This is a genomic window from Vreelandella indica (genome assembly GCF_037070225.1).
GTDB lineage: Bacteria > Pseudomonadota > Gammaproteobacteria > Pseudomonadales > Halomonadaceae > Vreelandella > Vreelandella arctica.
Map to the genome: position 1 here is coordinate 1 of NZ_JBANSO010000031.1, position 46,079 is coordinate 46,079.

Here is a 46,079-nt window from a genome sequence, read left to right on the forward strand (position 1 = left end):
AGCACGGTGGGTTTTGGCAATAACGGGCTTGCGAAAGCCAACTTGCACGGGGCGAATGATCAAAAAGTGCTCGCTGGCGGTGATAGGGAAAGTGTCGGCGCCGGCTTCACGGATTCAGGTATTGAGTTACCAAGCATTGATGGGCCAATGTTGCTACAGCTTGCTAATCCTAATAATCCTATGTACCGCTTGCTAATTGTGACTGGTCCAACAGAGAAAGACGTTAAAACCGCTGCAACTTATTTAGCCAGTTATCAAGAGCGATTGAGTGGCGATAGTGAAATAGTTAACTCACCTCAATTAACACCTAGGGAGCCCTATGATGCTCCTAATTGGCAGGCACTTAACGAGCCAATATTTCTAAATAGCATGATAAGTGGGGATGAAATGGTAAGTGAAGGAATACGCCCACCTCCACAAAATTACAGTTTCAGGCTGCCCCCGAATTTGCACTTATGGCCAGGTGATGACGTCACTTTAGAAATTGGATATGAATTCCCACGTGGAGAGTGGTTGAATGAGAGTAATTCAAGGCTTGAAGTTGGTTTAAATGGCTCTTATCTTGGCTCTTTGCCTGTTGAAAAGCGTTCTTTAGCGTGGGAAGCATGGCGACTCCTTGGCAATGATATTCGTCAAGAGAGAGCGACTCTACGCATTCCTCAAGAACAGCTATATGGAAATAATCAGCTCAATTTTTACTTCAACATGGCGGTAAATTTGCCAGAAGATGGTTGTGAGTTAGGCCTTCCTGATCGTGTTGAAACGCGTCTTTATCCAAATTCTTATCTCGATATGAGTGATGCACAACATTTTGCGGCGCTACCGGAGCTCTCATATTGGCTGAGCGCTGGTTTTCCTTTTACTCAATGGGCCGATTTATCTCAAACTACTTTGATGCTGGCAAATGAACCTGACGCGGTTGAAATTAGTACGGCACTTAGCTTGATTGGGCGTATGGGGGTATCAACAGGTTATCCCAGTGTAGCGTTAGATGTACGTAAGGGCTTAACGCTTGTTGATAGCTTAGACCAGAGAGATATTCTGGTCGTTGCTCGAGCAGATCAGCTAGAAAATAGTGAGATTAACAATCGTATTGATCCCTTCAGTATTCATCAAGGTGTTTTGCAAGTAACGCCATTGAGTTTGTTAAACCGGATAAATTTATGGGCGCAAGCGCAATGGGGACGGCAAGTTGAACACGCACGTAATCGGCTTGGGAGTCAAGCGCCAGAGCAAGTGCTAATGGGAGTGCGCTCACCACTCAACCCAATGCGCAGTATCGTTATTGCGACAGCTTTTCATGATGAAGGAATGCAAGCGTTACCGGAGCTAATTGACCAACCTCAAATTAGTCGTCAAGCAGTAGGCGATTTAGTAATGATATCGCCTCGGCAGGAAGTAAGTGCTTATCAAGTTGGTCCACGCACCGCCCGTGGTGAAATGGTTTGGCACCGCCTAATCCGCTGGTATACAGGTCAATATATTATTCCCATGCTATTAGCGATGGGCCTCGTACTACTTCTGTTAGCTGGACTTCTCTATAGCACTCTAAAGCGTCGAGCGCTGCGTCGAGCAAATATGGATAACAACACGCATGCTGGCGGGGAATAAATATGCATACGCACGTACTTACTTCCGTGAAATTCAAAAAGCGTCTTCTAATAAGTGCATTAGCCTGCTGCATACCTGTTTCAACTGCATGGGGGCAAGAGAGTTCGCAAACTGCTCTAGATGCTCTATTGCGTCAGGCTGATTTCTGGCAAGAGAACCAGCGTCCAGATTTAGCTCGGCAAGCATTAGAACGGTATCTTTCCGGTAGACCAGATGATCCTGAAGTGATTTTTAGGCTAGCACGTCAATCATTGTTAGATGAGGAACTTGATCAAGCTGAAAAATGGATTACTCGACTTGAGGAAGTCTCACCTAATAGTCCCCGGTTGATTGAGTTGGATCAGCTTAAGCAGGGCAATGAATTAGATACTGCTCAGCTTAACCGTGCTCGTCAATTGGCTCGAGCTAACCGCTATGAAGAGTCGGCATCAGCCTATCGTGAACTATTTGGTAGTGACACGCCTCCAAGCGGCTTAGCGGTTGAGTATTATCAAACACTTGCTGGGGGTAGCGATGCGCAATGGCGTGAAGCTCGTGACGGACTGCGCCAATTTATCAATGACTACCCTGAAGATAATTCTCTCAACCTAGCGTTAGGAGAAATTTTGACCTATCGCGAGGGTACGCGGCGAGAAGGTATTGATCGACTTGCTCAGTTAGCGTTAGAGGGCGGGTCAGACGCTGAAGCCGCACGAAGAGCTTGGCGACAAGGATTGCTTTGGCTAGAAGCGACTCCTGCTGATCAAGTCCTATATCAAACATATGCCCAAGCCAATCCGGACGATAGCGAAATCATACAGCGTTTCGAGGAGTCAAGCGCTCAGAACACCCGGGCTCAAGCTTTTACGGCTCTTCAGTCTGGTGAGTTAGGCAATGCTGAACAGTCGTTTCGTCAAGCGCTTAGCGAGAACCCTCAAGATGCTGAAGCTAAAGGTGGCTTAGGTCTAATACTGCTAAGAAGACAGCAGTTTGTTGAAGCGAGAGATTTACTTGGAGAGGCGATGGACGAAGCGCCTGATCAGCGAGAGCAGTGGGCGCCTGCGTACCAAAGTGCAGCGTTCTATGCTCGCTTGGGTGATGCTCGGCGGTTGGCTGAGGCAAATAATCTTGAGCAAGCGCTTGGGCAAGTACGACCACTTACCCAGCAGAGTGGTGAAGCTGGACGCGCCGCGCGGTTATTGGAAGCAGATATTCTTAGGCGACAGCAGCGCCTTGATGCTGCTGAACAGGCATACCGGGTACTGTTGCAGGCACGCTCTGGCGATATAGAAGCACGTGTAGGCTTAGCGCAAGTACTTTCTGATAAAGGTGACTGGGCTGCTGCCCAATCAATTGCGAATAGCTTGCCGGAAAGCGCGCGCAGTCAAATGGGAGGGCTAACCACAGCTCAAGTCGAATCTCTACGCAGCCAGGCACGTCAGCAAGATAGTTTTGGGGCTGAGGCGGCACTTCGGGAGGCACTGGATTTATCGCCCAATGATCCATGGGCGCGACTTGACTTAGCCAGAGTCTTGTCCGATCAATCACGCTCTGGTGAAGCGCAGGCATTAATGGAGTCTTTTAAAAGGGCAAGTGCTACACCTGACCAGCGGTATGCAGCAGCATTATTCGCTTCAGAGCAGGGGCAATGGTCAGAAACTCAGCGATTGTTGTCTAGTATTCCAACTGATTCGCTAAGTGATGAAATGCAATCACTTCGGCAACAGGCAGAAATTCAGCAGCCTCTGACTCAAGCGCTCACACAGCTCAGGCAGGGTAATCAGGCTAATGCCATTGGTTTGCTTCGACAGCTATATTTAGATTTTGGGGAATCCAATCTTACAACTGGGCAGGTCAGTCAAATCGCGGGTGCTTTGTCACAAGCGGGTGCTCAGAGCGAAGCTTTGCGCTGGGTAGAGCGTGACTTGGCCCGTGGGATTGAGGAGCAAACGCCCAACGATTATATCAATCATGTGCTGATAATGGCTCAAGCAGGCCGACCCGAAGCTGCCCGTCAGTTGCTTTTGCGTTTAGCTGCTAATCCTCAATGGCAAGAGAATCAAGACGTATTGGCGGTGGAGCGTGGGTTGGCGATTATAGAAGCTGACCAACTTCGTCAAAATGGTCGTTTAGCTAGCGCTTATGACCGGCTTGCAGAGTCCATGCAGGGATCACCTGATGATGAGGATTTGCTGTTGGCTATGGGGCGTTTATATACAGATGGTGGGCGACAAGCCCAAGCTGAACAGATATATACCTATTTACTGACTGTTCATCCCGATAGTGAACAAGCTTTGCAAGGGGCCGTACAAACAGCACTTTCGAATAATCGGTCACGTCAGGCTAACCAATTGCTTAATCGCTATGCGCCTCAAGAGCCCACAGCTGAAACGTTACTGTTGAGCGCTCAAGTTGCACGTGCCAATGGTCAGAGTCTTGAGGCGCTCACTTTATTGAGCGAAGCGCGGCAACACTTAAGTGGGCAAGAAGGTGAAGTGCCTCTCCTTACTCAAGGACAGAACCCATTTACCGATCAAAATCGGGGCCCTTCAAATCGTTCTCAACGGCCTAGCTGGCTACCGGGAACTACCCGTGAGGTAAATGATGATCAATTAACAGATGAAATGGCGCCACCGGAGCAGACCATTAGTCAGCGAATTGATGAGCTCTCTAGAGAAATTAGGCGAGAGCGGGCACCGAGAGTTGCTACTGAGTTCGCCTTCAATCTTCGCGATGGAGAAACTGGGCTAAGCCAACAAGATCGCATTGAAGCACCATTGCGTTTTTCAGCGATACCATTTGGCGAGGGACGCTTTGAGGTGGCTGTAACGCCCACCCAGGTCACATCTGGAACGCCCGAGGGAGACGGTTTACGCCGCTATGGCCGAAGTGGATTAGCAGTCAGCGCTGGTGCACTCAATCAGTCATTGGGTGGGGTATCCTCTATTTTGGATGAGATTGAATCGACAGTATCCAATTTTTTTGCTGCCCAGAGTCGGCTTGATGCCGCAGCAAACGAACAAGAGGTGGTGAGACTATCTGCTGAGTTAGAGGAGGCAAGACGCTTTTATGAGGCAGCGCTTGAGCGTAACCCATTATTTGAAGCGGGCTTAACAGTTGCCAACCTATCGGATCAACAGCGAGCATTGTTTAACAATTATCTCGAAGAGAATAGTGTTAATTTTAATGAGTTAGGTTTGGATGGGGAGTCATTGAGCGCATTTTCAGCAAGTCGCCAGCAAATTGAAACCGCTCTTGAGGGCATACAAGGCCGCTTGCAAGCAGAGGCGCAATCTGCTAGGCCCTCTAGTTTAAGAGATGGTGGGGCAGGGCTTGAACTTGGCTATGAGCTTCAAAATCTAAACCTTGACATTGGTAGTACTCCCTTGGGGTTTGAAGAATCTAATTTGGTTGGGGGAATCAATTGGCGTCCCGAAATTGCCGAAAACACATCGCTTAACTTTACCGTTGAACGACGAGCTGTGAAAGATAGTGTGCTGTCTTACGCAGGCGCCTACGATGCTTATTCGGGTGATACCTGGGGCGGTGTAGTAAGCACAGGGGGAAGCGCTGGTATCAATTATGATACTGAAATGGGCGGGCTGTATGCGGATATAGGGACATATCGCTATACCGGTAATAATGTCGCCGATAACCAATCGTATGATCTATCTCTGGGTGGCTACGCACGTCCGATCAACAATGAGCGTCGTCAATTGCAAACAGGGGTGCATGTATCAGTCATGGCGTTTGATGATGATCTGAGTCACTTCACCTATGGACATGGAGGATATTTTAGTCCTCAGGATTATGTGAGCGTTGCCTTTCCTATCAATTACCAAGAGAACGTAACAGATCAGTTAACACTGGGCGGTTATATCGCTCCAGGTTTCCAAAGCTACAGTACCGATGACAGCGATTACTTCCCGACTGATCCAGAGGCACAAGCGTTGCTCGACGTCTTCACAGCTTTAGGGGCAACCCCGGCATCTAGATATGGTGGAGAGAGTGAGAGTGGGGTAGGTCTCTCCTTCGGTGGGACCATGGAGTATCAAATGACCTCAGATCTTTCTCTTGGCGGGCGAGTGGATTTTAATAGCTTCGGTGATTACAACGACACTTCCGCTAGTATGTTTATGAATTATACCTTTGGAGATAGCGGTGAACGAGTCAGATAATCACACTCAGCATGTAGAGTATTATGCGAAGCAACACTGTAGTAAGCAGTGGCGACTTTTTTTGGAGCTGGTATTCGATGAGCTCTCTAATAGTGCAGATGATGAGGGAGCATCAGGTTTTTGGCGACATATTGGAAGTCGAATAGCAGCAGAGATGCCTATAGGTGAGTGCGCTACGCTAGAAAGACTTGAACACTCCATCAACGAAACTTTAGTCCTCCTGGACTGGGGATGGACAGCCATTGTGGCAGAAAATCAAACGATGCGTATTTCCCATAGCGCTTGTCCAGTCCCTGGATCATCCCAAGAGCGTTTGGACATTAGCTTACTAGCGATGTCGGCGTTGTTAGAGGGGGTTTATAAGGGATGGCTGCAACAGCAGGGAGGTGAATCAGACGTTCCGATCAGGTGTGTTAAGCGTAACCTGGAGCAGCGTGAATGCACTTTTCTCTATGGACGTTAGCCGCTTTTCATCTTGAAACTGCATATTTAAGGGACTGACCTAAATGCTGAATCGTTTTATGTTAAGTGCTGGACTTCTTGTTTGTATGATAATGAGCGCAAGTATAGCCCAGGCAGACCCTGCTTGGAGGGAGTACCGAGAGCGATTCATAAGTACGGACGGGCGTGTGATTGATACCGGGAACAATCATATTAGTCATTCGGAAGGCCAGGGTTGGGGCATGATGCTAGCTCAGCACTACAATGATCGAGAAACATTTAATGAGATTTGGGGGTGGACCCGTCGTCACCTTAGTCGACCAGATGTTTCTCTGTTCTCGTGGAGATATGATCCACGTGAAAATCCAGCTGTGATTGATCTTAACAACGCGACGGATGGCGATTTATTTATTGCTTGGGCACTGTATTTAGCTTCAGAGCGTTGGAATGATACCAATTATGCAAGTGCATCGAAAAGTATCCGTAGCGCTATACTAGACAATCTTATTGATGAAATTGCTGGATTTCAGGTGCTACTACCAGGGATTGAAGGCTTTCAGCGTGAATTAGAAGCAGATATCAATCTATCTTATTGGTTCATACCCGCACTGCGTGACTTTGCTGAGATAGAGCCGGATAAGCCATGGATTGATTTAATCAACGATGGCGTTGAATTATTGGATCAGGCTCGTTTTGGCGCTTATCTATTACCCACAGATTGGGTTCAGATTAATCAGGAGGGTGAGCTAACACCGGCAGCTAATTGGGAACCAAGATTCAGCTTTGATGCTGTACGTATACCGCTTTATTTTGTTTGGGGTGGACGCGACGAAGCTGGTGGTGTTGGAAGTATTACTGCTTTTTGGAATGATCCCGCTCATCAACCAGCTCCTGCTTGGGTTAATGTTATCAGTGAAGAGCGAGCTGAATACCCGATTTCTCGGGGAGTGGAGGCAATTAGAGCTTACGCGAGCGGTGAAACGCTACCTTCTTCGACTCCTCAATCCCAAGATGATTATTTTTCTGCCACCTTGCTGCTGTTAACGCATATGGCAGAGGATATGCGTTAACGTTGATGTATTTGCAAACCGTTTATCATTCATATAGGCATATAGGGAAGATAAACGGTTGTTTTGTTTAATGGGCATTTGCCTGATAAGTCGACTCTAGAAGCGGGGCTAGTTTAGGCCAGACATTTTCCAAAATAATAGGCTGCGCCTCAGCGGTAGGGTGAATGCCGTCACTTTGCATGAGTGCATCGTTTAGGGCGATATCTTCCAGTAAGAAAGGCACTAGAGAAATGTCGTACTCTTTTGCCAACGAGTGGAAAACTCCGGTAAAAGCATCCCGATACGCTTGGCCATAGTTGGGCGGTATATCGATTCCCAGTAGAAGAACTTTTGCGCCTGCCTCTTGGCTTTGCTCGATCATACTAGCTAAGTTCGCCTGCATTTGATTGGGGGCTAAACCGCGCAAACCGTCATTGCCGCCTAATTCCAGTAGAACAATATCCGGCTGCTGCTGTCCGAGAATATCAGAGAATCGTTGTAGACCTCCGGATGTGGTTTCACCGCTAATGCTGGCGTTAATGACGTTCACTTCGCCTTCTAAACGCTCTGCCAGCAGGCTCACCCAACCCTCCTCACGCTCAATACCGTAGGCGGCGCTTAAACTATCGCCCATCACTAATAGGCTGGGTGACTGTTCGGTATTGGTAGGCGCTGCGTTGATAGGCACCGAGGCAAAGGTGACTATCAGCAACACCAGCCATCCGGTTACCATGCGGTTCAGTCCATGCCATGCCACAGGGATGCCACGCTTCATGTCTTACTCCTTAAATCAAAACCCTTCAGATCAAAGCCCTTCAAACTCAGGCTCTTCAAATCAAAGCTCCTCAGATAAAACTGCAGATACTGCTACGGATATATCAATGTCGAGCGAGTCACCCCGCAGTGAACGCCAGCCTGATAACGACAACCAAGTGTTAAGCGATGTTCCACAAGGCGCCGTTAGGCATCCTGTTCTGCATGCCGACAAGCTGTCTAAAAAAGTGACGAGCGGTGAACGCTCACTAACTATCTTACACGACCTATCGCTAAGCGTGGCGGCAGGTGAAAGTGTGGCGATTCTAGGCAAGAGCGGTGCGGGAAAATCAACCCTACTAGGGCTACTGGCTGGCCTTGATACCCCAAGCGACGGTGAGCTAACCCTCTTCGGCCATGCGCTGAGCCGCTTGGATGAAGATGGGCGAGCTGCGCTACGCGCTGGGCGAGTGGGCTTTGTGTTCCAGAACTTCCAACTGCTGCCCACCTTGAGCGCGCTTGAGAACGTCATGTTACCCCTCGAACTCTCACCGCGTGCAGGGGAGACACAAACCGCCGCCCAGTGGTTGGAGCGTGTTGGGCTTGGCGAGCGAGTGAATCACTTACCCAAACAACTTTCCGGTGGCGAGCAGCAGCGCGTTGCCGTCGCCCGTGCCTTTGTTACCGACCCCGAGCTAGTATTTGCCGATGAGCCCACCGGTAATTTGGACCCTGACACCGGTGCGCAAATCATTGATCTACTTTTCACCTTAAACCGTGAGGCAGGCACCACGCTGATTTTAGTGACTCACGACCATGCCCTGGCGCGTCGCTGTGACCGCTGCCTGCGATTAGACCATGGGAAATTAGAAGCGTTTGACCCCACCGCGGCTGCGGTTGACGAGGGCATGCAATGAGTGATGTGAACTGGCGTTTGGCCATGCGCAGCCTCAAGCGAGACCTGCGAGCTGCGGATGTACGTGCGCTGTTTATCGCCCTGGTATTGGCGGTCGCAGCTTCTACCATGATTGCGTTTTTCCTTGATCGCCTAGAGCGCGGCTTAGAGCGCCAGGCGGGCCAGATGCTGGGTGGCGATCTGGTGCTAGAGCAGCGTGATCCGTTTTCAGAGGAGCTGCGAGAACGCCTTGAAAATGCAGGTTTCGTACTGAGTGACCAAGTCGATCTGGTATCAATGATCAGCCGCGATGGACGTTTTCAACCGGCTAGCTTAAAAGCCGTGGATGAGGTCTACCCTCATTACGGCGCCTCTTCCGTCGATTTTGGCAATGGCACCGAACAAATAGCGTCTGGTCCAGCCCCTGGTGAAGCATGGGCTGACCCACGCTTGATAGAGCTGGTTGAGATAGAACTGGGTGACCGGGTCCAAGTGGGCCAGACCGAACTTGAGATAACAGGGATCATTGAGCGCGAAGCGGATCAGTCCGGCGGCTTCAGTAATTTTAATCCACGCTTGATGATCAATACCGCCGATGTCGAAGCCACCGGCCTTGTTCAAGAAGGCTCGCGGATTGAGTTTGAACTTCTAGCCGCTGGCCCGCCAGAAGCGCTTGATCAAGTGCAAGGCCTGCTTGCTGAGCTACGCCGTGATGGGGTAGAAGTGCGCGATGTTCGCGTTGACCGCCCTCAGCTTGGCAATGCTTTGCAGCGTGCAGAAAGCTACCTGGGGCTGGCCGGTTTAGCAGCAGTGTTGCTCGCAGGGGTGGCGGTGGCGATGTCGACTCGTCGTTATGTGGAGCGCCACTTGGACACCGCCGCACTGTTGCGTTGCTTTGGCGCCAGTCAGCGGCAGTTGGTGACGATTTTTTCTCTTCAGCTAATGGGCTTAGCGCTGGTAGCCGCCGCAATAGGGGCGCTGCTTGGGTTGATTGGCCAAGCGGTTCTTATCTGGCTATTGGTGAGTTTCTTACCCATGACGCTACCGCCGCCTGGTCTTATGCCGTTGGGGTTAGGCGTATTTACGGCCCTTGCCGTGCTGGTGGGGTTTGCTGGGCCGACACTGCTGCGTATCAAACGGGTGAGCGCATTAAAAGTTCTGCGTCGTGAATTAGACCCGCTGCCGCCTTCGGCTTGGCTGGTGGTGGGTGTGGCAAGTCTCGTGTTTGGTGGGCTGCTGTGGCTCTATTCGGGAAGCCTGCCACTGGCGATTGCGCTGTTGATTGGCGGGGCGGCTCTACTCGGCGTGCTGTGGATGATTAGTGCGCTACTGCTAAGCGGTTTGTTGCGCGTTGTACAGCGATTTTCCGGGCGTAGTGAGTGGTCACAAGCGCTCCGCTTGGGCGGACGTCAGCTAGCACGACGTCGCCAAGCGGGCCTAGGCCAGTTGCTGGCCTTTTCGGTGACCTTCTTTGCCATGGCGATGATTGTGTTGGTTCGGGGTGATCTGCTCAGCACTTGGCAGGACCAGCTGCCTGCCAATACCCCCAACTACTTTGCCATTAATATTCAGCCTTCCGAGCGCGATCCTTTCGAGGCGGCAGTCTCTCCAAGGGTGGAAACCCAAAGCACCCTCTATCCGATGGTGCGTGGGCGAGTGATTGCCATTAATGGTCAGTCGCCTAGAGATGCCGTGCCGCCTGACGCCCGTGGTGATAACTCGCTGCGCCGGGAGCTCAATCTGACGTGGCAATCTGAAGTGCCCGAAGGCAATGCTGTGGTGGCCGGTGAATGGTTCTCGCCAGCCCAGTTGGGTGTCGACGCTACCAGTGAGGAGGGTAATGAAGAGGGCAGTGAAGGCCAAGGCTGGATGAGCGCCGTTGAGGCAACGCAGCAAGCGGCGCCAGTGCCCATCTCCATGGAGGATGGGCTTGCTGAAAGGCTTGGCTTAAGCATCGGTGACGAGATGACCTTCTCGGTGGGTAGCGATGAAATCACCACCCAAATTACCAGCCTGCGAAGCCTGAATTGGGATAGTTTTCAGCCTAACTTCTTCGTCATTTTTCCGCCAGGAGTGCTGGAACAGTTTGGCCATAGCTACATTACCGCCTTTCATCTGCCTGAAGCGGAGCAGGGGTTGATCCGGGAACTGATTACCGAATTCCCGGGGGTTTCCTTACTGAATGTTGATGCCATTTTGGGCCAGGTGCGGGATGTACTCGGCCAGGTTACGCGGGCGGTGGAGTTAGTGCTTGCATTGGTCCTGTTGGCAGGGGTAAGCGTACTGTATGCCGCACTGACCGCAAGCTTACCGGTGCGTGCCCATGAAAGCGGCCTATTACGCGTATTTGGTGCAGGCAGTAAAATGATTTCAAGGGTGCAGGGCGCTGAATACGCGTTGTTGGGCTTGGCCAGTGGGTTGATGGGCGCGGTGCTGGCCGAACTAACCACGGCTGCGCTGTACATCTTTTTGTTGGATCTAACCCCGCGCTTTCATCTGGGACTATGGATTTTCCTCCCCATTGGCGGTGCTGTGCTGATTGGCGTGATAGGTCATGCACTCTCGCGGGGATTACGTCGCCAAGCGCCAGCGGCCAGCCTGGGGCTACTCGGTGAGGCTTGAGCCTATTTTGCGAGCCAGAAACCGACCACCAGGGCGCTGATGACAGCAACAAAAAAGACCAGATTACGAGCGCGGGTATCGCGGTGTGGTTTCATAATGGCACCAAATGAGGGTGGAGGTAAAAGAGGCGGAAGCATTACGCCGGGCATGGTAACGTTTGTCGCTTACGTCGTCATCTTGCTTGCCTTATGACGTTGCCGTTTGTTCAGGATGGTTGATTATGCCCCACACCGAATCTACGGCTGCACGCAGCGTTGCGTCGCAGCCGCTTTCTTTTGCCCAGGGTCGCCTGGCCGCTCTTAGTTGGGGGCGCGCTGATGCCCCGGTTTGGCTGGCTCTGCACGGCTGGCTGGATAATGCGGCCAGCTTTTCACGCTTAGCTCCCCTGCTGGTGGAAAAGCTCGGTATTCGCATAGTAGCGCTGGATTTTCGTGGTCATGGCCAGTCGGCGCACTTACCACAAGGCAGTGACTATGCGCTATGGGGCTACTGCCACGATGTGTTGGATGCCATGGAAGACCTCGGCCTTAACCAAGTTAGCGTGTTGGCCCACTCCATGGGCGCCGCAGTGGCCTGCCTGCTTGCTGCTGCGATGCCGGAGCGCGTTGAGCGGCTAACGTTGATTGACGGGCTGGGGGCGCTCAATACGCCCATTGAAGAGACCGCCAGCCAACTGCGCAAAGGACTGATAGCCCACCGTCGGTCACTTTCCCGCGCGCCGCGCTACCTGGATATCGAGAGTGCCATCGCTGCACGTGTTGCCGGAGGTGTCACGCCGGTGGATACCATTACGGCCACACCGCTAGTGGAGCGCAACACCCAGCCCACCGCCGATGGCCATGTGCAAATGCGCACCGACAGTCGCTTGCTGAAGCCTTCATTGGTGCGCTTCACACCCGAACAGGTGTTGTCATTGCTGGCGGAAATTAGCGCTCCAGTGCTATTGGTTGAAGGGGAGCAGGGGATTCTGTGTGAACGTGACTGGGCGGTTCAGGCGCGGCAAGCAGTCAAGGAATTGACCCGTCACGTGCTTAATGGTGGCCATCATTTGCATCTGGAGCCCCGCGCCGTAGCGCAAGTCTCTGCAATAATCAGCGCTCATTGGGTTATGAGCGACAGGGTTACGAGCGACAGGGTTAAGAGCGATAAGGCCTAGCGATGGATGGCAGTATGAACGAATTGGTGCATGTCAGTAGTGGGAACAAGGTCGCTCTGGTGTTGGGCAGCGGCGGTGCGCGCGGCTATGCGCATATTGGGGTAATTGAAGCACTTGAGGCGCGGGGCTTTGACATCATCGCCGTATCAGGATGCTCGATGGGCGCGCTGATCGGTGGTATTTACGCGGCAGGCAAGCTGCCTGAATACCGCGATTGGGTGTGCAACCTTGACTACCTGGACGTACTTAAATTGGTCGACGTGACCTGGAGCCCCATGGGTGCGATGCGTGCCAGCAAGATCATGAGCAAGCTGGAAGCGCTGGTGGGCGATATATTAATTGAAAACCTCGCGATTCCAGTGACAACGGTGGCAACGGATCTGGTTCGCCAGCGGGAAGTGTGGTTTCAAAATGGCCCCTTATTACAGGCGATTCGCGCCTCAATTGCCGTGCCGGGAGTAATAACGCCAGTGCATTTGGGTGATCAGGTGTTGGTGGATGGCGGGTTGCTTAACCCGCTGCCGATCATGCCTGTGGTGGCGGCTCATCAAGCGGACTTTGTGGTAGCCGTCAACGTGACCGCGCATAGCCCACTGCCAGTCACCTTAGAGGAATTGCTGCCTAAGGAAGAGGAAGCCGTCGATAGCCGTAGTAAAAAAGAGATTGATCGCGATCAAAACATGGGTAACTGGATGGGGGATGTGCGCGCCGCTACGCGAAAACTGTGGGCGGGGATGGGAGCGAATGGGGAGGGGGCAAGCGGAGAGGGCGAAGAGCTGGAGGAGACCACTGAAGCCCGTGGTAAGCGGGAGTGGAGCAAGCTCGATATGATTCTTGAGTCGTTTGATATTACTCAGGCGGCGCTGGCCAAGTACAAGGTGGCGGGCTACCCGCCCGACGTGCTGATCGAAATACCCAAAACAGTCTGCAGTACCTACGAATTCCACCGCGGCAAGGATTTGATTCGCCTGGGCAGGCATCTGGCCGATGAAGCGCTGGAGCGGCGCATGCCGAGTATCGCGTCCGACGCTACCGAGTAATGGCTACTGGCCCCGCTTGCGCAGCAATATATACACCGCACCGGTGCCACCATCGATATCGATAGCGGAGCAGAAAGCCAGTACGCCGGGCCACTCACGCAACCAGGCATTGGTATGGCTTTTAAGCACAGGGAAGTCGGAGGTGGTGCCCCACGCTTTGCCATGCACCACCAGTACGCAGCGTAAGCCTTGGCTGGCGGCGTCGCGCAAAAAACTCTCCAGTTCCGCACGCGCCTCTTCCAGCGTATAGCCGTGCATATCAAGTCCCGCTTGCCACGCCGTTTGGCCACGTTTTAGTTGGCTAAAAGTACGCCATGGTAAATCCGGTACACAAAACTCTAAATACTCAGAGGGGCGCACGGCCTCCACCCGGCCATCGGAGGTGCGCCCGCTGAACTGAGGCGTATTACTTTCAACAGCCGCATGGCGTCTAGCCTCATGGGCCTTGCCGTCAATTTTAGGTTTGCCTGGATCGGCCTTGTTAGTCGCGATACGGCGCACGCCTGCCGCCTTTAACGCATCGCGAAAGGCATTGATATCGTCATCGTCGGGCAGGTGGCGGCGTTGCGTCATGGTAGGCTCGGGTGGCAAAAAGTGGCAAATAAAGGTGAAACAGATGAAGACGCACAGTATAGCGGGCTGAGCGTTGCTGTGAACCGGACGGCGTGAAAGGTACAATCTTTTTATTCGTTGCATGAATAAAGCGTTATCGGCTGTATTCATCATTATCGTCAACCAGGAGCCGCTGTGACCACGCATCTAAACGTTGAGCATTCTCACTCAACCCTTTCTCTGTCGGAATCCTTGCTGGTGAGCCAGCTCTTTACCCTACGCGACTATCTGCGCTGGGTCTCCAGCGAGTTTTATCTGGCGGGCCTGCACTACGGTCATGGGACCGATTCTGCCTGGGATGAGGCGGTAGCGCTCTGCTTAGGCGCGCTGCACTTGCCGTGGAACATCGATCCCAGTGTGCTAGAGGCGCGGCTACTGCCCGTAGAACGGCAGCGGATTATTGCTCTGGCGCGGGAACGTGTTACCACCCGCCGTCCGCTTCCCTATTTATTGGGCGAGAGCTTTTTTGCCGGCCATCCGTTTAACGTCGATGAACGCGTGCTCATCCCTCGCTCGCCCATTGCCGAGCTGATTGAAGACGGCTTTGCCGCCTGGTTTCCTGAAGAGCCGCCTGCCAGTGTGCTGGATTTATGCACCGGTTCCGGCTGTATCGGCATTGCGACGGCACTTTATTTGCCGACCTGTGAAGTGGCGCTTGCCGATATCAGTCAGGATGCCTTAGCTGTCGCACGGCAAAATATTACCCGCCACGATGTGGGCGACCGGGTACGGGCGGTCGAGTCGGATGTCTTCAGTGGCTTAGAAGGTCGGCGCTTTGATTTGGTCGTCTCTAATCCGCCTTATGTCGATGCCCGTGACCTTGCCACCATGCCCGCCGAGTTTCGCCACGAGCCTTCGCTCGCCCTGGGAGCCGGTAGCGATGGGCTGGATATTGTGCGGCGTATTTTGCGCGAGGCGCGGGAACACTTAACCGATGAGGGCTGGCTGATTGTAGAAGTCGGCAACTCTGACCGCCATGTGGAAGCGGCATTTCCCGACGTGCCTTTCCTATGGCTTGAATTCGAGCGTGGCGGCCAGGGTGTTTTTGCTCTGAGCGCCGCTGAACTCGACGCCCATGCGGCGTCTTTCGTGTGAGGAATTAACGGCCATGTCTGGCAATACGTTTGGCAAACTATTCAGTGTGACTACCTTTGGTGAGAGCCACGGACCAGCGCTCGGCGCTATTGTGGATGGTTGTCCGCCTGGGCTGCAGTTAAGTGAAGCCGATTTGCAGCTCGACCTGGATCGCCGCAGGCCGGGCAGTTCGCGGCATACCACTCAGCGCAAAGAGCCTGATCAAGTGCGCATTCTGTCCGGTGTGTTTGAAGGCAAGACCACCGGTACCTCGATCGGCCTGCTGATTGAGAATACCGATCAGCGCTCTAACGACTACTCGAAAATCAAAGAGCAGTTTCGGCCAGCTCATGCGGATTACACCTACCACCATAAATATGGCCACCGCGACTATCGTGGGGGCGGGCGCTCCAGTGCCCGTGAAACGGCTATGCGCGTGGCAGCGGGGGCGATTGCCAAGAAGTATCTAGCCGCCCAGGGCGTCCAGATTCGTGGCTATATGAGCCAGTTAGGCCCTATCAAGATTGAGTTCAAACAGTGGGAATCGGTGGGTCAAAATGCGTTTTTCTGCCCCGACCCGGAGCGCGTCACTGAACTGGAAGCCTTTATGGACCAACTGCGCCGCGACCAGGATTCGGTAGGTGCCGAAATTACCGTGATTGCCGAAGGCGTACCGGTAGGGCTTGGCGAACCGGTGTTTGACCGCCTGGATGCTGATCTGGCGCATGCTTTGATGAGTATTAATGCGGTAAAAGGGATTGAGATTGGCGCAGGGTTTGGCTGTATCGCCCAGCGTGGCAGCGAGCATCGTGATGAGATGACGCCAGAGGGCTTTCTTTCCAACCACGCAGGCGGCGTGCTCGGTGGTATCTCTAGTGGGCAGCCGATTGTAGCGCGCTTAGCGCTGAAGCCCACTTCCAGCATCACTACGCCGGGCCGCTCTATCGATATTCATGGTCAGGCAGTCGAGGTGGTGACTAAAGGGCGCCACGACCCCTGCGTAGGGATTCGCGCAACGCCCATTGCTGAGGCAATGATGGCGATTACGCTGTTGGATCACTGGCTACGTCAGCGTGGTCAGAATGGCGATGTAAACGTTGATACACCGCGTTTAACTCAGCGATAACGCATCACGGTGAGGTTTGCAGTTCGCTGCTACACTCAAACAAAACAATTGCATGAGTAGTCGTCATGAAAAACAGTGCAGGAGCCGCCTATGAAGATTAACGTTGAGTTTGATCTTACCCCCGATGAATTTCGCCAATCATTGGGGCTGCCTGATGTCGAAGCTTTCCAGAAAAATCTGCTAGAGAATATTCAGCGGCAGATGGAGTCTGGGGTGGAAGGCTACGATCCTATGAGCCTAATGCGGCCTTTCCTGCAACAACCGATGATGCAGCAGGGGCTTTCTCAAGGGCTAGCTAATTTCGGCACCTACCAGCAAATGATGCTCGATATGTTGCGGCAAGCGGGCAGCGCCAGCGCTTCTTCAGCCCACAGCAATGATGATGAGAAGAGGGGGGGGACTAACTCTAAAAGCAATGCGGAAAGCGCTACTTCCAGCAAAGCAAAGTCAACGGCATCGTCACGTTCCCGTTCTGAAACAAGAAGCAGCGGCACATAGATTGAAGCAAGCAGTTAACGCGCATTAACTTAACAGGTGGTTCTCCACCTGTTGAGGTAGGGCAGAGTAATATGGCAAAGCGGTTCAGGCTTGCACGGTGATACTGAAATGACACCACTGTTGCAATGCAGCATGCCAAAGATTACTCTTTTTGCAGTGCAGCAGAGCTACATTACGGTGAGTCACTCCAAGGCTCATGCCAAGGAACGATACAGGAGCAGACACTATGCAAGACAATATGATGGACGCCTTTAACGCCCAAACTAAGCAGATGTTTGAGCCCATGCGAAAAATTAATTCGCTGATGCTCAACAATATGGAAAAAATGACCCAGTATCAGTTGGAAGCCATGAAGCGCTACAGTCAGATGGGTACTGAGCGCATTCGTAGCGCCACTGAAATTCAAGACGCAGAAAGCCTGCGTGATTTCGGCACCAAGCAAGCCGAGATGATGAACGAACTTTCCCAGCAGATGCAGGAAGATGCGCGGGTGATGAGCGAAATGAGCCTGCAGTTTAAGTCTGAAATGGAAAAGATGTTCAGTGAAGCCGGGCAGCAAATGTCCGACCAAGCCAAGGCTACTGCGAAAGGGGAGCAGCCTGCGAAAGCCTCCAGTCACTCATCGCGCAAAAGCTGATTGACGACATCATCGCGGCGCCTTAGGGCGCCGCGATGCATTTAAAACGTTGCAACGATAAAACCTTGTCATATCGAAGTCTTATCGTATAAAAACTTTATCGTATTAAAAACTCAGCTATATAACAGCTTGGTCTTGGTCAAAGTGGTCGGTGCGCCTGGAGAGGGCGTAGGGAGAGTTAGTATGCAGTCAGCGTGGCACAATCCGTTCCAGGCATTATCATCAGGGCTTTCTCAAGGGCTAACCCAAGGTCTTTCTCAAGGGCTAGCCGATGAAATAGCCAAGGGCTTACCTGAAGGGTTATCTCAAGCAGAGCTTGAAGAGTGGAATAATCAGCTCAAAGAGATCGGTGAGCAGTACCAAGGATTGATGCAGGATCTGCTTTCCCGTATCGCACCAAGTGAAGCCGCCGACTCCATTTATAGCGATATGCGCGAAAGCTTTGAAGCGGGTGCGCAGTCGCTGATGCAGAATCCTACCCTGCTGTGGGAAACCCAGGCCCGGTTGGTGCAGGATCAGTGGATGTTGTGGCAGCAAGCCATGCGAGGGATGGCTGGCGAGCAGGTCACCCCGTTGATCACGCCGGCCAAAAATGACCGCCGTTTTAAAGACGAGGCGTGGACACAAGACCCGCACTATATGGCTATCATGCAGCAGTACCTACTGTTTTCGCAGATGGTGGAAGAGCTGGTTGAAAGCCTAAGCGGCTTAGACGAAACCAAAAAGCGTAACCTAATGTTTTACGCGCGCCAGTTGGTCAACGCGATGGCGCCGACAAATTTTATGAGCACCAACCCTGAAGTCATGCGCCTCACGCTTGAAACCCGTGGCCAGAACTTGGTGGATGGATTAGCCCGCCTGCGCGAAGACTTGGGGAATTCTGCCGAGGGTATCAATGTCCGCATGACGGATCGTGGCGCTTTTGGCGTGGGTGAAAATATTGCCGTAACGCCCGGGGCGGTGGTCTATGAAAACGAATTGATCCAGTTGATCCAGTACACCCCCACCACAGAAAAAACCTTTAAAACGCCGTTGCTAATGGTGCCGCCGTGGATCAATAAGTACTACATTCTTGACCTACGTGAAGATAACTCAATGGTTAAGTGGCTGGTGGATCAAGGCCATACAGTCTTTCTAATCTCCTGGCGTAACCCTGGGCCTGAACAGCGCGATATCACCTGGGCCGACTATATGCAGATGGGACCCATCAGCGCGATGGAAGCCATCGAACAGGCCTGTGGTGAGAAGTCGGTCAATCTACTCAGCTATTGTGTGGGAGGCACACTAGCCGCCTCTACAGTTGCCTACCTCACCAGCACGCGCCGTGGGCGCAAAGTAAAGTCGGTTACTTATATGGCGACGCTGCAGGATTTTCGTGACCCTGGCGATATCGGCGTATTTCTAAATGAGCGAGTGGTAGAAGGTATTGAGCAGACACTGAAGTTGAAAGGCTATCTTGATGGTCGTTCAATGGCTTATACCTTCAACTTGCTGCGTGAAAATGATCTGTTTTGGTCGTTTTACATCAATAATTATTTAAAGGGCGAAACGCCTGCCGCCTTTGACCTGCTTTACTGGAACACGGATGGCACCAATCTTCCTGCCGGGACGCACGCTTGGTACCTGCGCTATATGTACCTGGAGAACCGCCTGGTTGAGCCTGGCGGTATTGAATTGGATGGTGTGAAAATAGACCTGCGTAAAGTCTCTACGCCCAGCTATTTCGTATCCACCAAAGAGGACCACATCGCCAAGTGGAACAGTACCTATTATGGGGCGTTGTTACCTAAAGGGCCGGTCACCTTCATATTGGGCGGATCGGGCCATATCGCGGGTATTGTTAATCCACCCCATAAAAACAAGTACGGCTACTGGACGAACGATGCGCTGCCGGAAACGCATGAAGAGTGGCTAGCAAACGCAGCGGCTCATGAAGGCTCCTGGTGGCCCCACTGGCAGTCTTGGATGACTGATAATGGCTATGCCGATAGCGAAAAGATGGTGCCTGCGCGCCAACCTGGCGATGGTGAACTCAAAGTGATTGAGCCTGCGCCAGGGCGCTATGTGAAGATGACGATTCCAGAGGTGCTAGGGGAAATTCCAACTAAATCTTAATGGATACCTAAAAGATTGTACGTGGGTATCGTAACGGGTCGCGAGTTAAAGGTACTTCCCAACAGAAAAGCCCGCCGACAAAATGTCAGCGGGCTTTTCTTCGTCACGGTCAGTTACGAATCAAGTAGTCGAAAGCGCCGAGCGATGCTTTCGCACCTTCACCCATGGCGATAATGATCTGCTTGTAGGGGACGGTGGTCACATCGCCTGCGGCAAACACGCCGGGTACGGATGTCATGCCATGGGCATCGACAATGATTTCACCACGCGGCGTCATTTCGATCGGTGAGCCTTTTAACCACTCGGTGTTAGGTACCAAACCAATCTGAACAAAAATACCTTCTAACGCGATGGATTTACTCTCATCCGTCGTACGGTCTTTATAGTTCAAGCCATTGACACGGCTGCCGTCACCGGTGACTTCGGTCGATTGTGCGTTGAGAATGATATCAACGTTAGGCAGGCTCTTGAGCTTCTTCTGCAGCACCGCATCAGCACGCATCTCGCCCATAAACTCTACCAGTGTGACGTGGCCGACAATGCCTGCCAAGTCAATCGCCGCTTCAACACCTGAGTTACCGCCACCAATGACCGCTACCCGCTTGCCTTTGAACAACGGACCGTCACAGTGGGGACAGTAGGCAACCCCTTTGTTGCGATACTGCTGCTCGCCGGGCACGTTCATCTCACGCCAGCGGGCGCCTGTCGCCAGTACTAGCGTCTTGCTCTTCAGCTTAGCGCCGGACTCAAACGATACTTCATGTAGGCCGCCTTCTGTCTCGGCGGCTTTAAAGGAAGTAGCCAGCTGCAGGTTCATGACGTCAACTTCGTAATCTTTGACATGCTCTTCAAGCGCGCTGACCATTTTCGGGCCTTCGGTGTGTGACACCGAAATGAAGTTTTCAATGCCCATGGTGTCCGCCACCTGACCACCGAAGCGCTCAGCGGCAACACCGGTATTGATCCCTTTGCGCGCCGAGTAGATAGCCGCCGCAGCGCCTGCCGGGCCACCACCAATGACGAGCGTATCGAAAGCGGCTTTTTCGCTCAGCTTTTTGGCATCGCGTTCGGCGGCACCGGTATCAACCTTGGCCAGAATCTGTTCAAGCGTCATGCGGCCCTGGTCAAACGGCTTACCGTTCAAATAAACGCTCGGTACCGACATGATTTCGCGAGACTCGACTTCATCCTGAAACAGCGCGCCGTCAATAGCGACGTGGCGCACGTTCGGGTTGAAGATGGCCATCAAATTGAGCGCCTGAACCACGTCCGGGCAGTTCTGGCAAGACAACGAGTAATAGGTCTCGAAAAGCATCTCGCCATCTAATGCTCGAACCTGATCAAGCAATTCGTCAGACGTCTTAGGGGGATGACCGCCAACGTGCAGCAGGGCAAGCACTAACGAGGTGAACTCGTGGCCCATGGGAATGCCTGCAAACACCACGCCAGTCTCTTCACCGGGTCGGTTGATCGCAAACGATGGCGTACGTGCATCCTGACCATCGCTGTGCAGGGTAATCTTGTCGCTCAGGCTGCTGATATCTTCCAACAGACCGAGCAATTCTTGTGACTTGGCACCGTCATCGAGGGACGCAACGATCTCGAACGGCTGAGTCACTTTTTCCAGATACGCTTTTAACTGGGATTTTAAATTGGCGTCCAGCATGACAGTAGCTTCCTCGCAGATAACAGACGTATTGAACACACGTGTGTGACGGTGCTAATCATTAACATTTTAAAAAACTGTTTTAAAAAACAGTTTTAACAACAGGTTTAATAACAGCTTTAAAACAGAACGCCCGGGCGAAACCCGGGCGTTGAACATGCACGCACTTGCGCAGCAAAAAAGAGCAAGGGCGTGAAAACCGCGAGCGGTTTAGATTTTGCCTACCAGATCCAGAGAAGGAGCGAGAGTATCTTCACCTTCTTTCCACTTGGCTGGGCACACTTCGTTCGGGTTGGCACGAACGTATTGAGCGGCTTTCACTTTGCGCAGCAGTTCTTCGGCATTACGACCGATGTTGCCTGCGTTAATTTCGACGATCTGGATTTTGCCGTCGGGATCGACAACAAAGGTGCCGCGCTCGGCAAGACCAGCTTCTTCGATCAAGACTTCAAAGTTACGTGAAATGCGCAGCGTCGGATCCGCAATCATCGGGTACTGAAGTTTGCCGATGGTGTCAGAGCTGTCGTGCCATGCCTTGTGAGTAAAGTGGGTATCGGTTGAAACGCTGTAGATTTCAACGCCCAGTTTTTTGAATTCAGCATAGTTGTCGGCTAAGTCGCCAAGCTCAGTCGGGCAAACGAAAGTAAAGTCGGCCGGGTAGAAGAAGAAAATAGACCACTGGCCTTGCAGGTCCGCTTCAGTCACATCGACGAATTCGCCATTCAGGTAAGCAGTGGCTTTAAACGGTTTTACTTCAGTGTTGATCAAGGACATTCAGATAATCTCCAGTTGTCATGAGTGAAGGGTTCATAAAGTAGTGCTAATGCTAACGGCTAACGACTAATGTCTAAAATTAAAAAAAGCCATCCAGCCAATAGCATTGCCCTATTGGCGTACTACAAAAACCTGTTTTGCTAGCTATTTAATGGGGCCGGTAGGGCAAAATACAAGAATTTTTCACATTGGCTTGCGGTAGGCGTCACTGCACCGCAAAATTCGCACGGTCAGCGTTATGACCTACGCTATTGTTAGCCGTGGGCCAGCTGGCACAAAACAGCCGTAGCCAAGCGTTATTAACAGCGAGAGCTAAAAACGAGTGGCTCAAAACGTCGCTAATAGAGCTTAGACAAATAGAGCATTGACATTAGGAGCAGTGATAATGGGGAACATCCACAAACTTTCCGCGGCCGTTGCGGCCATTTCGTTTGCCGCAGCGGCTAGCGCTGCCCACGCCGACGAGGTGCGGGTGTTTAACTGGTCAGATTATATTGCCCCGGAAACGCTGGAAAAATTCACCGAGCGTACCGGCATTGAAGTGACCTACGACGTTTACGACAGTAATGAAATTCTTGATGCCGCCTTGCTCGCCGGGCGTTCCGGTTACGATGTGGTCGTGCCATCCACATACTATTTTACCCGCCAAGTGAAAGCTGGCGTGTTCCAGCCACTGAACCACGAGTTACTGCCCAATTTAGATAATCTTAACCCGGAGCTGATGGCTAACCTGGAAACCATCGACGCCGGTAGCGAATACTCGGTCCCTTATATGTGGGGCACCAATGGGATCGGCTATAACGTTGAGCGGGTAAAAGAAATCCTGGGTGACGACGCTCCCTTGGACAGCTGGGCGCTGCTGTTTGATCCTGAAATAACCGGCGCACTGAGCGAGGCAGGCTGCGGCTTATCAATGCTGGATTCCGCTGATGAAATGTTGTCACCCGCCATGGCGTATCTAGGCTTAGACCCGCTCAGCGAAAATATCGACGATATCGAAGCGGCGGGTGAGCTGATTGCCAGTGTTCGCGATGATATGACCTATTTCCACTCGTCACGCTATGTGTCTGACCTGGCGAATGGCGATATTTGCGTCGCCGCAGGCTATTCCGGTGATGTTTTCCAGGCCGCTGCTCGCGCTGAAGAAGCAGGACGCGACTTCTCTATTGGCTATAGCATCCCCAAAGAAGGCGCTGCCCTTTGGTTCGACATGATGGCGGTGCCCGCTGACGCGCCGAACACTGAAAACGCCCATGCGTTTATCAACTTCATTCTTGACCCGGAAATCGCAGCCGAGATCACCGAGTATGTACGTTATGCCAACCCCAACTCGGCGGCCGATGAATATCTCTCTGATGAAATCCTGAATGATCCGGCGATTTACCCGACCGCCGATGTCATGCAAAACCTGTACGTACAGGCTGAAAAGCCTCAAGATGTGCTTCGCGCACGTACACGGATCTGGAATCGTGTAAAGTCTGGTCGTTAAACCGACATTTATCCGACGGCGAGCCAGAGGCATTCCCTCACCGGCTCGCTGTTCGTCTTTATTAATGCCCGGGTTGCCGGGCCTTTTGATGGGAGTGGCGAATGGTCACTACGCCCCTGTCGAACGAGCCTTCATCTGCTGTGCCAAGCACTCCTTCCGGATCACGTCCTCTGGGTAAAACCCCACGGTTTGCCGAGGATGTCGTGCTGGAAGTGAAACGCTTAAGCAAACGATTTGATGATGCGCTGGCGGTGGATGATGTCAATTTGCAGGTTAAGCGCGGCGAAATCTTCGCGTTATTAGGTGGTTCTGGGTCGGGAAAATCAACCTTGCTGCGGATGCTGGCAGGGTTTGAGACACCAACAGAAGGGCGCATTTTGCTAGACGGTGTCAATATCACCGCAATGCCACCTCACAAGCGGCCCATCAATATGATGTTCCAGTCTTATGCGTTATTTCCGCATATGACGGTTGCCCAGAATATTGCCTTTGGTTTAAAGCAGGACAAACTGCCCAAAGCGGATATCGACGCCCGTGTTGCGCAAATGCTCAAGCTGGTGCACATGGAGCGCTTCGCCAAGCGCAAGCCGCATCAACTTTCCGGCGGGCAACGTCAACGGGTGGCACTGGCGCGCTCGTTGGCCAAGCGGCCAAAACTGCTGCTACTGGACGAGCCCATGGGGGCGCTGGATAAAAAACTACGCACTGAAATGCAGCTGGAAGTGGTCGAGATCATCGAACAGGTAGGCGTTACCTGCATCATGGTGACGCACGACCAGGAAGAAGCCATGACCATGGCTGACCGTGTGGCGATCATGGCCGATGGCTGGATCGAGCAGGTAGGTTCGCCGGTGGATATTTATGAAAGCCCGGTAAGCCGCATGGTGGCAGAGTTCGTCGGTACGGTGAATCTGTTTGAAGGGGAAATTATCGAGGATGCTGCCGACCACTGCCGCATCGTCGCCCCTGCGCTGGAGCGCCCCATATATATTGATCATGGGATAACTACCCAAGCGATGGATCGCCGGGTGTGGGTCGCTATACGCCCCGAGAAAATCTGGTTAACCCGTGAAAAGCCCACCACGGAATATAACTGGGCGGAAGGCAAGGTGGATGATATTGCCTACTTGGGGGGCTTCTCGCTCTACTACGTGCGCACGCCGTCGGGCCAGATGATCAAAGTCAGCATGGCCAATACGGAACGCCGTGGTGACCGGCCAACCTGGGAAGACAGCGTCTATGTCCACTGGGAAGATCACAGCACTATTGTTCTGAATCGCTAGGGTCTTGAACCGCTAGCGTGGTGCCTTTCCTACTGCGAGGAGCCTGCCTTCAATGAAGCCATCTCGTTCTTCAGCACTGCTCAAACGCTTGAAACTGGGGCGGCGGGCAGTGATTGCGTTTCCGCTCGTCTGGTTAACGCTGTTTTTCTTGCTGCCTTTTGCGCTGGTACTCAAAATCAGCCTGTCCGAGGCGGCGATTGCGATTCCGCCTTACGGGCCACTGCTTGAGTATGCCGACCAGACGCTACATGTCTTTTTAAACCTGGGCAACTATCTCTTTCTCCTTTCGGATTCGCTCTATATTGCCGCCTATTGGGGCTCCGTCAAAACTGCTTTCATAGCGACGGTGGCTTGTCTGCTGATCGGCTACCCAATGGCGTATGCCATGGCGCGGGCACCGGCTCGCTGGCAGCTGCTGTTACTGCTGCTGGTCATGCTGCCTTCGTGGACGTCGTTTCTGATTCGTGTCTACGCCTGGATGGGTATTTTAAGCAATAGCGGGTTGATCAATAACCTACTGATAGGGCTAGGGCTGATCGATTCTCCGCTACGCATGATGAATACCCAGTTTGCGGTCACGATTGGTATCGTTTACGCCTACTTGCCGTTTATGGTGTTGCCGCTGTATGCCCACCTAACCCGGATGGATAATTCTTTATTGGAAGCTGCTGCCGACCTGGGTTCGCGCAAGATCAATACCTTTATCAAAGTTACTTTGCCGCTCTCTATGGGGGGGATTGTCGCCGGTTCGATGCTAGTGTTTATCCCGGCGGTAGGCGAGTTCGTGATTCCCGAGTTACTTGGCGGCCCGGACACATTAATGATCGGTAAGGTGTTGTGGGAGGAGTTTTTCCTTAACCGCGACTGGCCCGTGGCGTCGGCGCTGGCCATGGTGATGCTGCTGCTGTTACTGGTGCCGATTGTCTGGTTCCATCGCTATCAGTCCAAGGAGCTAGCATCATGAGCAGCCTGCGACGGATCAACTTCTCAACGGTTATGCTGGTGCTTGGCCTGCTGTTTCTTTACCTGCCGATGTTTGTGTTGGTGGTGTATTCGTTTAACGCCTCAAAACTGGTCACCGTGTGGGCTGGCTTTTCTACCCAATGGTACGGTGAACTATTTCGTGACGAGCAGATTCTATCGGCGGTGTGGACGAGCCTGAGGATTGCATTTTTCGCTGCCAGCATGGCGGTTTGCTTAGGCACCGTGGCGGCCTTTGTGATGACGCGCTACGGCCATTTCCGGGGTAAAACGGCACTCTCCAGCATGGTGACGGCCCCATTGGTCATGCCCGAGGTGATTACCGGTCTGTCGCTGCTGCTGTTGTTTGTGCAAATGGCGCAGATTACCGGGTGGCCCGCTGACCGTGGCATGGCGACGATCTGGATTGCCCACACCACGTTTTGCAGTGCCTATGTCGCGGTCGTGGTGGCAGCGCGCCTGCGAGAAGTGGATCACTCCATTGAAGAGGCGGCCATGGACTTGGGCTCGCCGCCGGTGAAAACCTTCTTTTCCATCACGCTACCGATTATTACGCCCGCTTTAGCGGCAGGTTGGCTGCTGGCGTTTACGCTCTCACTTGATGACTTAGTGATTGCCAGCTTTGTCTCGGGCCCAGGAGCGAATACGCTGCCGATGGTGGTGTTTTCATCGGTGCGTATGGGCGTATCACCCAAGATTAATGCGCTTGCCACGCTGATTATACTGATCGTATCCCTGGCAACATTGTTGGCTTGGTTTTTTATGCGCCGCAACGAAACCAAGCGGAAGGCTGCCCTGCAAGACGTTTAATGCAAACTATAGAACGTCGTCGTCGCGACCGGCCACTACGCTATCGAGTTCGCCGGTCATCGGCGAAACGACAACTTGTAACTGGATAGGCGCGCAGCACTGGTGGCAATCTTCCCACGTGTCATGGCTGCCTTGTGAAGTATCAATGAGAAAGGTCAGCGGTGAATCGCAGTAAGGGCAGTGGAAGTCATAATTGACCAGGGCGTCGTCATGCATCGTTGGCTTCCTTTTAGATGGAGTGCGCTTAATCAAGCGTTACTAAGGAAGTGAGTGTAGCAGTGTGGTCGTCAGGTAGGGCATCGTGGGATTGAATCAGGTAGGATATTCGCTGGTTCCTAAAGCAACGCAGTGAGAGTAGCGATGATGTTACGTAACATGGCAGTAGCGGCCCTAGTGGCCTTTCCGATGGTCGCGTTGGCTGAAACCCCCAATGTGACCGCTGGTGAGTGGGAGTTTGTCAGCAAAACCAGCGTCAGCGGCGAAATGGAAATTCCGGATCAAACGGAAACCGAGCGTCAGTGCATTACTCAGGAAGAACTTGAGGGCGCTGAATTCGGCTTCATCGAAGAAGAAGAGGGCTGTGAGCTGCTCGATCAGGATTTGAACGCAGACGGCCTTAGCTACAGCATGGTATGCCGTGCTGAAGGTGGCGAAGCGACCATCGATGGTGAAATGCGTTTTATGGGTGAGCGCATTGAAGGCAGTGTCGATATCCTGACCCAGTCGCCCATGGGCGAGCTGAGCATGAACACGGTCATTGAAGGCGAGTACCTCGGCGAGTGTGAGTAACCGCTAGCTCCCTTTTCAAAGGGTGCCAACAGGCACCCTTTTTTATTGAGAGTGTCATTGCGATGAGCGCAGCGAAGCGGCAATCTCAAGCGTGCGGTGGCCTCTAAAAACCAGATTGCTTCACTGCGTTCGCAATGACATCAGTCAGATGGCGCGTTAGCAATTTCCTCCTCCAACTGCCGCTTAACTGCACCTGGTGAACCAGTGTGGCGAGCGAGTAGATCGTAAGCCACGGGCACGACAAACAGTGTAAACAGCGTGGCTGAACCGACCCCCGCCATAATCACGGTACCGATGACCAAACGCGACTCGGCCCCTGGCCCTGTCGAGATAATCAATGGAATGGCGCCGGCCATGGTGGTGACGGCGGTCATTAAGATAGGTCTCAAGCGTGTCACAGAGGCTTCAATCAATGCGGCTCGAAACGCTTTCCCCTCGTCACGCAATTGATTGGCAAACTCGACAATCAGAATGCCGTTTTTAGCGGCTAAGCCAATCAGTAACACTAAGCCTACTTGACTGTAGATGTTCAACGACTGTCCAGTGAGCAGTAGGGCAAGCAGGGCGCCGCTCATTGCCAGTGGCACCGTGAGCATGATGACAAAAGGATGGATTAGGCTCTCGAACTGGGCAGCGAGTACCAAAAACACCACCAGTGCGCCCATTATCAACAGAAAGGCGGTGGCGCCACTAGCCTGCTGGAAGTCGCGCGATGCGCCTGCCACATTGGTTTGTGCCTCTTCTGGCAGCAACTCAGCAGCGCTCTCCTCTAGGTACGCCAACGCTTCGCCGAGCGGGTAACCATCTGCCAGGTTGGCCTCAATGGTAATCGCGCGTATGCGGTCAAAGCGATTCAGGGTGCTGGCGCCAGCAAAGTCGGAAAGCGTGACTAGGCTGGCCAGAGGAATCAGCTCACCGGAGCGCGCCGAGCGAACCTGAATGTTATCCAGCGCCCTGGGGCTGTTCTGGCTACCGCGGTCACCTTCCAGGATGACATCGTACTCCTCACCCTCATCCACATAGCGAGTGACATTGCGACCGCCCAACAACACTTCCAGCGTTCTGCCGATTTCCGAGACGGTAACGCCTAACGAGGCAGCACGCTCGTAGTCGATCTCCACCCGCAGTTGCGGTTGGGTCTCGTTGTAGTTGCTTTCCAGGGCTGTTAAGCGCGGATTGTTTTCACGCACATGGTCGATCAACATATCCCGCCAGCGGGCAAGCTCCTCATACGTGCCGCCACCCAGTACAAACTGGACCGGTTTTTCGGTGCGTTGCCCAAAGCCCTGGCGCATGACGGGGAACGCTTGTACGCCGGGTAGGGTACTCAGTGTCTGGCGTACGTCGGCCATGATTTCCCAAGCGCTACGGCGACTGCCCCAATCAGCCATATTGACGATAATAAAGCCGCTGTTGAAATTCTCGATATTGCCGTAGCCACGTGGCGCACGAACCACCACACGCTCCAGCTCGCCGCTCTCTACCAGCGGTTTCATACGCGCTTCGATTTCATCCATATAATCCATCATGTAATCGAAGGTAGCGCCTTCAGGGCCATTCACTAATACGATAAAGTTGCCGCGGTCCTCCTGTGGGGTGTATTCATTCGGCAACGCTGTCGCCAACCAGGCCGTAGCCGCAATCAACAGCACAAACATGGCGACGACCAGCCAGCGCATCTTGAGCATCCACTCCAGTGATGCCTGATAGCGGCGCTGGGTGCCGTTGAGAAGCCACTGTACGGCTTTACCAATGCGGCTATCGTGCATGCCTGGCTTAAGAATTTTAGACGCCATCATGGGCGTGAGTGTCAACGCGAGTAGGGTGGAGATTACCACCGCGGCGGCCATGGTCAGCGCGAATTCGGAAAAAAGTCGGCCAATATCCCCCTGCAGCATGCTCAGAGGTACAAAGACCGCCACCAATACCAGCGTAGTGGCGATGACCGCGAAGGCGATCTGCCGTGTACCGCGAAAGGCGGCGACCAGGGGTGTTTCACCGTAGTCGTGCATACGCCGGTTGATGTTCTCAAGCACCACGATGGCGTCATCTACAATCAGGCCAATGGCAAGCACCAGGGCCAGCAGGGTTAACAGGTTGATCGAAAAATTCATCGCGGCTAGGGCGGTAAACGCGCCAATAACGGCAATAGGCACCGTCACCGCGGGTACCAACGTGGTGCGCAAGTTGCCCAGGAACAGGAAAATTACCACCACTACCAAGCCCATGGCGATAAACAGCGTCATGACGACCTGATCAATCGCGCCGGAGACGAACAGTGAAGCGTCGTAGTTCAAGTTAAGCGTCATTCCCTCAGGCAGCGTGCCCTGCAGCCGTTCAAGCTCTACCTGCACCGCCTCGGAAAGCTCGATGACATTGGCTGTCGACTGCATAATCATGCCAAGCCCGACCATGGGCACACCATTGGAGCGGAAGACAGAACGATCTTCCACCGCACCGACTTCTACCCGGGCTACGTCGGCAAGGCGCACCAGGTAGCCGTTTTCGCTCTGGTTTTGAGGCGAGTTGATAGCAAGGCGCTGAAAGTCGTTAGCGCTGGCAAAGCTGCGGGGAAGGCGAACGATAAACTGCCGATCGACTGATTCAATCGAGCCTGCCGGGAGCTCTACGTTTTCGGCCCGTAGGGCATCCTCGATATCGCCGACGGTAAGCCCCCTGGCAGCCAGTGCATTGCGATCCAGCCAAACCCGCATCGCGTAGTCGCTGCCGCCGCCAACGCGTACCCGTGCCACGCCCGGTTGCACGGAAAGGCTGTCGACCAAGAAGCGGTTAGCGTAATCGGTGAGTTCGGTAATGGAGTAGTCTTCACCGGAAAGGCTGAGCCACACCACGATTTCTTCGCTGCTGTCGGCTTTGGTCACCTCGGGGTTATCTGCGTCGTCGGGCAAGTTACGCAGTGCACCGGAAATTCGGTCACGAATATCGTTGGCCGCGGCATTGATATCCATATCAATGCTAAATTCGATTTCAATCTGGGAGCGGCCATCCTCGCTTTGCGAGGTAATCAGCTCGATGCCTTCCACCCCGGCTATGCGATCCTCAAGCACCTGGGTGATGCGCGTTTCGACCACGCTGGCCGAGGCGCCTGGGTAGCGGGTGTCGATAGTGACCACCGGCGGGTCAATGGTGGGGTACTCCTGCAATGGCAGGCGATTGAGCGCCAAAAGACCAAACGCGATAATCAGCGCCGCGATCACCATTGCGAGCACAGGGCGCTGAACGGAGATATCCGAAAGGCGCATCAGCGGTCAGCCTCTAGCAACGCTCGAATACCGGTCTCGTCATCGACAATCCCGATCAGCCTGGCTTCTTGTCCATCCCGGGCCAGTTGCAGGCCGTGAACGACAATTAACTCATCGGCAGACAACCCCTCTAGAATTTCTACCTCGCCATTGCGTCGTTCACCAATCGCCACTTCGCGGCGTGCCAAGCGAGTCGTGCCGTCACTTTGTTCGATAAGCATCACAAAATGACGGTCTCCACTGGGTTCGATAGCGGCTTCAGGGATCACAATAGTGTCGCGCACGTGTTGCTGAACGATGACTTCCATCAGCATGCCAGGGCGCAACCGGCCGTCAGAGTTGTCGAGTTCGGCGCGGACATCAATACTGCGCGTCACCGGGTCGACCCGAGTGCCGATGGTGGCAATTTCACCGCTGAAAATATCGTCTGGGAAGGCAGCGGTAGTGGCATTTAGTATTAATCCTGGTGCAAGGCGGCCTAGAAACACCTCGGGTACGCTGAAGTCCAGTTTCATAACATCTAGTTTATCCAACGTCACCAAATCCATTCCTGGGGTGACCAGCGCACCGACGCTGATATTACGAAACCCAACGCGGCCACTGAAGGGAGCTTCTATTTGGTAGTTGGCTAGTTGGGCCTCAATGGCTTGAATGTCGGCTTCTGCCTGACGCAGGCGGGACTGGCTATCTTCTACGTCTGCTCTGGCCGCCAGGTTACGGTCTTGCAACTGCGTGGCACGGTTCGAAGCGTTGCGTCGCTCTTCGCGTAGCGCCTGCGAGGCCCTTAGTTGCGCCTGCTCTTCGGCATCTTCTAGTCGGATAAGCAGTTGTCCCTCGTCAACCTGTTCACCGTCCTGGAAATTGATCTCGGAGACAATTTCCGTGACGGTGGTGGAAAGCGTGACGCTTTCATCGGCACTCAGCGTCCCCAGCGCTTCAAGGGGGTCAGACCAGGTGGTCATTTCTGCCCGTGTCCCGATGACAGACGGTGCCGATTGGGCAAACGCCACCTGCGCTAACAGCAGGGCAAAAGGAACAAGCGTGAGTCTTAGAAGCAGTCGTCGTCGAACTGGTAAAGACATAGTGATCTCAGTGTTGTAAATAGTTATACGTTTATTATGCAGAGTATTTTTTTAATATAAAAATTTATCAAGCATGCCCCTGGTAGAATGCCTGTTTTTTGCACTCGGAGCCGCCTTGAATGTCGTCCAATATGAACTGCCCATTATGATCTATGATGTCGTTATCATTGGCGCTGGCGCCGCAGGGTTGATGTGCGCAGCGCAAGCGGGCTATGCCGGTAAACGGGTCTTGGTGCTTGATCATGCTAACAAAGCGGGCAAAAAGATTCTGATGTCCGGCGGCGGCCGCTGCAACTTTACCAATCTAGGCACGACGCCACAGCATTTTTACTCTTCAAATCCTTACTTTTGTATATCGGCGCTCAAGCGCTACCGCCCAGAACACTTTGTCGAGCTCGTTGAGCGCCATGGCGTTGAGCATGTTGAGAAAACACCGGGGCAGCTGTTCTGTGCAACCTCCGCCAAGGAAATTGTTCGCACCCTACTCACCGAGTGCGAGTGGGCCGGGGCTGAAATAAAACTCAGTACTCAGATTACCCGTGTGGAACAGCAGGGCAATGCCATGCGGCTGACGACGTCGATCGGTAAAATTGATGCGGGTGTGGTGGTAGTGGCCAGCGGGGGGCTTTCTATTCCGAGCATGGGAGCGACGGGATTTGGCTACGACATAGCGCGTCAATTTGGCTTGGAAGTGTTCGATACCCTGCCGGGACTGGTGCCGTTCACCCTCAGCGATACCTGGAAAGCGCGTGCCGCGGCACTCTCGGGCGTTAGCGTACCAGTGGCCGCCAGTGCTGGCAGCCGTCGCTTTGTTGATCCTATGCTGTTTACCCACCGCGGCCTGTCTGGGCCCGCGATGCTGCAGGTATCCAGCGTTTGGCAGCCAGGGGAGAGCCTTACCGTTGATCTGTTGCCCGGTGAAGATGTGGCGGAATCGCTGCGTGAGGCGCGTCAAGCAACGCCCAAGCGTCAACTTTCTACGTGGCTGACGGAACGCTTTCCGAAGCGCTTGGCGCAAGCATTGCTTGAGTGGTATCCCGATCATGATCCTGCGCGGCCGCTCGCTCAATACGCCAATCAGGCCTTGGACGAATGGGCTAGCAGGCTTAATGCTTGGCAACTGAAACCGGCAGGTACTGAAGGGTGGCGCACTGCTGAAGTGACCATGGGGGGAGTCAATACCGACGCGCTATCATCCAAAACCTTTGAAGTGAAAGGCCTGCCACAGCTGCGGTTTATCGGTGAAGTAGTGGATGTTACAGGCGAGCTCGGTGGGTATAACTTTCAGTGGGCATGGGCGAGTGGCGTAGCCTGTGGTCAGTCTTGCTAGGCAACGCCACTCGTCCAGGGTATTAGCAACAGGCTTAAGTAGCCACTTTGGCTAATAACTTAAGCTTCTTGAGTAGCATATAGCCCGCAAGCACTTTTCTACCTGCCGCCATTGCTCCACCTGGGTGGCGCATTAGTTTGAATGCGGCAAAACCACCGACGGCGTAAAGCGGCAGCTTGAAACTTTGCCAGTTTTTATCCAGGGGCGAGGCGGCTTGCTGCAGGTATTCGCTATCGACCAGAATATCCACGCGCTGCTGCTCCAATTCCGCCAGTAGCAGGGCTTTACGTTCAGCGCGGCTTAGTGGCTTTGTTGGCGGGTTAGCGGTGTCTGCGGATGGTTTCATCACTTGGCTCCTCAAGCAGTGCTCGATCTGCGGCAAGCTGTTTGAGTGTTTCTTTCAAAAGGGAATGACGCTTCGACTGGCGAACAGCGATCCACGCTAGTAACAAACTGGCACCTATCAACACCCCAGCACTGAGGGCGATGGCGGTTAAGCGATAGCTATCCCAGAACAGAACCACTACCAGCGCTGTCAGTGTGGCAATACCCAGCAACAGCAGCAGTAAGCTCGCACCTGCAAGAAGGAGTAAAACCAGTAGCCGCGCACGCTCTTCTTCCAACTCAAACACCGCCAAACGCAGCCGAGTTTCGCTATTAGCGATCAGCGATTTTAGTAAGCGTTTGGCAGCAGAGAAGACGCGTTGGGTTGGACCCAAAGCCATTAGCGACGACCGAGCAGCATACCCACAACCATACCCGCTGCCGCACCAATGCCAATACTCGTCCAGGGGTTCTCATGAACATAGCGGTCGCAGGCATCTGCTTGCTGTGTCAGTGAGTCGCGCGTGTCGTCATAGAGGCGTTCGCCGCGAGCTTCAAGGCGCGCACGGGTATCTTTTAATCGACGCTCGGCGCGTGTACGTAGATCGTTCATCTCTCCGCTGGCATCTTTAGCGGTCGCGTTGACGAGTTCTTCAACGGTTTCGCTCAAATGGCGCAGATCATCTTTAAGTTGATCGGCTTGCGTAGAGTAAGTTTGCTGACGTTTGGCCATGAAGTCTTCCTTTGACGAATGAATGAGAGAGCTGCTACAAGCATAGCAGCCACCTGACAACAGACAAGCAGTTACACCTATCGGTTCAGCCCTGTGGCACTAAATAAGGGATTTAAACTGAACCCCAAGCTTAAGCGATGCACACGATGATCGTAATCAATCATGCTTTCGCCGTAGCCATAGTAATACTGTACATGTGCTCGCAAGCTGTTGAAAGCAGGCCAGCTGTAATCTATCTGTGTGCCTATATTGCCAGCGCTTGGGTTGCCACGCAGCTGTCCACTCACTTCATGGTTGTTATTAAGGCGCTTGGCGAGGCGAATATCGCCGTACCCCATGTAGCGTTCGATATCTGGGTTGTCGTCATCCTTTGTGGATTCCGGTATCCGCCAATGGGGTGCCAGGGTAAAAGCCCAGTCACCGCGCTGGAAAGTACTTTCAAGATAAACCCGGTTCCAGCTACGGGAGAGAGGATCTGAGCGTCCATTAGACTGGTGATTGAGGGAAACTCGGTTGCGGGTATTCACCCAGCCCAGCGCCCCCCAGGCATTGTCAAAGTCGATAAACACTTCCGGCTCGTAGTTGGTTTCCCGGAAAGGCGATGAGGCGTCAGTATTATAAGCCTGCCACCAACTGCGCTGGGTGTAGCCGAAGTAAACATCGCCATAGTTGCCCAATACCTGCTCGGCCAGATTAACCTTGGCACTAAACTGGAATTTCAACTCAACGTTATCAATCGGGGTATCACCAGAAATATTTCGGAAGCTTTCACGGTTTTGATTGGCGTTATAGCTAACTGGAAAAAGGTAGTTGGTGCGGTGGGTAGTGATGGAAAACGGGTTGCGGGTTGATGCCTGTTCAAGCTCACGGCGCTCGCTTAAATCTTTCCGTGCAGCTTCTTCAGGCAACTGTTCAAACGGCATGCCCTGCGCGGCATCTTCGGGGCTCTCAATCTGCTGCAACTGTTGATGCAGGTCATACAGCTCGGCGTTGAGGGCACGGATACGCTCCTCAATCTCTTGTTGAGACTCAGCGACGGCACTCGCACTAAAAGTAGCAAGACTCAGCAGGACAATAAGTTTCGTTAACGGCAGTTTTCGGGTGACCATCAAGGTGACTCGCAAAATAAAGGAATAGGCAAATGCCAAGCGTGTTTCTATCACGCCGCCTGAGGAAGTCAACACCTCTGATTGCGCTGACCATCAGAACGCCTGACAATAGCATCATTCTCCGTCTCTGCGGAGCATTTGATGTCAGCGAGGCCCTAAGTAACGTGTTGATACGTAACGTGGTGAGATGCGCCTGTCAGTGGAGTATAACCTGTTTGTTCCTGCTGTTTGTCATGAGCAGTGTCGCTTTTAATCCAGCACACGCTGCGCTTCAGTCCAATATGCTTGAGCTAGTGCCCGAACAGGCTGAATTGGCATCAAGGCTTGCTCAGTTAGAAGCTCTTGAAGAACCCTTGACCGCCCAGCAGGTCAGCGATAAAGAGGCCCTGGAAGCGGCTCTTGAAGCTTATGAGCGGCTGGCTTCTGTGGACGAGCGTCTAGCGGCTCTAGACACCCGAGTAGAACAAGCCCCTGAAATGTTAGCACGACTGCAGCGCGAGTTGAGCGAAGCGGAAGAGGCTTCCCAGCAGCTAACGGTGGCTGACTTGAGCAACCGCCCCCTTGATGAGCTGGAAACGTTGCAAACTAACGCCGTGGTCGAGCTGCAGCAGTTGCAAAGCCAACTGGCAGAAGTGAACTCGCAACTGCTGGCCGCCCAAACACTGCCTGAACGTGCCCAGCAGTCCATCGCTGAAACTCTCCAACGCGCAGAAAGTCTACGCCGACAACACGATGAGCGCGAGGCTTTGCTAGCGGATCGCCAACTTTCTGCACTGAGCGATGCACGGCTTATCCAATTACGCCTTGAGCGGGCACTGGCCGAACGTGAAGTAAGCTTTTATCAGCGTGAGCTAAGCGCTAATAGCCGCCTGCGCGAATTAGCCCAGGAGCGCCGTGATGTGCTGATGGTGCAGATCGATTATCAACAGCAGCAGCTAACGATGTTGCAAGGCGTTATTGATCGGCAACGCCGATTGGCCTCTGAGCAAGCCATTGCCGATGCCGCCAGGGATAACCCGTTAATCGCCGCTGGGCATCCGGTGCTGGTGCAAGAGCAGCAAAACAATCAAATGCTAAGTTTAGAGCTGCTGCGGGCGACAGATCGCGCAAACAGTATAGTGCGCGACAATATTGAAGCCCAGCGACAGTTAGAGAACGTGCGTCAGCTTCAGCGCAGCCTTAATGAGCAAATTGAGGCTATCCGCGGCAGCCAGCTGCTGTCGCGTATTCTGCGTGAACAGCGCAAGTCCTTGCCTCCCTTGTCGGCACCACGAGATTTACAGGACGAAATTGCCGACCTGCGCTTAAAACAGTTTGATTTGGTTCGTCAGCGCGACCAGCTACGTCAAAGCGAGCAGTACGCCACCTCGCGTTTAGCAGAGGCGAACATAGAGGCGACCCCTGGATTGGTCAATTCACTCTCGCAGCTTTATCAATCGCGCCGTGAACTGGTCGAGCAACTGGAGCAGTCCTATGGAAGCTTGTTGAGTGCAGCGATCGAGCTACAGCTGAACCAACAGCAGGTATTAATGACCACCAGTGAGCTGCGCGAAACCATTGATGAACAGCTATTTTGGGTTGCTAACAGTCGTCCGCTGGACTTTAACTGGCTGCGTCAACTGCCCCGTAATTTACTTTTAGAGTGGCAAGAGGGAGAGTGGCGCGCCATTTTGCCCACCCGTTGGCAAGGGCTCTCTTGGGAGATTCTTAAAGGCGCGCCGATAGTGTTGCTAGGCCTAGTGCTGATGGGTTTGCGTCGAACAATCAAGGCTCGCCTGGCCACTCTGCACTCACAAATTGGCCGCTTGAAAAGCGATACGCAGTTGCATACCCCTAAAGCGGTACTGATGAATGCACTGCTGGCGCTTTCAGGCCCGCTAGCGTTAGCGGGCATTGGCATTGGGCTATTAGGCGCGGTCGGTCCGCTGGCAAACAGCGTTGCCCCGGCGCTGCTTCAGCTTGCATTGAGCTGGGCTGTGGTCGCATGGGGGCGCAGGCTGTTGGTTGCTGATGGTGTGGCAGAACGCCATTTTGCCTGGTCACCTCAGTACACCGCTCGGTTACGCCAACTGTTAGGCGGATTAGGGGTTGCTTTGGTGCCCGTTATTGCCATTGCGGCTATGTCGGGTGAGATGGAGACTCCGTTAGCAATGCGCCCCGTTGCGCTAGCATTACTGTCGCTTGGATTGATAGCCATGAGCTGGTGGCTGACGCAGTTGATACTGGCGCATATCCCCATTTTTGGCGTGCGTCTGTTTCGTTTGTTTTTGGGGCTGGCGATGGCGTCGGTACCGTTGATGCTGCTGGGGTTGGTGATCTGGGGTTACGAATACACCGCACTGCGATTAGTGGGGCGGTTTGCCATTACCCTTTACCTCCTGGGGCTGTGGGTAGTGGTGGAAGCCACGTTGGTGAGAAGCCTTGCAGTGGCTGCGCGGCGACTCGCCTATCGTCGTGCGCTGGCGCGCCGTCGCGCTCAGGTACAGGAGGGCGCTGAAGGTGGGTTAGAAGTTGTCGAAGAGCCACCGCTTGATATGGCGCAAATCAACAGCCAGTCGCTGCGGCTTTCCAAGCTGATTGTGTTGATTGGTTTTAGTGCCCTGCTTTATCTGGTCTGGGCAGACTTGCTTTCAGTGCTTGGCTATTTGGACAACGTGTCACTATGGGAGGCGCAAGAGGGGGACCTGGTTGATAACGCGCTATCGATATCCGACATCTTTGCTGCCCTGCTGATTGTCGCTATTACGTTTATCATGGCGGGCAACTTACCCGGCTTGCTAGAAGTGATGGTGTTATCCCGCCTGTCATTGAAACAGGGCAGCGCCTATGCCATTAGCTCGCTGCTCTCCTACACTATTGTGGGCACGGGGATTGTGATGGGGTTATCGACCCTTGGCGTTTCCTGGGACAAACTGCAGTGGCTGGTGGCCGCTCTGAGCGTGGGCCTAGGGTTTGGATTGCAGGAGATTTTCGCCAACTTTATATCCGGCTTGATCATTCTGTTTGAACGCCCCATCCGTATTGGCGACACGATCACGATTGGCAATTTGCACGGTACCGTCAGCCGTATCCGCATTCGGGCGACCACCGTCACTGATTTTGACCGTAAAGAAATTATTATCCCCAATAAAACCTTTGTGACTGACCAGCTGATCAACTGGTCGCTGTCGGATAACATCACTCGAGTCGTGCTGACTTACGGCGTGGCTCATGGGTCGGACATGCAGAAAGTGCATCAACTGCTGCGCAAAGCTGCAGATGAAAATCCTCGCGTGCTAGCGGACCCCGAGCCTCAGGTTTTCTGTTTGAGTTACGGGCAGCATAGCCTCAATTTTGAGCTGCGTATTTTCGTCAACGATCTGCTCGACAGGCTGTTTGCGGCCGATGAAATTAACTGTCGGGTTGATGCACTGTTTCGTGAGGCGGGCGTACGCGTGGCCTTTGAGCAGATGGACGTATGGCTACATCCTGATAAGGGCGAGGCTATAAAAGTGCAGTCCGCAAATCAGCTCACGCCTCCTTCGTCGACTTGATACTCTTCTCAAGTCTTTTTATTACATTCCTTTATTCCTTTATAGCATGCAGGAGGAACTCCCGATTGCCATCGCCGCCGGTAATCGGGCTCTCCTGCCAGTGGCGTATGGTAAATCCGCAGGCGTGACAGGTGCTGCGAATATTGGCTTCAACGTCGTTATAACGGCTAGCGTCACGCACCACGCCGCGTTTATCGAGAGCTTCTGCGTTCAGCTCAAACTGAGGTTTAACCAGCGAGATCAATTGCCCCTCCGGCGGCAGCAGGGCGGCAATTTCGGGCAGAATCAGCGTTTGCGAGATAAATGACACATCCATAATGGCGCTATCGATGGGTTGAATAGCAAGCGCGCTTTTTAGTGCTTCATCGCTGCTCATGTAACGCGCATTTAACCCTTCCAGGCACGTCACCCGTGGGTCGCCACGTAGCCCGGGGGCCAACTGCCCATGGCCAACTTCTACACCAATCACATGGCGGGCGCCATAGCTCAGCGCGCAGTCAGTAAAGCCCCCGGTGGATTGGCCAACATCAAGCACGCGATGACCATCCAAGCGCAGCTGTAACCTAATCAGTACTGCTTCAAGCTTTAAGCCAGCACGGGAGACATAGCGCTCTTCGGGATCATCTTCCACATCAAAGCGGGTCTCTTCGGGCCATTTTTCGGAGGCTTTAACTAACGCTTTGCCGTTATCGGCAAGACGAATCCGGCCATGACGAATAAGCCGTTGGGCGCGGGTGCGCGAGTTGGCCAGCCCCTGGCTGACCAACAATTGATCTAATCGCATCATGATGAATGAACGTGTGGTTAATGAGGATTTTTATTCTACATCCGGTGGGGCATTAGGGCCTTGGTCGGCCTGTAGTTCGGTGGGCGGTAGACGCGACGCCCCCCAGCTTCGATGCAGATAATACTTCACACTGTCCAGCTCGTCGCTAGTGACTGACACGGTTTCACCATGCTCAAGTGGATCGAAGTGATAGATGTAGAGGCGTGATGCAAAGCGTTCAAAAGGCAGCGAGGCCTCACCAAAACGCTCTCCGTTGCCAGACGTACTCACAATGACACCATCGCCCCAATCCTGACCACTGTCATTGTTGGGGTTATAGAAATACACCCGCATGACATCAGACGGGTCGAGCGAGGCCCGCAAAATGGTGATCGCGTGCCAGCCAATAAAGCGTGCTGCGCTATCGGTGACCGCAATGCCCGCCGGCTGGGGGTGAATCAGCGGTTGGTTGCCATTGTAGTAGGGGTGATAGCTGGCGTAGAAGTGGCGTACAAAATCATCCACATCGCTTAGTTGCCCAGTGGCCACATCGACATTGATGCGGAAACCACGTCCTGACCACCAGCCATGAAATTCAGGATTCACCCAGCGGTGAGGGTCACCCTCACGACCAATACAGCGTCGGCCCATTTCGGCATAAATGCGATCAAGGTGAGGCACGACAATCAGCGACACGGGATCTAAATCCATCGGCAGTTCAGTCGCAACGCCAGAAAGGCTCTCCATCGATGAGATGGCCTGGCCCTCGAAATGCATGATGATTTCGTCATCACGCGCTGCCCACGCCACCATCTGCAGCAGATAGTCCGGATCATTGTAGGCCCACATGGAAAGGGCGCGTGCCGATTGGCAGGTAGGGTTATTACCCTGTCCAACGCCCAATGGCAGACCCAGCATGCATAGCACGCCTTCAATCAGCCGTGCGCGGGGAGAGACAGTGTCGCCATAGGCGATAGTGAGTCGTGACTGCGCCCACTCCGAGAGTGGTAGATTAAGCTGACGCCACATGGCCGGCGCCACCGGCGGCTGATAAAGAATGCCGCGTTCGAGCATTAGCGCAAGGCCATAGACCGCCTGCGACGAAGCAGGATAAACACCACCACGAATCAACGCTTGAACCAGCTCACGATAGCAGAGTAAGCAATCCCGCCCGGTAGACGACAAGCCCAACGCTTCAGAGAGTAAATGATCACCCTCTTCAAGCAGGTGGCGTAGCAACACGGCGTGGTAGGGCGAAACTAGCCCGGTATCGTGCATCGCTCTGGCAAAACCCGTGGATTCAGCCTGCAGCGCCGCCTGATCCATATGCTCCAATCGATTGCGATAAACATCGACACCAGGATCTTCTCGGCAGGCCTGAGTGGGCCCGTAAAGCGAGCTGACCAAACGGTCGGCACCTTGACCACTGGCGCCAAGATCAATCGCTGGGTTGGCCTGACACAGCGCTATCTGAGTGATCATCTGTTTGATCGAGTCAACCTGGATGGGACGCTGCTTTAAAATGCGCCAAATCTCATCAATCAGTTGATCGACGATATGTTCGTAGCCGATTCGATCCGCTAAGTGCTGGAAAAGCTGGCGCGGAATGGTCGCCAGGCGCCCCTGGGTTTCCCGCTCCGCCTCGCTGGGCGGTAGGAACAGTAGCCATAAATTAATCGCCATGACCTGAGTAAGGTAATGGTGCGCATGCTCTGCAGAAACCAGCGGGTGTACAAAATCGCCTTTAGCGACAGAGAGCAGTCGCAGTTCGCTTAATGACTCAATAACGACCACGTTGGCATCTGCGCTTTTCAGCGAGAAAGTCGTCAAGGTGGGCACCAAGTATTGGGGGGTTTCCCAATCGGAACCTAAAAATACACCGGCGTTCTCAAACGCTTGCGCGCGTGATTCCAGTGCTTTACAACCGCCATCCTGAAGTAATATTCGCCGTGCAGTATCCATTACACGCGGCAGCTTGGCGGGCTTTGAGAAGGCGGGCGCCTGATTAAGCAGGCGCACGGCGTCATCAAATTTGCTCAACAATCCATTGAGCTTGCTATCTTCTTGAGAAGACGTCACTTGATCTGTCTCCACGGTGACTCCTTATCCCAGCGTTAGCAGGGATTATACATAGAAGTCGAGGTCTTCTTGGCGTTTTAATAGGTCGCGTATGGTATGCGCATCCTCGCCTTTAAAGTAGACCAGACCCCAATGGGTACCAAACGCGGTACGTTTAGTAACAGTTTCTTCTACTGGTGAGGTTAGCTCATGAGACTCAAAGTAGGGGTGATCTTCGGTCTCTTCGGGAATTTCCAAACGGCTGACCACACGACGGCGTGGGTAAACGCCAAAGCAACCGGCAAAGCCATCGGCATCGACCACTTCTTTCGGGAAAAACTTGGCCACTTCTTCTTTCGTGGTTTTCGGGTCGAACACTAGCATTGACGCTTGATAAGCATTGAAGCCGTAAACACGTTCTAGCAGTTCGAAGACTTTGAAACCGGGCGGGCGATACGCCACTTCGCCAAAGTACATTTCACCGTCGCTGGTGACAAAGTATTCGGGGTGGATCAAACCAAACTCAATGTCGAATGCCTTGATCAACTTTTCAATTTGCTGAGTGATCTGTTCGCGGTATATCTCAAGCTCTGGAGACGCAGGCACAAATACAGAGTAACCCAGCGTTACATATTCTGAGATGTTCAAGAAGGCGATTTTGCCATCATGAACCCACGCTTCGACAGCAAACTCCCAGCCGTCCAGGTGGGATTCCATCAATACCGGGAACTCTTCGTCCGGGATGGTATCCACTTCATCCGGTGTACGAATAACACGGTGGCCCAGGCAGCCCGCTTTATCGAAGGCCTTGAGGTGAATGGGGTCGTTGGGGTCACCATCCAGCTTAAGCAGCGTCTGGTTGACGCGTTTCAAAAAGCGCACCACGTCTTCTTTATCGTGGGCTTCTTCAAAGATACCGACGCGGATACCGCCTAGCTGGGCCCGACGCTTCATCAACGCCTTGTCGCGAAGCAGTAGCGATTGACCATAAATACGTGGATTATCAAGCAGTACGGAGTTGATGGCCCCAGCCCACTCTACGGTTTCTTCATAGAGAGGGATCGCGACATCAACACCCTTTTCTTTGAGTGTCTCGGCGATTTCCATTGAGCGGTCATTGAGGCGCTCGAAATTCCAAGGCACATAGGGAATGTCGTGTTTTTGGCAATACTCTTCGGCCCAGTCAGGTGCAACGACAATGTAGCGACGGTCAAAATTCTCAGCCGCTTCAATCGCATTGAGGCTCCACCCGAGCAGAGCGATATAGCCCTTATTTGGATCCTTTTGCATGTTGATGACTCCTACTTGGTGAGTGAACAGAATTGCCAAACCACCCAGCCCACCATACACGAGGGCGGCTGGGGCGGCTAATGAGCCCATTATCCGCAGCATTAACGCAGCGCTCGCCAAAGGCTTTGCATAAAGTCGTAGCGGTAGGAATATGGTAAGCTAGTCGGTTCAACTTAATGTACAAATGGCAAGAGGAATAGGCCAAGATGGCGGCCAAGCCGATCTACCGTGTGGTGGTTCACCAGCAGGGTGAAATTTGGGATTTATACGTCCGAGAAATCTTTCAGAGCGAACTTTGGGGCTTTATTGAAGTCGAGGAGTTTGTCTTTGACGATGCTTCACGGGTAGTCGTCGACCCTGCGACTGAAAAATTGCAGCGAACCTTTGATGGTGTCAAACGTAGCTACCTACCGTTAAATGCTATCGTGCGCATTGATGAAGTAGAGCGTGAAGGCCCATTGAAGGCGGTTAAAACTGATGCCCGGGTAGCAGAGTTCCCCCGTCCCTTTTCGTTGCCACCGCGCGGAGAAGGGTAAGCGTATGAGACAAGCGCACCGCTTAGTTAGGCGATAAGCGCTGTTGGCTTCGTCCGCCTTGCAGCGTTTTAAATCAGGACATGATGTCATGCAGGTAAATAAAATTCGTTTTCGATATTACGCCGCTGCGGCCGGCGTTTTACTAAGTGTGGCGAGCATTAATGCTAACGCCCAATCCGACAATCAGGCATGGGTGACCGACGAGTTAAGTACCTACGTGCGCAGTGGTCCGACGGATGGTTATCGCATTATTGGTACGCTAAATGCTGGCGAGCAGGTGGAAGTACTTGAAACCAGTGGCAATTATACCCGCGTTCGCAATAGTGATGGCAATGCGGTCTGGGTCTTGAGTGATGAGCTGCAAGAAACACCCAGTGCCGTTGAGCAGTTACCCGCGTTAGAGGCGCAAGTCGAAGAGTTAACGGCTGAGCTTGAAGGCATCAATGAATCCTGGGAACAGCGTGTTTCCTCAATGACTGAAACTCTTGAGGTTCGTGAACGGCGTATTGCCGAGCTTGAAGCGAGTAATCAAGAGCTGGACAGGCAGGCTGAGCAGTCGCGCCAACAGGTAAGAGGGCTTCAGGCGCGCTTAGAAACCCAGGAAGAAGACCTGTTGATGCGCTACTTTATGTACGGCGGTGGTGTGGCTGGCGCGGGCTTGTTGGTTGGCCTGATTGTGCCGCATCTGCCACGTCGGCGTAAAAAGCGTGACCGTTGGTTTTAATAGCGCGATCAACGACAAGGTAGCAAAAAATGAGTGATCAATGGCGCAAGCGCTGGCAAGAAGGGCGCATTGGTTTTCATCTGCAGGAGGCGCACCCGGCGCTACTGCGCCATTGGTGCTCGCTTGGTGTTGCCAAACGCACCAAGGTGCTTGTGCCGCTGTGTGGTAAGAGCCTGGATATGCGCTGGCTGGCGGATGAAGGATATCCGGTATTGGGCATTGAGTTTGCCCCAGAAGCCATTGAGCAGTTTTTGGCTCAGCGCAGTACCTCAGTATCACGATATCGACAGGCAGGGTTCAATGTCTCCCGTCAAGGTAATGTCGAACTCTGGTGTGGGGACTTTTTTCATCTACATATTCAGCAGGCAGCAGAAATTGGGGCGTTTTATGATCGCGCTTCACTGATAGCACTGCCGCTGGCAACCCGTCAGCGCTATGCTTTCCATCTTGCTCAACTGGTATCGCCCGGTGCCAAAGGTCTGCTGATTAGTTTGGCCCACAACGAGGGTGATGCTGGGCCTCCCTATAGTGTCCCCGCCAGCGAAATTGAAAGCCTGTTCGCCCCTAATTTCACGTTAACATTTCTAGAGCAGGGCAACCCCGATGAACGCGGCTACACGGAGAGCGTGTGGGCGCTGGAACGACGCGGGCCGCGCCTCTAAGTGTTTAGAGGGGCAGCCCGCATGTGTGCGGCTTGTGCGAAGGAGATAGCTTAGCGGGCGAGCAATTGGCCCAGTTCAGGGTCGCTAAAAGCACGGTTCATACCATCGCTAAGTAGATCGCTCAGCATGCGTGCATTACTGTCGGCGTCGGGTTTAAGTGCATAGCCCTGAGTACGGCGCGATGTGTAAGTGCCGGTATAAGTAGTGCCCTTGTTTTGCGCGATAGCGCGGAAGACACCTTCAAGACGCGCTTCGTCTACCAATGGCTGGCCGCTCTCGCCACGCGCGTAATTCAGGCTGGCAAGTTCCAGCGTCAAACTCGGACGCCCCTCGGCTTGCTCAGTCGTGGGCGTAAAGCCCATATCGCTAACGGCGCGCTCTGCTTCTTGCTGTAAGCGCGGAATCAATTCGTGACTGCTCACGGTGATATGCGCGGTGGACATTCCGCCGCCAGCACGATTGCCAATAATATCGCTTTCGCGCCCATCTTGAGCAATTACCGTAACCTGCTGGCCGGAGCCAACCTGGGGCACCTGGGCGCTGCGTTCAGGGCTGAGTTGCAGGTACTGCGGGCTAGTACAACCGGCTAGCCAGGCGCTGGCAAGCAGAACACCTGAAATCCGTAAAAAGTGACGCCGAAGCATGGTCTTCCTCCGCTATGGCTAAAAGGCCAGTATAACGCGGCTAGTACGCTGACGGTATGTTCAGGCTATACGGGTTTGCTCAATCATTTCCGACGTCTCGCTGTATATTGCCTTTGCACCACATTGTGAATGCGAAAGAAGGGAAACAATCTAGCCCGGATTTCTCACAGGGTATAAAAGAAAGCGGCTGAAAGTGCTATGATTTCAAGAACCTAACCAATCCATCAAGCACCAACAGCCGCTTCCAAAATGGTACCTGAAAAGCTGACCTTCTCGCCACTCTCACGCCGCCAAATTGAAGCCGACTTCTCCGGGGGCCACATTACCGGTGATTTTCAACCCAGTTGTCCAAATGGCTGAGCTTAAGCAGCCTTTTTATTACGCTCGATTTCCTTCACTTTTCCTGGGTTAAGCGACACTGAACCAGTGACCCCCCAGTTTCGGGTG

At 53.3% G+C, this 46,079-nt stretch carries 38 protein-coding genes; 23 read left to right on the plus strand and 15 right to left on the minus strand.

Features of this window, described 5'->3' with window-relative positions; all coding sequences use genetic code 11:
* The 4 genes from V8L71_RS17680 to V8L71_RS17690 form a co-directional block, all read left to right on the plus strand.
* Window positions 1-1,611 (plus strand): cellulose biosynthesis cyclic di-GMP-binding regulatory protein BcsB (locus tag V8L71_RS17680; protein ID WP_336274954.1); only part of this gene is annotated, 1,611 nt, incomplete at its 5' end.
* A gap of 713 nt (window positions 1,612-2,324) precedes the next feature.
* Window positions 2,325-5,768 (plus strand): cellulose biosynthesis protein BcsC, encoded by a 3,444-nt coding sequence (locus V8L71_RS17685; protein ID WP_336274955.1) that lies wholly within the window; start codon window positions 2,325-2,327, stop codon window positions 5,766-5,768.
* Window positions 5,752-6,231, plus strand: coding sequence for a cellulose biosynthesis protein BcsD (gene bcsD / locus V8L71_RS20780; RefSeq protein WP_431313192.1), 480 nt, complete (start codon window positions 5,752-5,754; stop codon window positions 6,229-6,231). The genes V8L71_RS17685 and bcsD overlap by 17 nt, the downstream gene beginning before the upstream one ends.
* A 43-nt stretch (window positions 6,232-6,274) precedes the next feature.
* Complete coding sequence (locus tag V8L71_RS17690) at window positions 6,275-7,279, plus strand: family 8 glycosyl hydrolase (protein ID WP_336274956.1); 1,005 nt, start codon at window positions 6,275-6,277, stop codon at window positions 7,277-7,279.
* Between the two features lie 67 nt (window positions 7,280-7,346).
* On the opposite strand, the gene V8L71_RS17695 is transcribed toward V8L71_RS17690, so the two are convergent.
* Entirely contained in the window at window positions 7,347-8,033 is a 687-nt protein-coding gene (locus V8L71_RS17695; RefSeq protein ID WP_336274957.1) for an arylesterase, read from the minus strand.
* Window positions 8,034-8,139: 106 nt separating this feature from the next.
* Between V8L71_RS17695 and V8L71_RS17700 the strand changes: the two genes are divergently transcribed.
* From V8L71_RS17700 to V8L71_RS17715, 4 genes are all read left to right on the plus strand, one after another.
* Complete coding sequence (locus V8L71_RS17700; protein WP_232774967.1) at window positions 8,140-8,928, plus strand: ABC transporter ATP-binding protein; 789 nt, start codon at window positions 8,140-8,142, stop codon at window positions 8,926-8,928.
* On the plus strand, window positions 8,925-11,528 hold the full coding sequence (locus V8L71_RS17705; RefSeq protein WP_336274958.1) for an ABC transporter permease: 2,604 nt from the start codon (window positions 8,925-8,927) through the stop codon (window positions 11,526-11,528). The genes V8L71_RS17700 and V8L71_RS17705 overlap by 4 nt, the downstream gene beginning before the upstream one ends.
* 220 nt (window positions 11,529-11,748) lie before the next feature.
* Window positions 11,749-12,684 (plus strand): alpha/beta fold hydrolase, encoded by a 936-nt coding sequence (locus tag V8L71_RS17710; RefSeq protein ID WP_101147834.1) that lies wholly within the window; start codon window positions 11,749-11,751, stop codon window positions 12,682-12,684.
* Between the two features lie 14 nt (window positions 12,685-12,698).
* A complete protein-coding gene (locus V8L71_RS17715) occupies window positions 12,699-13,724 on the plus strand; it encodes a patatin-like phospholipase family protein (protein WP_101147911.1) in 1,026 nt (341 codons plus the stop codon).
* A gap of 3 nt (window positions 13,725-13,727) precedes the next feature.
* Here V8L71_RS17715 and V8L71_RS17720 read toward each other — a convergent pair whose 3' ends face one another.
* Entirely contained in the window at window positions 13,728-14,297 is a 570-nt protein-coding gene (locus V8L71_RS17720) for a Smr/MutS family protein (RefSeq protein ID WP_336274959.1), read from the minus strand.
* A gap of 174 nt (window positions 14,298-14,471) precedes the next feature.
* Here V8L71_RS17720 and prmB point away from each other — a divergent pair, with 174 nt between their 5' ends.
* The 5 genes from prmB to phaC all read left to right on the plus strand — a co-directional run bounded on the left by prmB (window position 14,472) and on the right by phaC (window position 19,786).
* Window positions 14,472-15,431 carry a 50S ribosomal protein L3 N(5)-glutamine methyltransferase gene (prmB, locus tag V8L71_RS17725; RefSeq protein WP_336274960.1) on the plus strand — a complete coding sequence of 320 codons (960 nt, stop codon included), beginning with the start codon at window positions 14,472-14,474 and terminating at the stop codon, window positions 15,429-15,431.
* A 13-nt stretch (window positions 15,432-15,444) separates the two neighbouring features.
* On the plus strand, window positions 15,445-16,536 hold the full coding sequence (aroC, locus tag V8L71_RS17730) for a chorismate synthase (RefSeq protein WP_336274961.1): 1,092 nt from the start codon (window positions 15,445-15,447) through the stop codon (window positions 16,534-16,536).
* 90 nt (window positions 16,537-16,626) lie between these two features.
* The gene (locus V8L71_RS17735; protein ID WP_336274962.1) at window positions 16,627-17,034 is read left to right on the plus strand and encodes a hypothetical protein; all 408 of its coding nucleotides are present in this window, start codon (window positions 16,627-16,629) and stop codon (window positions 17,032-17,034) included.
* A gap of 226 nt (window positions 17,035-17,260) precedes the next feature.
* The gene (locus tag V8L71_RS17740) at window positions 17,261-17,671 is read left to right on the plus strand and encodes a phasin family protein (protein WP_176304566.1); all 411 of its coding nucleotides are present in this window, start codon (window positions 17,261-17,263) and stop codon (window positions 17,669-17,671) included.
* A 183-nt stretch (window positions 17,672-17,854) separates the two neighbouring features.
* Window positions 17,855-19,786 carry a class I poly(R)-hydroxyalkanoic acid synthase gene (phaC, locus tag V8L71_RS17745; RefSeq protein ID WP_336274963.1) on the plus strand — a complete coding sequence of 644 codons (1,932 nt, stop codon included), beginning with the start codon at window positions 17,855-17,857 and terminating at the stop codon, window positions 19,784-19,786.
* 109 nt (window positions 19,787-19,895) lie between these two features.
* On the opposite strand, the gene ahpF is transcribed toward phaC, so the two are convergent.
* Window positions 19,896-21,452: an alkyl hydroperoxide reductase subunit F gene (gene ahpF / locus V8L71_RS17750; RefSeq protein WP_336274964.1), complete on the minus strand. Its 1,557-nt coding sequence runs from the start codon at window positions 21,450-21,452 to the stop codon at window positions 19,896-19,898.
* A gap of 210 nt (window positions 21,453-21,662) precedes the next feature.
* The gene (gene ahpC, locus V8L71_RS17755) at window positions 21,663-22,220 is read right to left on the minus strand and encodes an alkyl hydroperoxide reductase subunit C (RefSeq protein WP_431313193.1); all 558 of its coding nucleotides are present in this window, start codon (window positions 22,218-22,220) and stop codon (window positions 21,663-21,665) included.
* 391 nt (window positions 22,221-22,611) lie between these two features.
* On the opposite strand from ahpC, the gene V8L71_RS17760 reads away from it, so the two are divergent.
* The 4 genes from V8L71_RS17760 (at window position 22,612) to V8L71_RS17775 (ending at window position 26,789) form a co-directional block, all read left to right on the plus strand.
* Window positions 22,612-23,715: a polyamine ABC transporter substrate-binding protein gene (locus tag V8L71_RS17760; protein WP_336274965.1), complete on the plus strand. Its 1,104-nt coding sequence runs from the start codon at window positions 22,612-22,614 to the stop codon at window positions 23,713-23,715.
* A 101-nt stretch (window positions 23,716-23,816) separates the two neighbouring features.
* Window positions 23,817-24,998, plus strand: a complete 1,182-nt coding sequence (locus V8L71_RS17765) for an ABC transporter ATP-binding protein (RefSeq protein WP_336274966.1) — start codon at window positions 23,817-23,819, stop codon at window positions 24,996-24,998.
* Between the two features lie 52 nt (window positions 24,999-25,050).
* Window positions 25,051-25,962 (plus strand): ABC transporter permease subunit, encoded by a 912-nt coding sequence (locus tag V8L71_RS17770; RefSeq protein ID WP_336274967.1) that lies wholly within the window; start codon window positions 25,051-25,053, stop codon window positions 25,960-25,962.
* Window positions 25,959-26,789 (plus strand): ABC transporter permease subunit, encoded by an 831-nt coding sequence (locus V8L71_RS17775; RefSeq protein WP_176304561.1) that lies wholly within the window; start codon window positions 25,959-25,961, stop codon window positions 26,787-26,789. The genes V8L71_RS17770 and V8L71_RS17775 overlap by 4 nt, the downstream gene beginning before the upstream one ends.
* 6 nt (window positions 26,790-26,795) lie before the next feature.
* On the opposite strand, the gene V8L71_RS17780 is transcribed toward V8L71_RS17775, so the two are convergent.
* Window positions 26,796-27,005, minus strand: a complete 210-nt coding sequence (locus V8L71_RS17780) for a zinc ribbon domain-containing protein (protein ID WP_008959592.1) — start codon at window positions 27,003-27,005, stop codon at window positions 26,796-26,798.
* A gap of 144 nt (window positions 27,006-27,149) precedes the next feature.
* Between V8L71_RS17780 and V8L71_RS17785 the strand changes: the two genes are divergently transcribed.
* Window positions 27,150-27,578: a DUF3617 domain-containing protein gene (locus tag V8L71_RS17785; RefSeq protein ID WP_008959591.1), complete on the plus strand. Its 429-nt coding sequence runs from the start codon at window positions 27,150-27,152 to the stop codon at window positions 27,576-27,578.
* A 140-nt stretch (window positions 27,579-27,718) separates the two neighbouring features.
* On the opposite strand, the gene V8L71_RS17790 is transcribed toward V8L71_RS17785, so the two are convergent.
* Window positions 27,719-30,841 (minus strand): efflux RND transporter permease subunit, encoded by a 3,123-nt coding sequence (locus tag V8L71_RS17790; protein ID WP_336274968.1) that lies wholly within the window; start codon window positions 30,839-30,841, stop codon window positions 27,719-27,721.
* On the minus strand, window positions 30,841-31,923 hold the full coding sequence (locus V8L71_RS17795) for an efflux RND transporter periplasmic adaptor subunit (RefSeq protein ID WP_035587382.1): 1,083 nt from the start codon (window positions 31,921-31,923) through the stop codon (window positions 30,841-30,843). The genes V8L71_RS17790 and V8L71_RS17795 overlap by 1 nt, the downstream gene beginning before the upstream one ends.
* A 145-nt stretch (window positions 31,924-32,068) precedes the next feature.
* Here V8L71_RS17795 and V8L71_RS17800 point away from each other — a divergent pair, with 145 nt between their 5' ends.
* Window positions 32,069-33,253 (plus strand): BaiN/RdsA family NAD(P)/FAD-dependent oxidoreductase, encoded by a 1,185-nt coding sequence (locus V8L71_RS17800; protein ID WP_336274973.1) that lies wholly within the window; start codon window positions 32,069-32,071, stop codon window positions 33,251-33,253.
* Between the two features lie 34 nt (window positions 33,254-33,287).
* On the opposite strand, the gene V8L71_RS17805 is transcribed toward V8L71_RS17800, so the two are convergent.
* The 4 genes from V8L71_RS17805 to V8L71_RS17820 all read right to left on the minus strand — a co-directional run bounded on the left by V8L71_RS17805 (window position 33,288) and on the right by V8L71_RS17820 (window position 35,419).
* Window positions 33,288-33,599, minus strand: a complete 312-nt coding sequence (locus V8L71_RS17805) for a YqjK-like family protein (protein WP_101147848.1) — start codon at window positions 33,597-33,599, stop codon at window positions 33,288-33,290.
* Entirely contained in the window at window positions 33,574-33,978 is a 405-nt protein-coding gene (locus V8L71_RS17810; RefSeq protein WP_336274969.1) for a phage holin family protein, read from the minus strand. Before V8L71_RS17810 ends, V8L71_RS17805 begins: the two co-directional genes overlap by 26 nt.
* Window positions 33,978-34,310, minus strand: coding sequence for an ElaB/YgaM/YqjD family protein (locus tag V8L71_RS17815; RefSeq protein ID WP_176304558.1), 333 nt, complete (start codon window positions 34,308-34,310; stop codon window positions 33,978-33,980). The genes V8L71_RS17810 and V8L71_RS17815 overlap by 1 nt, the downstream gene beginning before the upstream one ends.
* A 77-nt stretch (window positions 34,311-34,387) precedes the next feature.
* Window positions 34,388-35,419 carry a phospholipase A gene (locus V8L71_RS17820; protein WP_101147913.1) on the minus strand — a complete coding sequence of 344 codons (1,032 nt, stop codon included), beginning with the start codon at window positions 35,417-35,419 and terminating at the stop codon, window positions 34,388-34,390.
* A 215-nt stretch (window positions 35,420-35,634) separates the two neighbouring features.
* Here V8L71_RS17820 and mscK point away from each other — a divergent pair, with 215 nt between their 5' ends.
* Window positions 35,635-38,952, plus strand: coding sequence for a mechanosensitive channel MscK (gene mscK, locus V8L71_RS17825; protein WP_336274974.1), 3,318 nt, complete (start codon window positions 35,635-35,637; stop codon window positions 38,950-38,952).
* Window positions 38,953-38,983: 31 nt separating this feature from the next.
* On the opposite strand, the gene V8L71_RS17830 is transcribed toward mscK, so the two are convergent.
* Genes V8L71_RS17830 through V8L71_RS17840 form a run of 3 tightly spaced genes read right to left on the minus strand, consistent with a single transcriptional unit; the run spans window position 38,984 to window position 43,066 of the window.
* Window positions 38,984-39,739, minus strand: coding sequence for a TlyA family RNA methyltransferase (locus tag V8L71_RS17830; RefSeq protein WP_336274970.1), 756 nt, complete (start codon window positions 39,737-39,739; stop codon window positions 38,984-38,986).
* Between the two features lie 30 nt (window positions 39,740-39,769).
* On the minus strand, window positions 39,770-41,812 hold the full coding sequence (locus tag V8L71_RS17835; protein WP_336274971.1) for a hypothetical protein: 2,043 nt from the start codon (window positions 41,810-41,812) through the stop codon (window positions 39,770-39,772).
* Window positions 41,813-41,842: 30 nt separating this feature from the next.
* Complete coding sequence (locus V8L71_RS17840; protein WP_176304553.1) at window positions 41,843-43,066, minus strand: ATP-grasp domain-containing protein; 1,224 nt, start codon at window positions 43,064-43,066, stop codon at window positions 41,843-41,845.
* 206 nt (window positions 43,067-43,272) lie between these two features.
* Here V8L71_RS17840 and V8L71_RS17845 point away from each other — a divergent pair, with 206 nt between their 5' ends.
* From V8L71_RS17845 to V8L71_RS17855, 3 genes are all read left to right on the plus strand, one after another.
* A complete protein-coding gene (locus V8L71_RS17845; RefSeq protein WP_008959579.1) occupies window positions 43,273-43,602 on the plus strand; it encodes a DUF1820 family protein in 330 nt (109 codons plus the stop codon).
* Between the two features lie 88 nt (window positions 43,603-43,690).
* The gene (locus V8L71_RS17850; protein WP_176304552.1) at window positions 43,691-44,326 is read left to right on the plus strand and encodes a TIGR04211 family SH3 domain-containing protein; all 636 of its coding nucleotides are present in this window, start codon (window positions 43,691-43,693) and stop codon (window positions 44,324-44,326) included.
* A 29-nt stretch (window positions 44,327-44,355) separates the two neighbouring features.
* On the plus strand, window positions 44,356-44,988 hold the full coding sequence (locus tag V8L71_RS17855) for a class I SAM-dependent methyltransferase (RefSeq protein ID WP_336274972.1): 633 nt from the start codon (window positions 44,356-44,358) through the stop codon (window positions 44,986-44,988).
* 50 nt (window positions 44,989-45,038) lie between these two features.
* Here the strand turns inward: V8L71_RS17855 and V8L71_RS17860 are convergent, their stop codons facing one another.
* On the minus strand, window positions 45,039-45,632 hold the full coding sequence (locus tag V8L71_RS17860) for a YajG family lipoprotein (protein WP_008959576.1): 594 nt from the start codon (window positions 45,630-45,632) through the stop codon (window positions 45,039-45,041).
* Window positions 45,633-46,079 lie beyond the last annotated feature (447 nt).

Bases quoted from the DNA above. Each gene is read 5' to 3' on its own strand.
- V8L71_RS17690 (WP_336274956.1), top strand. From the start codon at position 6,275: ATGCTGAATCGTTTTATGTTAAGTGCTGGACTTCTTGTTTGTATGATA.
- V8L71_RS17695 (WP_336274957.1), bottom strand. From the start codon at position 8,033: ATGAAGCGTGGCATCCCTGTGGCATGGCATGGACTGAACCGCATGGTA.
- V8L71_RS17700 (WP_232774967.1), top strand. From the start codon at position 8,140: ATGTCGAGCGAGTCACCCCGCAGTGAACGCCAGCCTGATAACGACAAC.
- V8L71_RS17705 (WP_336274958.1), top strand. From the start codon at position 8,925: ATGAGTGATGTGAACTGGCGTTTGGCCATGCGCAGCCTCAAGCGAGAC.
- V8L71_RS17710 (WP_101147834.1), top strand. From the start codon at position 11,749: ATGCCCCACACCGAATCTACGGCTGCACGCAGCGTTGCGTCGCAGCCG.
- V8L71_RS17715 (WP_101147911.1), top strand. From the start codon at position 12,699: ATGAACGAATTGGTGCATGTCAGTAGTGGGAACAAGGTCGCTCTGGTG.
- V8L71_RS17720 (WP_336274959.1), bottom strand. From the start codon at position 14,297: ATGACGCAACGCCGCCACCTGCCCGACGATGACGATATCAATGCCTTT.
- aroC (WP_336274961.1), top strand. From the start codon at position 15,445: ATGTCTGGCAATACGTTTGGCAAACTATTCAGTGTGACTACCTTTGGT.
- V8L71_RS17735 (WP_336274962.1), top strand. From the start codon at position 16,627: ATGAAGATTAACGTTGAGTTTGATCTTACCCCCGATGAATTTCGCCAA.
- V8L71_RS17740 (WP_176304566.1), top strand. From the start codon at position 17,261: ATGCAAGACAATATGATGGACGCCTTTAACGCCCAAACTAAGCAGATG.
- phaC (WP_336274963.1), top strand. From the start codon at position 17,855: ATGCAGTCAGCGTGGCACAATCCGTTCCAGGCATTATCATCAGGGCTT.
- ahpF (WP_336274964.1), bottom strand. From the start codon at position 21,452: ATGCTGGACGCCAATTTAAAATCCCAGTTAAAAGCGTATCTGGAAAAA.
- V8L71_RS17760 (WP_336274965.1), top strand. From the start codon at position 22,612: ATGGGGAACATCCACAAACTTTCCGCGGCCGTTGCGGCCATTTCGTTT.
- V8L71_RS17765 (WP_336274966.1), top strand. From the start codon at position 23,817: ATGGTCACTACGCCCCTGTCGAACGAGCCTTCATCTGCTGTGCCAAGC.
- V8L71_RS17770 (WP_336274967.1), top strand. From the start codon at position 25,051: ATGAAGCCATCTCGTTCTTCAGCACTGCTCAAACGCTTGAAACTGGGG.
- V8L71_RS17775 (WP_176304561.1), top strand. From the start codon at position 25,959: ATGAGCAGCCTGCGACGGATCAACTTCTCAACGGTTATGCTGGTGCTT.
- V8L71_RS17780 (WP_008959592.1), bottom strand. From the start codon at position 27,005: ATGCATGACGACGCCCTGGTCAATTATGACTTCCACTGCCCTTACTGC.
- V8L71_RS17785 (WP_008959591.1), top strand. From the start codon at position 27,150: ATGATGTTACGTAACATGGCAGTAGCGGCCCTAGTGGCCTTTCCGATG.
- V8L71_RS17790 (WP_336274968.1), bottom strand. From the start codon at position 30,841: ATGCGCCTTTCGGATATCTCCGTTCAGCGCCCTGTGCTCGCAATGGTG.
- V8L71_RS17795 (WP_035587382.1), bottom strand. From the start codon at position 31,923: ATGTCTTTACCAGTTCGACGACGACTGCTTCTAAGACTCACGCTTGTT.
- V8L71_RS17800 (WP_336274973.1), top strand. From the start codon at position 32,069: ATGATCTATGATGTCGTTATCATTGGCGCTGGCGCCGCAGGGTTGATG.
- V8L71_RS17805 (WP_101147848.1), bottom strand. From the start codon at position 33,599: ATGAAACCATCCGCAGACACCGCTAACCCGCCAACAAAGCCACTAAGC.
- V8L71_RS17810 (WP_336274969.1), bottom strand. From the start codon at position 33,978: ATGGCTTTGGGTCCAACCCAACGCGTCTTCTCTGCTGCCAAACGCTTA.
- V8L71_RS17815 (WP_176304558.1), bottom strand. From the start codon at position 34,310: ATGGCCAAACGTCAGCAAACTTACTCTACGCAAGCCGATCAACTTAAA.
- V8L71_RS17820 (WP_101147913.1), bottom strand. From the start codon at position 35,419: ATGGTCACCCGAAAACTGCCGTTAACGAAACTTATTGTCCTGCTGAGT.
- V8L71_RS17830 (WP_336274970.1), bottom strand. From the start codon at position 39,739: ATGATGCGATTAGATCAATTGTTGGTCAGCCAGGGGCTGGCCAACTCG.
- V8L71_RS17840 (WP_176304553.1), bottom strand. From the start codon at position 43,066: ATGCAAAAGGATCCAAATAAGGGCTATATCGCTCTGCTCGGGTGGAGC.
- V8L71_RS17845 (WP_008959579.1), top strand. From the start codon at position 43,273: ATGGCGGCCAAGCCGATCTACCGTGTGGTGGTTCACCAGCAGGGTGAA.
- V8L71_RS17850 (WP_176304552.1), top strand. From the start codon at position 43,691: ATGCAGGTAAATAAAATTCGTTTTCGATATTACGCCGCTGCGGCCGGC.
- V8L71_RS17855 (WP_336274972.1), top strand. From the start codon at position 44,356: ATGAGTGATCAATGGCGCAAGCGCTGGCAAGAAGGGCGCATTGGTTTT.
- V8L71_RS17860 (WP_008959576.1), bottom strand. From the start codon at position 45,632: ATGCTTCGGCGTCACTTTTTACGGATTTCAGGTGTTCTGCTTGCCAGC.